This is a genomic window from Pseudomonas stagnisoli (assembly GCF_048595745.1).
GTDB classification, from domain to species: domain Bacteria; phylum Pseudomonadota; class Gammaproteobacteria; order Pseudomonadales; family Pseudomonadaceae; genus Aquipseudomonas; species Aquipseudomonas alcaligenes_A.
Map to the genome: position 1 here is coordinate 725,091 of NZ_CP184361.1, position 55,147 is coordinate 780,237.

Consider the following 55,147-nt stretch of genomic DNA (forward strand, 5'->3'; position numbering starts at 1 on the left):
CTACATCGAGAAGCTGGTCCAGGTTAATCGCGTTGCCAAGACCGTAAAAGGCGGCCGTATCTTCACCTTCACCGCGCTGACCGTGGTGGGTGATGGCAAGGGTCGCGTTGGTTTCGGTCGCGGTAAATCCCGCGAAGTGCCGGCCGCCATCCAGAAAGCGATGGAAGCTGCGCGTCGCAACATGATTCAGGTCGACCTGAACGGCACCACTCTGCAATACCCGATGAAGTCTGTGCATGGCGCGTCCCACGTGTTCATGCAGCCGGCTTCCGAAGGTACCGGCATCATCGCCGGTGGCGCCATGCGTGCCGTTCTGGAAGTGGCTGGCGTGCAGAACGTTCTGGCCAAGTGCTATGGCTCCACCAACCCGGTGAACGTGGTGTATGCCACCTTCAAGGGTCTGAAAGCCATGCAGTCGCCGGAGTCCGTGGCTGCCAAGCGCGGCAAGAGCGTCGAGGAGATTCTCTGATCATGGCTACCGTCAAAGTTACTCTGATCAAGAGCACCAACGGCCGTCTGGCCAACCACAAAGCTTGCGTCAAGGGCCTGGGCCTGCGTCGCATTGGTCACTCCGTCGAAGTTCAGGACACTCCTGAAAACCGCGGCATGATCAACAAGGCTTACTACCTGCTGCGTGTAGAGGGTTAATCCATGCAACTGAACGATCTGCGTTCCGCGCCGGGTGCCCGTCGCGAGAAGCACCGTCCGGGCCGTGGCATCGGTAGCGGTCTGGGCAAAACCGGTGGCCGCGGCCACAAGGGTCAGACCTCTCGTACCGGTGGCTCCATCGCCCCGGGCTTCGAGGGTGGCCAGCAGCCGCTGCACCGCCGTCTGCCGAAGTTCGGCTTCGTTTCCCTGAAAGCCATGGATCGCGCCGAAGTGCGTACCTCCGAGCTGGCCAAGGTGGAAGGCGACGTCGTTACTGTGCAGTCGCTGAAGGATGCCAACGTGATCAACCAAAACGTACAGCGTGTGAAAGTCATGCTGTCCGGCGAGGTTACTCGTGCGGTCACCCTGAAAGGTATCGCCGCCACCAAGGGTGCGCGTGCGGCCATCGAAGCAGCTGGCGGCAAGTTCGAGGACTAAATGGCTAAGCAAGGTGCTCTCTCCGCGCTCAGCAATGGCGGGTTGTCCGAGCTCTGGGCTCGACTGCGTTTTCTGTTCCTGGCGATCATCGTCTATCGGATCGGCGCGCACATTCCGGTGCCCGGAATCAACCCTGACCGGCTGGCCGACCTGTTCCGGCAGAACGAGGGGACCATTCTTAGCCTGTTCAACATGTTTTCCGGCGGCGCGCTGGAGCGGATGAGCATCTTCGCGCTGGGGATCATGCCGTACATTTCGGCCTCGATCATCATGCAGCTGATGACTGCCGTCAGCCCGCAGCTGGAGCAGTTGAAAAAGGAAGGGGAAGCTGGCCGTCGCAAGATCAGCCAGTACACCCGCTACGGCACTCTCGTCCTGGCGATTATTCAGGCGGTCGGCATGTCCGTCGGCCTGGCCAGTCAGGGCGTAGCGTTTTCGGTTGATTTCGGCTTCCACTTCGTGGCGGTGACGACCTTCGTGGCCGGTGCCATGTTCATGATGTGGCTGGGCGAGCAGATCACCGAGCGCGGTGTTGGCAACGGTATCTCGATGCTGATTTTTGCAGGCATCGTGGCCGGTCTGCCGTCGGCAATCGGGCAGTCTTTCGAGTCTGCTCGTCAGGGTGACATCAACATCTTCGCCCTGATTGCCATCGGCCTGCTGGCGGTAGCGATCATCGGTTTCGTGGTGTTCATTGAGCGTGGCCAGCGTCGCATTGCGGTGCACTACGCCAAGCGTCAGCAGGGCCGCAAGGTCTTTGCCGCGCAGACCAGCCACCTGCCGTTGAAGGTGAACATGGCGGGCGTAATCCCGGCCATCTTTGCCAGCAGTCTCCTGCTGTTCCCGGCTTCGCTGGGGACCTGGTTCGGTCAGTCCGAAGGTATGGGCTGGCTGCAGGATATTTCGCAGGCCATCGCTCCCGGTCAGCCGTTGAACATTCTGCTGTTTAGTGCAGGGATCATCTTCTTCTGCTTCTTCTACACGGCGCTGATGTTCAATCCGAAAGACGTAGCGGAAAACCTGAAGAAGTCCGGTGCCTTTATTCCGGGTATCCGTCCGGGTGAGCAATCCGCGCGCTATATCGATGGCGTGCTGACCCGCTTGACCATGTTCGGTGCTCTTTACATGACGGCCGTTTGCCTCCTCCCGCAGTTCCTGCAGGTGGCTGCCAACGTTCCGTTCTACCTTGGCGGGACCTCGTTGCTGATCGTGGTCGTGGTTGTGATGGACTTTATGGCCCAAGTGCAATCTCACCTCGTTTCGCACCAGTACGAATCCCTGATGAAGAAAGCCAACCTGAAGGGCTATGGCGGCGGCATGCTCCGCTGATATAGCGTCCGTAAGGTTCTAGGAGTTACTGATGAAAGTTCGTGCATCGGTCAAGAAGCTGTGCCGCAACTGCAAGGTCATTCGTCGCGACGGCGTCGTGCGCGTGATCTGCAGCGCGGAGCCGCGTCACAAGCAGCGCCAAGGCTGAGTGTGATTCACGCGTAATGAGCCCGGCAGCTAGTGCGCTGCCGGGTTGATTCTTTGTTATTACAGCGTTAATATCGCGCGCCCTATTTCTTGGCTTCCAGGGCGTGGGTAGCTGTCAATTGGAGTTCCACTGAATGGCCCGTATTGCAGGCGTCAACATTCCGGATAACAAGCACACTGTTATCTCGCTGACCTACATCTACGGTGTTGGTCGCACCACTGCGCAGAAAATCTGTGCAACCACCGGTGTCAATCCGGCGGCAAAGATCAAAGATCTCTCTGACGAGCAGATCGAGCAGCTGCGTGGCGAAGTCGCCAAACTCACCACCGAGGGTGACCTGCGCCGCGAAATCAACATGAAAATCAAGCGTCTGATGGACCTGGGCTGCTACCGCGGTCTGCGTCACCGCCGTGGCCTTCCGGTCCGCGGTCAGCGCACCAAGACCAACGCGCGCACCCGTAAGGGCCCGCGTAAGCCGATCCGCAAGTAATTGCGCCCGCGAATCGACAGGAAATAAGTCATGGCTAAGCCTGCTGCTCGTACTCGTAAGAAAGTCAAAAAGACAGTGGTGGATGGCATCGCCCATATCCACGCGTCTTTCAACAACACCATCGTGACCATCACTGACCGTCAGGGCAACGCTCTGTCCTGGGCTACCTCCGGTGGCTCCGGTTTCCGCGGCTCCCGTAAGTCCACTCCGTTCGCTGCCCAGGTGGCTGCCGAGCGTGCTGGCCAGGCTGCTCTGGAATACGGCCTGAAGAACCTCGACGTTAACGTCAAGGGCCCGGGCCCGGGTCGCGAATCCGCTGTGCGTGCTCTGAACGCCTGCGGCTACAAAATCGCCAGCATCACCGACGTGACGCCTATCCCGCACAACGGGTGCCGTCCGCCGAAGAAGCGTCGCGTGTAATAGGAGACAGTGAAGAATGGCTCGTTACATTGGTCCCAAGTGCAAACTGTCTCGTCGTGAAGGCACCGATCTCTTCCTGAAGAGTGGTGCGCGCGCGCTCGAATCCAAGTGCAATATCGAATCGGCTCCTGGTCAGCACGGCGCTCGCCGTGGTCGCCAGTCCGACTACGGTACCCAGCTGCGTGAGAAGCAGAAAGTCCGTCGTATCTACGGCGTGCTGGAGCGTCAGTTCAGCGGTTACTACAAGGAAGCTGCCCGTAAGAAAGGCGCTACCGGTGAGAACCTGCTGCAGCTGCTGGAATGCCGTCTGGACAACGTGGTTTACCGCATGGGCTTTGGTGCCACCCGCGCCGAATCCCGTCAGCTGGTATCGCACAAAGCCATCACCGTGAACGGTTCGACCGTGAACGTCCCGTCCTACCAGGTCAAAGCTGGTGACGTCGTGGCAGTTCGCGAAAAGGCCAAGAACCAGCTGCGCGTTGCCCAGGCTCTCGAGCTGTGCGCCCAGCGTGGTCGCGTTGAGTGGGTTGAAGTGGATGCTGAGAAGAAGTCTGGCGTGTTCAAAAGCGTCCCGGCTCGCAGCGATCTGTCCGCCGACATCAACGAAAGCCTGATTGTCGAGCTCTACTCCAAGTAAGGGCTAGAAAATAGGTGCATCCATGCAGATTTCGGTAAATGAGTTCCTGACCCCCCGTCACATCGACGTTCAGGCGGTCAGTCCGACCCGCGCCAAGATCACCCTCGAGCCTCTCGAGCGTGGTTTTGGCCATACCCTGGGCAACGCGCTGCGTCGCATCCTGTTGTCCTCCATGCCTGGCTGTGCAGTAGTCGAGGCCGAGATCGACGGCGTACTCCACGAGTACTCCGCTATCGAAGGCGTGCAGGAAGATGTGATTGAGATCCTGCTCAACCTGAAAGGTCTGGCCATCAAGCTGCACGGTCGTGACGAAGTCACCCTGACTCTGGCCAAAAAGGGCTCGGGTGTGGTCACTGCTGCCGATATCCAGCTGGATCACGACGTCGAGATCGTCAACGGCGATCACGTAATCGCCAACCTGGCGGACAACGGCGCTCTGAACATGAAACTCACCGTGCGTCGTGGCCGTGGCTACGAGCCGGCTGATGCCCGTCAGAGCGATGAAGACGAAAGCCGTAGCATCGGCCGTCTGCAGCTGGACTCCTCGTTCAGCCCGGTCCGTCGTGTGGCATACGTGGTGGAGAACGCCCGCGTCGAGCAGCGTACCAACCTGGACAAGCTGGTCATCGACCTGGAAACCAACGGCACCCTGGATCCTGAAGAGGCCATCCGTCGTGCCGCGACCATCCTCCAGCACCAGCTGGCGGCCTTCGTTGATCTGAAGGGCGACAGTGAGCCGGTAGTGGTCGAGCAGGAAGACGAGATCGATCCGATCCTCCTGCGTCCGGTTGACGACCTCGAGCTGACCGTACGTTCGGCCAACTGCCTCAAGGCGGAGAACATCTACTACATCGGTGATCTGATTCAGCGCACCGAAGTAGAGCTGCTCAAGACTCCGAACCTGGGCAAGAAGTCCCTGACCGAGATCAAGGACGTCCTGGCCTCCCGTGGTCTGTCCCTCGGCATGCGCCTCGACAACTGGCCGCCGGCAAGTCTGAAGAAGGACGATAAGGCTACTGCCTGATCGTCCGTAATCACCGAACCGAAAGTTTGGTAAGGAATTAATCATGCGTCATCGTAAAAGTGGCCGTCACCTGAGCCGCACCAGCGCCCACCGCAAGGCCATGTTCCAGAACATGGCGGTGTCGCTGTTCGAACACGAACTGATCAAAACCACCCTGCCGAAAGCCAAGGAACTGCGCCGCGTTGCCGAGCCGCTGATCACCCTGGCCAAGGTAGACAGCGTCGCCAACCGTCGTCTGGCATTCGACCGTACCCGTTCGAAAGCCATCGTCGGCAAGCTGTTCAACGACCTGGGCAAGCGTTACGCCACCCGTCAGGGCGGCTACCTGCGCATCCTCAAGTGCGGTTTCCGCGCTGGCGACAACGCCCCTATGGCGTACGTCGAGCTGGTTGACCGTCAGGTTGCTGGCGAAGCTGTAGAAGCCGCTGAATAAGCTGCTTCCGCTCCACAAGAAACCGGGCCCTGTGCCCGGTTTTTTGCTTTCTGGCGTTGGCATTCCCGTCCGGCGCGCCGATGAAAGGGGCTTTTGAGAGATAAAAGCTATCGGTTTATTGCTTTTCATAAATTGGCCCTCTTTCCTGCTCGGGTCTAGTCTTCTCCCATCGTCGGCCGCAGTTGAAGGGACCGACCCGATGAAAAAAGGAGAGAACAATGTCGAACCCAGGTAAATGTCCGTTCCACCACGTCGCCGGTGGCGGCACCTCGAACCGGGACTGGTGGCCCAACCAGCTTCGCGTGGATCTGCTCAACCAGCATTCGGAAAAGTCCAACCCGCTCGGCGAGCAGTTCAACTACGCCGAAGCCTTCAAGAGGCTCGACTACAAGGCGCTCAAGACCGATCTTGTGAAGTTGATGACCGATTCTCAGGACTGGTGGCCCGCCGACTTCGGCCACTATGGTCCGCAGTTCATCCGCATGGCCTGGCACTCCGCCGGTACCTACCGCACCACCGATGGCCGTGGCGGCGGCGGTCGTGGCCAGCAGCGCTTCGCGCCGCTCAATTCCTGGCCGGACAACGTCAACATCGACAAGTCGCGCCGCCTCCTGTGGCCGATCAAGCAGAAGTACGGCCAGCAGATTTCCTGGGCGGACCTGTTCATCCTCGCCGGCAACGTCGCGCTGGAGTCCATGGGCTTCCGTACCTTCGGCTTTGCCGGTGGCCGTGAGGACACCTGGGAACCGGACCAGGACGTCAACTGGGGCGCCGAGATGCAGTGGCTGGGGGTCGACCCGGAGCGGGTCAAGGACACTCGCGAGCTGAACGGTCCCTTTGGCGCTACCCACATGGGCCTCATCTATGTGAACCCGGAAGGGCCGAATGCCAGCGGCGACTATCTGGAAGCGGCCAAGGACATCCGCGCCACCTTCTACCGCATGGCCATGAACGACGAGGAGATCGTTGCCCTGATCGCCGGTGGTCACACCTTCGGCAAGGCCCACGGTGCCGCGCCTGAGTCGCACAAGGGCCCGGAGCCGGAAGCTGCGCCGATCGAGGCGCAGGGCCTGGGCTGGATGAGCAACTTCGGCAGTGGCCATGGCAAGGACACCATCTCCAGCGGCATCGAGGTGACCTGGACCAAGACCCCGGCGCTGTGGAGCAACAACTTCTTCGAGAACCTGTTCAAGTACGAGTGGGAGCTGACCAAGTCGCCTGCCGGCGCCAAGCAGTGGGTCGCCAAGGATGCCCCGGAGATCATTCCGGATGCGCATATCCCGGGCAAATTCCACAAGCCAACGATGCTCACTACCGACCTGACGCTGCGCTTCGATCCCGAGTTCGGCAGGATCTCCAAGAGCTTCCTGGATGATCCGCAGGCCTTCGCCGATGCCTTCGCTCGCGCCTGGTTCAAGCTGACTCACCGCGACATGGGGCCGAAGGCACGCTACCTGGGCCCGGAAGTGCCGAAGGAAGACCTGATCTGGCAGGACCCGCTGCCGGCAGCCACGCACAACCCGAGTGCCGCCGATATCGCCGACCTCAAGGCGAAGATCGCCGCCTCCGGCCTGTCGGTGGGTGATCTGGTGTCGGTGGCTTGGGCGTCGGCCTCCAGTTTCCGTGGCAGCGACAAGCGTGGTGGCGCCAATGGTGCGCGCCTGGCGCTGGCGCCGCAGAAGGACTGGGCCGTCAACCAGCGGGCGATCAAGGCCCTGCCCAAGCTGGTGGAGATCCAGAAGGCCTCCGGCAAGGCATCCCTTGCGGACGTGCTGGTGCTCGCCGGTAACGTGGGCGTGGAACAGGCTGCCAAGGCCGCCGGCGTCAGCGTCGATGTGCCGTTCGCGCCTGGTCGGGTCGATGCCCGGCAGGATCAGACCGATGTCGAGTCTTTCGCCGCGCTGGAGCCGGTGGCCGATGGCTTCCGCAACTACAACAAGGGCAACCTGGGCGTGCCGACCGAGGCGCTGCTGATCGACAAGGCGCAACTGCTGACCCTGACTGCCCCCGAGCTGACCGCGCTGGTCGGTGGTCTGCGTGTGCTGGGCGCCAACCATGACGGCAGCGCGCATGGCGTGTTCACCGACAAGGTTGGCGTGCTGTCCAACGACTTCTTCGTCAACCTGCTGGACATGGGAGTGGAGTGGAAGGCGACTGGCGCCGATGCCGAGCTGTTCGAAGGCAAGTGCCGCAAGACCGGCCAGGTGAAGTACAGCGGTACCCGCAACGATCTGATCTTCGGCTCCAACTCGATCCTGCGGGCCTATGCCGAGGTGTACGCCAGTGCCGACGGCCAGCAGAAGCTGGTCAGGGACTTCGTCGCGGCCTGGACCAAGGTGATGAACCTGGATCGCTTCGATCTGGCCTGATTCACCGGCAACAAGAAAAAGCCCCGCATCGGCGGGGCTTTTTCATTTGGGCGAAGGTCAGACGCGGTCGCGTTCCAGCAACGGCTTGAGGAAGTGACCGGTGTGCGATGCCGGGTTGGCTGCCACGTCCTCCGGGGTGCCGGTGGCGATGATCATGCCGCCCTTGGAGCCGCCCTCGGGGCCGAGGTCGACGATCCAGTCGGCGGTCTTGATTACGTCCAGGTTGTGCTCGATGACCACCACGGTGTTGCCGTGGTCGCGCAGGCGGTGCAGCACGTCAAGCAACTGCTGGATATCGGCGAAGTGCAGGCCGGTGGTCGGCTCGTCGAGGATATACAGGGTCTTGCCGGTATCGCGCTTGCTCAGCTCGCGGCTCAGCTTGACCCGCTGCGCCTCGCCGCCGGACAGCGTGGTCGCACTCTGCCCCAGCTTGATGTAGGACAGGCCGACGTCGACCAGGGTCTGCAGCTTGCGCGCCAGGGCCGGCACGGCATCGAAGAACTCGCGGGCTTCTTCGATGGTCATGTCGAGCACCTCGGTGATGCTCTTGCCCTTGTACTTCACTTCCAGGGTTTCGCGGTTGTAGCGCTTGCCCTTGCACACGTCGCACGGCACGTAGATGTCCGGGAGGAAGTGCATCTCCACCTTGATCACGCCGTCGCCCTGGCAGGCCTCGCAGCGACCGCCCTTGACGTTGAAGCTGAAACGGCCCGGGCCGTAGCCGCGCGAGCGCGACTCGGGCACACCGGCGAACAGTTCGCGGATCGGGGTGAACAGGCCGGTGTAGGTCGCGGGGTTGGAACGCGGCGTACGGCCGATCGGGCTCTGGTCGATGTCGACCACCTTGTCCAGGTGCTGCAGGCCGTCGAACGAGTCGTGCGGGGCGGCTTCCAGGGTGGTGGCGCCGTTCAGCGCGGTGGCGGTGAGCGGGAACAGGGTGTTGTTGATCAGCGTCGACTTGCCCGAGCCGGAGACGCCAGTCACGCAGGTGAGCAGGCCGACCGGGATCTCCAGGTCGACGTTGCGCAGGTTGTTGCCGCGCGCGCCCTTGAGCTTGAGCAGCTTCTTCTTGTCGCGCGGGGTGCGGGTGGCCGGGTAGCGGATCTTTTCGCGGCCGGAGAGGTACTTGCCGGTCAGCGAGTCGGGGTGGTTCATCACCTCATCCGGGGTGCCCTCGGCGACCACGCGGCCGCCGTGCACGCCGGCGCCGGGGCCGATATCGACCACGTAGTCGGCCAGGCGGATGGCGTCTTCGTCATGCTCGACCACGATCACCGTGTTGCCCAGGTTGCGCAGGTGGGTGAGGGTGCCCAGCAGGCGCTCGTTGTCGCGCTGGTGCAGGCCGATGGACGGCTCGTCGAGGATGTACATCACGCCGACCAGGCCGGCGCCGATCTGGCTGGCCAGGCGGATACGCTGGGCTTCGCCACCGGACAGGGTGTCGGCGCTGCGGTCCAGGGTCAGGTAGTCGAGGCCGACGTTGACCAGGAACTGCAGGCGTTCACGGATTTCCTTGAGGATCTTCTCGGCGATCTCGCCGCGGCGGCCGGTCAGGCTCATGCCGCCGAAGTAGTCGCAGGCCTCGCCGACCGGCAGGCCGGTGACGGCCGGCAAGGTGCGCTCGCCGACCCACACGTGGCGCGCCTCGCGACGCAGACGGGTGCCGCGGCAGTCCGGGCAGGGCTGGGTGCTGAGAAACTTGGCCAGCTCCTCGCGCACGGTGGCCGACTCGGTCTCGCGGTAACGGCGTTCGAGGTTGGGGATGATGCCCTCGAAGGGGTGCGAACGTTTGACGATGTCGCCGCGGTCGTTGAGGTACTTGAAGTCGACGTTCTGCGTGCCGCTGCCGAACAGGATGACTTTCTGGTGCTCGGCGGCCAGGTCGTCGAATGGCTCGTCGAGGCTGAAACCGTAGTGCGCGGCCAGCGAGCCGAGCATCTGGAAGTAGTAGACGTTGCGCCGGTCCCAGCCGCGGATGGCACCTTCGGCCAGGGTCAGCTCGCCGTTGACCAGGCGCTTGGCGTCGAAGAACTGCTTAACGCCCAGGCCGTCGCAGGTCGGGCAGGCGCCGGCCGGGTTGTTGAAGGAGAACAGCTTGGGTTCCAGCTCGCTGATCGAGTGGCCGCAGTGCGGGCAGGCGAAGCGCGCGGAGAAGATGATCTCGTCACCCTCTTCGTCGTCCATGGGGGCGACCAGGGCGATGCCGTCGGCCAGCTTGATGGCGGTCTCGAAGGATTCGGCCAGGCGCTGCTGCAGGTCCTCGCGCACCTTGAAGCGGTCCACCACCACGTCGATGCTGTGCTTCTTCTGCTTGTCCAGCTTGGGCAGCTCGTCCAGCTCGTAGAGCTTGCCGTTGACCCGGGCGCGGACGAAGCCCTGGGCGCGCAGCTCTTCGAACACCGCCAGGTGCTCGCCCTTGCGCTCGCGGATCACCGGGGCCAGCAGCATCAGCTTGCGGCCCTCGGGCAGGGTCAGCACCTGGTCGACCATCTGGCTGACGGTCTGCGCTTCCAGCGGCACGTCGTGGTCCGGGCAGCGCGGGATGCCGACGCGGGCGTAGAGCAGGCGCAGGTAGTCGTAGATCTCGGTGATGGTGCCCACCGTCGAGCGCGGGTTGTGCGAGGTCGACTTCTGCTCGATGGAGATGGCCGGGGAGAGGCCCTCGATGGTGTCGACGTCGGGCTTCTCCATCATCGACAGGAACTGCCGGGCGTAGGCCGACAGCGACTCGACGTAGCGGCGCTGGCCCTCGGCGTAGAGAGTGTCGAAGGCCAGCGACGACTTGCCGGAACCGGACAGGCCGGTGATCACGATCAGCTTGTCGCGCGGCAGGGTCAGGTCGACGTTTTTCAGGTTATGGGTGCGAGCGCCCCGGATCAGAATCTTGTCCACTTAGGGAACCTCTAAAAGCTATCTGCGTTGCCATCGCTGCGTTAAAAGCACGCTCGGGCGCGAGTCCGATCAGAGTGCTCATTTACTGCTCGTAAACTGCGCCTCTTTGCCTGCTTCTGCCTTGCGCTGGCTGCCTCGCCAACGCTTTCAGAGGCGCCTCGCAGGTGGGCGGGCGGAAACCACGCAGTATACGGCCGGCCGTCGTCGCGCGGCAAAGCGCCGCGCCTGTATCGGCGCTGGGATGGCTGCTAGAATCGCCGGCCAATTTGTTCAGGGTTTTTCCATGCACGATCCGCACAGCGAACGCATGAGCGCCAGCGAAACGCGCGCCGCCGGTGGCCTGGCCCTGGTGTTCGCCTTCCGCATGCTGGGCATGTTCATGGTCCTGCCGGTACTGGCGACTTACGGCACCGACCTGGCCGGCGCTACCCCGGCGCTGATCGGCCTGGCCATCGGTGCCTACGGCCTGACCCAGGCACTGCTGCAGATTCCCTTTGGCGTGATCTCCGACCGCATCGGCCGCCTGCCGGTCATCTATATCGGCCTGCTGATCTTCGCCGCCGGCGCCGCCCTGGCGGCCACCGCCGACTCCATCTGGGGCGTGATCGCCGGGCGTGTGCTGCAGGGCGCCGGAGCCATCTCGGCGGCGGTGATGGCGCTGCTCTCCGACCTGACCCGTGAACAGCACCGCACCAAGGCCATGGCCATGATCGGCATGAGCATCGGCCTTTCGTTCGCTGTCGCCATGGTGGTCGGCCCGCTGCTGACCCGCGCCTTTGGCCTCTCCGGGTTGTTCTGGGCCACTGCCGGCATGGCGCTGGTCGGCATGCTGATCATCGCCCTGTTCGTGCCGCGTGCCTCCACTACGCTGCAGCACCGCGAGTCCGGGGTGGCACGCCAGGCGCTGCGGCCGACTTTGCGTAACCCCGAGCTGCTGCGCCTGAACCTGGGCATCGGTGTACTGCACGCCATCCTCATGGCCAGTTTCGTCGCCCTGCCGCTGGCGCTGGTGGAGGAGGGCGGGCTGGCCAAGGAAGAGCACTGGTGGGTCTATCTCAGCGCGCTGCTGGTCGGCTTCTTCGGCATGGTGCCGTTCATCATCTATGCCGAGAAAAAACGCCGGATGAAGCGCGTGCTGTGTGGCGCGGTGGCCGTGCTGGTGCTCTGCGAGCTGTACTTCTGGGCCTTCGGCCACGGGCTCAAGGCGCTGGTGCTGGGCTTCATCCTGTTCTTCACCGCCTTCAACCTGCTGGAGGCCTCGCTGCCTTCGCTGGTGAGCAAGGTGGCGCCGGCCGGCGGCAAGGGCACGGCCATGGGCGTGTACTCCACCAGCCAGTTCCTCGGCGCCGCGCTGGGCGGCATTCTGGGCGGCTGGCTGTACCAGCACGGCGGCCTCGGCCTGGTGTTCGTCGGCTGTGCATTGCTGGGGGTTTTCTGGCTGCTGGCAGCTGCTACTATGCGCGAGCCGCCTTATGTGACCAGTCTGCGCCGCCCGCTTGCCGAGACGGCGCTGGCCGACAGCGGACTGGTGGGGCGACTCCTCGCGATACCCGGCGTCAGCGACGCCATCGTGGTGGCCGAGGAGGCCGCGTTGTACATCAAAGTGGACACCCAACAATTGGACCGCGCGTTGCTCGAGCAAGTGCTCGAAGAGGCCGCGGGGACGCATTCAGCTTAGGAGAACGAAATGGCCCGTGGGGTTAACAAAGTCATTCTGATCGGCAACGTCGGCGGCGACCCGGAAACCCGTTACCTGCCCAATGGCAATGCGGTGACCAACATCACCCTGGCCACCACCGACAGCTGGAAGGACAAGCAGACCGGCCAGCAGCAGGACCGTACCGAATGGCACCGCGTGGTGTTCTTCGGCAAGCTCGCCGAGATCGCCGGCGAGTACCTGCGCAAGGGCAGCCAGTGCTACGTCGAAGGCCGCCTGCAGACCCGCGAGTGGGAGAAGGACGGCGTCAAGCGCTACACCACCGAGATCGTGGTCGACATGAACGGCACCCTGCAGCTGCTCGGCGGCCGTGGTGGCAACCAGGAAGGCGGTGGCGACTACGCCCCGCGTCAGCAGCAGTCGCGCCCGGCCCCGCAACAGGCCGCCCCGCGTCCGGCGCCGCAACCAGCCGCCCAGCAGCCGGCCCAGGACTTCGACAGCTTCGACGACGATATCCCGTTCTAAGCTGCGTCAGGTCCCACTAGAAGCCCGCCCAGTGCGGGCTTTTTCATGCCCGCGGGGTGCGACGCCGTGTCCGGCGCGCTGCCCTGGCCGTGCCGCTAGAATGCCGGGCTCATGAACCCGCTCAGCCGCAATTTCCGCGATTGGCTCTACGCCTTTGCCCTGGTGGGCATGCTCCTGCGCGTGAGCATGCCGCTGTGGGCATTGCCGCAGATGAGCGAAGGCGGCTTCATGCTGCTGTGCACCTCGCAGGGCATCCAGTGGCAGCTCGGCGAGGAAGGCAAGGGCAGCGTCGCCGCGCACCAGTTGCCCTGCGTGCAGTGTGGCGCCCATCTGGCCAGCTTGCAGTCGTTCCCCTTCACCCCACCGCGGCCGCCCGTTGCCGCGTCCGAGCGGCCGTGCTTTGCCGAGGCGCTGAGCCTCAGCCCGCCGTTCCTGGTGGCGCCACCCGGAAGGGCCCCACCGGCCATATTCCTGATCCAGCCATCCAGCGCCCTCCGTGCGAGGGCATAGCGCTGTCTTTTTTCAGGAAACACCATGAACGCATCCGTATTCGTGTCGGCACGTGGCTGCCGTCTGCCTTTCATCCTTTCTGCCCTGAGTCTGGCCATCGCCGCGCCGGCCATCGCCGCCGAGTCTGCCGATGTCGAGCTGGCACCTGGCGTGGTCACTGCCGTGCAGCAGAGCTCACCGTTGACCGTGATCGCCGACCCCAAGGACGCCCGCCAGCCGGTGCCGGCCAGCGACGCCACCGACTACCTGAAGACCATCCCCGGCTTTTCCGCCATCCGCAGTGGCGGCACCAACGGCGACCCGGTGCTGCGCGGCCTGTTCGGTTCACGCATCAACCTGCGTACCAACGGCGGCCTGATGCTGGGCGCCTGCCCGGGACGCATGGACGCCCCGAGCTCTTACATCTCGCCGGAGACCTACGACCAGCTCACTGTGATCAAGGGGCCGCAGACCGTGCTCTGGGGGCCGGGGGCCTCGGCCGGTACCGTGCTGTTCGAGCGCCAGCCGGAGCGCTTCGGCGAGCTCGGCACGCGCCTGCATGCCAGCCTGCTCACCGGCTCCAACGGCCGCTTCGACAAGGTGCTGGACGCTGCCGCGGGTGGCGAGCAGGGCTACCTGCGTTTCGCCGGCAACCAGGCGCAGTCCGATGATTACGAGGATGGCGACGGCGATACCGTGCCGTCGCGCTGGAAGAAGTGGAACGGCGACCTGGCCATCGGCTGGACACCGGACGCCGACACGCTGCTCGAACTCAGTGCCGGCAAGGGCGATGGCGAGGCGCGCTACGCCGGGCGCGGCATGGACGGTGCGCAGTTCGCCCGCGAGAGCCTCGGCCTGCGTTTCGAGAAGGGCAACCTGGGCGGCGTGCTGGATAAGGTCGAGGCGCAGGTCTACTACAACTACGCCGACCACATCATGGACAACTTCAGCCTGCGCGATCCCGACCCGAGCAGCATGATGCCCATGCCAATGGCCTCGCAGGTCGACCGCCGCACCACCGGCGCGCGCGTGGCGGCCACCTTCGCCTGGAGTGAGGTCGAGCTGGTTGCCGGGCTGGATGCGCTGCGCAGCGAACACCGCGCCCGCGCCTCGCGCTACCGCATGCCGATGATGGGCCAGCCGGCGCAGTACACCGATGCCGACCAGTTTCCCTGGACCAAGGACTCGGTGATGCACAACTACGGCGCCTTCGCCGAGCTGACTTGGCAGGCCGCCGAGCGCAGCCGGGTGATTGGCGGCGCGCGCCTGGACCGTGCCGACGCCACGGACTACCGGCAAACCGTCACCCACATGAGCATGGTGCAGGCCAACCCGACCGCCGGAGAGCAGCGCAGCGACACCCTGCCCAGCGGCTTTGCCCGCTACGAGTATGACCTGGCCGACTCGCCGACCACCCTCTACGCCGGTATCGGCCATGTGCAGCGCTTCCCCGACTACTGGGAGCTGTTCTCGCCCAAGCGCGCCCCCGAGGGCGAGGTCAACGCCTTCGATGGGATCAAGCCGGAGAAGACCACTCAGCTCGATTTCGGCGTGCAGTACGCCGGCGAGGACCTGCAGGCCTGGGCATCCGGCTATGTCGGCCAGGTTCGGGACTACATCCTGTTCAGCTACAGCCGCAACATGATGGGCAGCCTGGTCTCCCAGGCCGACAACATCGATGCGCGCATCATGGGCGGCGAGCTGGGTGTCGCCTACGACCTCACCGACACCTGGAAGACCGACGCCACCCTGGCCTATGCCTGGGGCAAGAACAGTTCCGATGGCGAGGCGCTGCCGCAGATGCCGCCGCTGGAGGCGCGCCTGGGGCTGACCTACGAGCGCGAGTCCTGGAGTGCCGGCGCCCTGTGGCGCGTGGTGGCGCAGCAGAACCGCGTGGACGAGGGCAAGGGCAACGTGGTCGGCCGCGACCTCGGCAAGAGCGCCGGCTTCGGCGTATTCTCGCTCAATGGCGCCTATCGCGTCAGCGAGCAGGTCAAGCTCAGCGCCGGCGTCGACAACCTGTTCGACAAGGACTACGCCGAACACCTCAACCTGGCCGGCAACGCCGGTTTCGGCTACCCGGCCGACCCGGTGGCCATCGACGAACCGGGCCGTACGTTGTGGACCAAGGTCGAGTTCGACTTCTGAGTGTTACGGAGCCCGCCTTTTGGCGGGCTCTTTCTTTCGGCCGCTAATGCATTCGCCAAGACGGCAGGTACTGTCGAGCGGCTACTTCAGCTCCCAGCGCCCGTTCACCCGTTCGGCCAGCCCGCGTTCACCGAGCGATTCCAGGTAGCGTTGCAGGCCTTTCTCGCCGCGTTTTCTGAACAGGCGGATGCTGCGGGGCAGCAGGTTGGGGAACAGCATGGCCAGGCTGGACAGCCAGGACTCGCTGGCCTTGGGCGTGCGCTCCAGGCAGGGCTTGTCGAGCATCCGCAGGACCTGTTCGGCCACGTCTGCCGGCTGCTGCGGCGGGTCCATGAACTGCAGGGGGTTGCCGCCGTGGACGGCTTCCTTGAGCAGCATGGGCGTCTCGGTGGCGGCGGGCAGGATCGAGCCGACCCGGATGCCCTTGGCTTCCAGGTCCAGGCCGATCGACAGCATGGCGCCGCGCAGGCCGAACTTGCTGGCGGCGTAGATCGGTGTTTCCGGCAGCGGGAAGATGCCGCCGATCGACACCGTGCTGATCACCCGCGCATCGGCCGAGCGCCTGAGCAGCGGGATGGCCAGACGGGTGAGCACCAGCGGCGCGATCAGGTTGATGTTGAGTTCGCTGACGATACTTTCCACCGAGCGCTCGTCGAAGGCTTCGACATGCGCGACGGCGGCGTTGTTGATGAGGATGTCGATGCGGCCGAAGCGCGCCTCGATCTGCGCCAGCACTCCGCTCAGGGCGGCCTGGTCGGTCAGGTCGAGGGCGAAGGCGCAGGCCTGCTCGCCGAGGCGATCGGCCAGGGCCTGCAGGCGCGCGGCGTCGATGTCCAGCAGGGCCAGGCGCATGCCGCGGGCGATCAGGCGCTCGCAGATGGCCTGGCCGATGCCACCGGCGGCACCGGTAATCAGAACGACTTCATTCATGGGCGGCTCCAGGCTCAGAGAGCGGGTTCGGCGTGGGCTTTCAGGTTCGGCGCGGGCGTGCGCCGCAGGCCGGCGTAGTAGCCCTCTTCCAGTTCGCCCCAGCCCATCTGCTGGCGCAGTTTGCGCAGGTGCTTCTTGAGCGCATGCACTTCCAGGTACACCTCGTGGCGCTGGGATTTGACGAACTGGATGCCGCCGGACAGGTCCGGGTGGTCATGGGCGATCAACTGGTCGAACTGGCGGGCCTGCTCGGGGCGTTGCAGCTGGTCGCGCAGGTAGCAGGCGATGGCGTGGGCCTCGTTGTCGAACAGCTTGTAGGCGCTGGAGTTGGTTTCCAGGTAGCCGATGCCGAACAGGTTGTGGTGCTGGCGGCTGAAGATCGACAGGTACAGCTGCGGGCGTCCGCCCTTCCACTCGAAGTAGTCGGCGGCGTACTTGCAGCTCCACTTGTAGCCGGTGGCGTAGAGCACCAGATCGAGCGCTTCGCGGCTGCCGTCCTTGAATACCGCGTAGTCGCCCTCGTAGTGCGACACGTCCGGTTTCACCTGGATGTCGCCGTGCTGCAGGTAGTGCAGCAGCTGGGTGTTCATCAGCGGGTGGCTCTCGAACAGCTTGTGGTCCGGTTTGGGCAGGCCGAAGCGACTGGTGTCGCCGTTGATCAGGCGCAGGATCACCTGGAAGATCGGTCGGGTCAGCCACATCGGCAGTTGCGGGCCTTTCTCGCTGACCTCGTCGGCCGGTAGGCCGAACAGGTGCTTGGGAATGAAGTGGTAGCCCCGGCGCATGCTGATAAAGGCCTTGTCGGCGTGGGTGGCGGCGTCGCAGGCGATATCCGCGCCGGAGTTGCCGGCACCGATGATCATCACCCGCTTGCCGCGGAATTCATCGGCCTTCTTGAAGGTCACCGAGTGGCGGATCTCGCCGTTGAACTGGCCTTTTACCTCCGGCATGTTCGGGTCCCAGTTGCAGCCGGTGGCACAGACCACTGCGCGATAGCGGCGTTGTTCGCCTCCCGCGAGCGTCACCTGCCAGCGGCCATCGTCCTGCTTCTCGACCTTCTCCACCGCGGTGTTGAAGCGGATGTTGTCGTACAGGTCGAAGGCCCTGGCGAAGGCGCGGGCGTACTCGAGGATCTGCCGGTTGCTCGGGTAGTCCGGGAAATGCTTGGGCATCGGGTAGTCGAGGAAGCCCGACAGGTCGCGCGAGGAAATGAAATGCGCGGATTCGTACATCGGCGTGCCGGGGTTGTCGATGTCCCACACGCCGCCGACGTCGCGATGGCGTTCGAACTGCTCGTAAGCCAGGCCCTGGCGCTTGAGGGCGCGGGCCATGCACAGGCCGCCGGGGCCGCCACCGATGATGCATACGGCATCACCGCAATCCTGGATGTTGGGGGTTGTTGTACTCACGAGGATGCTCCATGTCGGGACGTTCGATGCTTCCACGGTAGCCAGGCGCGGGGAGAGCCAGCAGGGGCGATGTGGCCACCAAAGAGGGCCGAAACGGACAGCGATGAGCGCGCGGGGATTGGCCGTTTGCTGGTGCCTGGCTGGCCGTTTGGGACCTCATGGGCGGCCCGTGGCTCCTTTAGTGTGGTGCTATCGAAATGAGCCTATGGGCGGAGGATGGATATGCGGGCAGGGCAGAGCGGGAAGCGCGGGGCGGCCGTCGGCCTGCTGCTGTGCATGCTGCTGACGGGCTGTGGCGCAGAGGATGTCGCGCAGGCACCCGCGGGCGCCGGGCAGGGCGTACCGACGGATGCAAAGCTGGCGCAGCTGTATGGCGCCAGCTGCAAACAGTGCCATGCCAACCCGGCTGCCGGCGCACCGCTGACCGGTGATGTCCAGGCCTGGGCACCACGCCTGGAAAAGGGCATGGATACCCTGCTGGATCACAGCATCAACGGCTTCCAGGGCATGCCGCCACTGGGGCTGTGCATGCAGTGCGGGGAGGCCGACTTCCGCGCGCTGATCGAGTTCATGGCGGCCGCGCCGCAGCCTGCGGAGGGCCGCTGAGATGGTCTCGCGTCGTCAGCTGTTGCAGCGTGCCAGTCTGCTGGGGGCCTGCCTGGCCTTGCCGGCCCGTTCGCTCTGGGCGGCGGAAACGCCGCGGCCGATTCCCTGGCGCAACTGGTCCGGCGTGCAGAGCTGCCTGCCGCTGGAGCGGGCCGCGCCGCAGAACCTGGATGAGCTGGTGCAGCTGATCCGCAAGGCGACGGGCAAGATTCGTCCGGTGGGCGCGGGGCACTCCTTCAGCGCCCTGGTGCCGACCAATGACACCCTGCTGTCGCTCGCTCACTTCTCCGGGCTGCTGGCGCATGATGCACAGACCCTGCAGGCGGAGTTCGGTGCCGGCACGCCGATGTCGACCATGGGCGCGCCGCTTCGGGACGTCGGCCAGGCGCTGATCAACATGGCGGACACCGACTACCAGACCCTGGCCGGCGCCATCGCCACCTCGACCCACGGCACCGGCATCGGCTTCGGTTCCTATTCCTCCAACGTCTGCGGCCTGCAACTGGTCAGCGCCGCGGGCGAGGTGCTCGACTGCAGCCGCGAGCAGAACCCCGAGTTGTTCGCTGCCGCGCGCGTCTCGCTCGGCGCGCTGGGCGTGGTGACCAAGGTACGCATGCAGAACCGCGCCGCCTTTCGCCTGCGTGAGCGCCAGTGGCTGGGCAAGACCGAAGAGCTGCTGGAGGACATCGACAACCTCAAGCGCGACAACCAGCACTGGGAGATGCTGGTGGTGACCCACTCCGACTATGCCCTGGCCGTGGCGCTGAACGAGACCGAGGACCCGGCCACGCCGCCGGTGCCGCCGGACGAGGAGGGTGGCAACGGCTTCATCGACATCATCGAGGGGCTGGACAAGCACCTGAGCGACTCGCCCGGCCTGCGTCGCAGCCTGCTCAACAACATGCGCCACCTGGCCAGCTTCGACGACCGCGTGGACGCCTCCTACGAGATCTACGCCAACGTGCGCAACGTGCGCTTCAACGAGATGGAGTACTCGGTACCGGCCGAGCATGGCCCGGCCTGCCTGCGCGAGATCCTCAAGCGCATCGACGACGGCAACCTGCGCACCTGGATGCCGGTCGAGTACCGCTACGTGAAGGCCGACGATATCCCCCTGAGCATGTTCGAGGGGCGCGACAGCTGCGCGATCTCGATCCATCAGCACTATTCGATGGACCACCACGACTTCTTCGCCGCCATCGAGCCGATCTTCTGGAAGTACCAGGGGCGGCCGCACTGGGGCAAGCTGCACAGCCTGGGCGCGCGCCAGTTGCAGGCGCTGTACCCGCGCTGGAAGGAGTTCACCGAACTGCGCCAGGCGCTCGACCCGCAGGGGCGCTTCGTCAATGCGCACCTGGCCGGGCTGTTCGGTCTGAACCTGGGCTGAGGAGAGGGGATGAAGCGACGCACGCTCGTACTGGCTGGCCTGGGCGCCGGCGGACTGCTGGCGACTGCCTGGCTGCGCCCCGGTGATCGCGGCCAGCCGCATGATGCCTACTTCCAGGCGCTGAGCCAGGAGCTCAAGGCCAACGGGCCGATGCGCCCGGTACTGCTGATCGACCTCGACCGCCTCGACCACAACATCGAGGTGGTGCGCCAGTTCCTCGCCCGCAGTGGCAAGCAGCTGCGCTTGGTGGAGAAGTCCCTGCCGGCGCCCGGCCTGCTGCGCTATATCGGCGAGCAGCTCGGCACCCAGCGGCTGATGTCCTTTCATCAGCCGTTTCTCAACCATGATGCGCGACTGTTCCCCGAGGCTGACATCCTGCTCGGCAAGCCGTTGCCGGTGCGCTCGGCGCAGCTGTTCTACCAGCAGCACAGCGGCCCCTTCGATCCGGCCAAACAGCTGCAGTGGCTGATCGACACGCCCGCGCGCCTGCAGCAATACCTGGCCCTGGCCCAGGGGCTGGGCACGCGGCTACGGATCAATATCGAACTGGATGTGGGCCTGCACCGCGGTGGCGTGAGCGACACCCAGACGCTCGGGCAGCTGCTGCAGCTGATCGCCGATCATCCGCAGCAGCTGGAGTTCGCTGGTTTCATGGGTTACGACCCCTTCGTCGGCATGAACCTGCCGTCCGTGCTCGGCAGCCAGGACGCGTTGCTGGCCAAGGTCATGGCGCTGTATCAGGGCTATGTCGACTTCACCCGCCAGCGCTTCCCGGCGCTGTGGCGCGCGGGGCTGACCCTCAACACCGCCGGCAGCCCGAGCTACCGGGCGCACGAGCAGGAGCGCCTGAGCAGCGAGGTGGCCATCGGCACCGGCCTGCTCAAGCCCAGCCATTACGACCTGCCGTCGCTGGCCGAGCATGTGCCGGCTGCGTATATCGCCACGCCGGTACTCAAGCGCACCGGGGCGCTGCGCATTCCGGCGCTGGACGAGAAGTCGCGGCTGTTCGCCTGGTGGGACGTCAACCAGCGCGAGACCTTCTTCATCTACGGCGGCAACTGGCAGGCCGACCCGGTTTCGCCGGCCGGGCTGCAGCTGAGTGGTCTGTACGGGCGCAGTTCGAACCAGGAGCTGATCAACGGCTCGCCGGCGGTGGGCCTGGCCGTGGACGATCAGGTGTTCCTGCGCCCGACTCAGAGCGAATCGGTGCTGCTGCAGTTCGGCGATCTGCTGGCGGTGCGTGGCGGCAGGATCGTCGAGCGCTGGCCGGTGTATCAGGAGTAGGTTTTCCCTCACCCAACCCTCTCCCGGAGGGAGAGGGCTGACTCGTTGCTGGCTGCAAGTACGGCGTTTCCTGGTACTTCGGACTGGCCCCCTCTCCCTCCGGGAGAGGGCCGGGGTGAGGGCTTTCCGTCTGCTAGGACTCCTGAGCAATCCGCTGCTTCGCCGTGCGCGGCGTCACCCCGGTCCAGCGCTTGAAGGCGCGGCGGAAGTTGCGCACATCGCTGAAACCGGTCTCGCTAGCCACGTCGATCAGCCGGCTGTCGCGGTGGCTGAGCAGGGCCAGGGCTTTGGCCCGGCGCACCGAGTCGATGATGCCGTGGTAGGACAGCCCCGCCTCATCAATGCGCCGGCGCAGGGTGCGCTCGCCGAGGTTGAGCTGCTGTGCCAGCTCGGCCAGTTGTGGCGGGCGGCACAGGCTCTTGCGCACTTCGCGCTGGATGGTTTCGATCAGGTCGGAGCTGCCCTGTTGCTCCCAGCGTGCGCTGTCGAGCACCTCGGCGATTTCGGCGGCGACATAGTCGTCGCGGGTCGGCAGCGGCAATGCCAGCCAGCGCGCGTCGAAGGCGATCAGGTTGTGCCCGGCACCGAACTTCACCGGGCAGCGGAAGATCTCCGCGTAGCGCTGCCAGTGCGGCGGGCGCGGGTACTCCAGCTCGATACGGTCGAGGACCAGGTCACGGCCGGACAGGTGGCGAACGATGGCCATTGCGCTGGCGAAGGCTTCCTCCAGATAGAACACCGCCACTTCCGGATCGAAGAAGCGTGTGCTGGCCAGCACACGGCAGCGGCCCTTGTGCATCTGCTGCTGGTAGTCGAGCAGGGCGCCGGTGTGGCGCTGGTAGCGGATGGCCAGGTCGAGCGCCTCGCCCAGAGTCGGGCTGGCCTGCATGGCCAGGCCCACCAGCCCCCAGGACACGGCGGTCTGCCGATGCCCGACGGCCAGGCCCAGGCCGCTGTCGTCCAGGCTGTGCAGGGCGCGGCGCACCAGCAGGTAACTCTGCCGGTGGGACAGGCGGTAGTCGGGTTTCTTCAGGTCGTCCGGCTCGAAGCCCAGGCCGCGGCAGAGCATGGCCGGGTCGCGGCCGAGCTCGGCAACGTGCTGCAGGAGGAAGCGGGAAATCTGGGGCGGGGCCGAGGCTTCCGAATAGCGTGGATCGGCGATGGGTTTCATGGGTACGCTCCCGGCAGGAGGTCGCTGGCGCTGAACGCCTGGTTCTTGTTGTTATGCGGCATCTCGTCGGGTGCCGTTTTGCATAGTTAGCATGGCGTCAGGATCTGACGCCAGTTGCATCGTGTAGGGCGGGTGAAACCCGCGTGCGGCTTCCACCCGTCCTGCGCTGTGCGCTCGCTGCGGCGTTCCGCAACGTAGGGTGGATCATGCTTCACCGATCACCGGGTGCCGATCCACCGGGTGGCGTTCCACCGGGTGGCGGTCCACCGAACGGTCCGTCGGTGGATGAGCGAAGCGTCATGGTCAGTAAGCCCCCAGCTCCGCCGCCGGTTGCCCCAAGGCATGGCTGGCCGCAGCGTTGGCCTGATCCTGGCGCAAGCGCCGGCCGGCGATCAGGCGTACCCACCAGGGCACCTGCTTGACCCGGTCGCCGCCCAGGCGTGCCAGTACATAGGCCATGGCGCACTTCTCGAACAGCTCGGCATTGAACAGCATGCGGTTGCGCGTGACGCCGAGGGTCAGCAGGTGGCCGTCGACCAGCCCGGCGTTGCCGCCTGCGGCCAGCAAAGCCGGCAGCTGCTGCGCCGTGTCCGGCGCCCAGGAGCGGCCGATGTGCCGCGCCTGTTCGTCGAACACCGCCGGCATCGCCTCACCCAGTTCGCCCAGTTGCAGGCTCCAGCGCGGGCTCAGGGTGGCCACGGCGCCGACGTCGCCGCGCAGGCGATAGACCTCGGCGTGCAGGCGGCTGAGGTTGTCGGTGGGGCGGTCCAGCGCAACCTGTTGCACTGCGCCGCCCGCAGCCAGCAGGAGCACCTGCCCGCTGCCTGGTTGCAGCACGGACAGGCTGTCGCCGCTTTGCTGGAAGAAGCCCTTGGAGGTCAGCCGCGTGGCGGCCTGCAGCAGTTCATCGTGCATGTTCAGACCAGCCCGAATACATCGTCGAAGCGGTTCAGCGCTTCGTCGATGATGTCGTCCGTGTCGGCGGCGCTGGTGTACAGGCGGCTGCCGGCGAGAGTGACCAGACCGTGGGCCATATAGGCCGCGCCCATCTCTTCCATCATGTGCTTGCGCGGGTTGACCTCGCGCAGCAGCTGTATCGGGTTGCGCACGTTGAGCAGCAGCACACCGGAGGTCTGCAGGTGCACCACCGAGCCCTGGTTGTAGACCACGTAGGGCAGGCCGCGGCGTTCGATGATGGCGGCCAGGCCGGCGGTCAGGCGGTCGCCGGCGCGCCCGGCCACGGCGGCGGCGTTGCGCTTCTCCATCTCGATCAGGCTGTAGTAGCCGGCCACGCAGGACAGCGGGTTGGCGGTCAGGGTGCCGCCGACGAAAGCGCGCTTGGTCTGCTTGCCGCCGATGCCGCCGGCCAGCAGCATCATCACCTCGCGGCGGCCGCCGATGCCGCCGGCCATCGGGTAGCCGCCGGTCAGGCACTTGCCGAAGATGGTCAGGTCCGGCTTCACGTTGAAGTAGCCCTGGGCGCCGCTCAGGCCAACGCGGAAGCCGCTGACTACCTCGTCGAAGATCAGCAGCGCGCCGAACTCGTCGCACAGCTTGCGCAGGTTGGCGTTGAACTCCCTGTGCGCGGGGCGGGTGCCGCTTTCCGGGCCGAGCGGTTCGACGATGATCGCCGCGGTGCCGCCGCGCAGGCGGTTGAGCTGCAGGCGCCGGCGGATGGCGGCCAGGTCGTTGGGGAAGCTCTCCTGGGTGTGCGAGGTGGCGCCGCGCGGGATGCCGATGGCCTCGCGCCGGCCGGTGCCGGGGATGCGCATGCCGTACACCAGCTGATCGCTCCAGCCGTGGTAGGCGCCGCCGATCTTGATCACCCACTTCTTGCCGGTATAGGCACGGGCCAGGCGGATGGCGCCCATCACCGACTCGGTGCCGGAGGCGAGCATGCGGAACATCTCCACCGAGGGCACATGCCGGCACACCAGTTCGGCCAGCTTGTACTCGTACTCGTGCAGCAGGCCGGTGACCGGACCGCACTCGCGCAGGGTTGCGATGACCTTCTCCTGCACCACCGGATCGTTGCTGCCGAGCAGGGTCGGCCCGCCGGCCTGGAGGAAATCGATGTAGCGGTTGCCGTCGACGTCCTCCAGGTGCGCACCCTTGGCGCTCTTCATCGCCAGCGGGAACGGGTAGTTGAACGCCAGGTTGTGCTGGATGCCGCCAGGGATCACGGTCGCGGCCTGCTCGGCCAGGCGCTTGGAGCCCTGGCACTGCTGTTTGAAATAGCCGTGTACCCGTTCCATGTGCTCGCGGCGGATTGGCCGGATCGGTTGCTTGATCAGCGCCTTGAGGCGTGCGTCGATGGCATCGGTATCCGGCCAGTGGGAAATGCCGGAGGTTTGCAGGTCAGGCTGGGTGGAGGCGTTCATGGCGGGTGCTCTTCTGATAATTCGGGGCTAGGAATTCAGGGCGACCAGCGCATGCCGGCACGCGCGGTTTTCCGGTTGCGTGGCCAGGGCGCGCTGGAACCAGGCGATGGCTTCCTGCTCCAGCAGCTGCACCACGCGGCAGGCGTCTTCCAGGGTGGCGCCGAGGCACACGGCGCCGTGGTTGCGCATCAGGTAGGCATTCAGGTCGCGGCGCACGCGCTTGCCGACATTGCTCGCCAGCCAGCCGGTGCCCGAGGGGGCGTAGGCGCAGACCGGTACGTCGCCGCCGATCCGCTGGCGCGCCTCGGCATCGCTGACCGGCAAGGGGCGGTCGAGCAGGGTGAAGGCGCTGGCCACCGGCTGGTGGGTATGCACGCTGGCCCAGCAGTCCGGTCGGGCCTTGAACATGCGCGCATGCAGGCCGCTTTCCACCGAGGGCTTGCCGTGGCCCGAGAGCTGCTGGAGGTCGGCCAGGCGCAGCACGCAGATGTCGTCGGCGCGCATGGCGTAGTAGTCGCTGGCCGAGGGCGTGACGGCGAAACGCTCGGCGTCGATGCGCAGGGCTAGGTTGCCGCCGACCCCGGCCAGGTAGCCCTGGTCGGCCAGCCGCACGGCGGTGCGCACCACGGCCTCGCGGGCCTCTCGTTCGATACTCATGCCCGGGCTCCGTGGAGTTTGGCGTAGAAGGGGGCCAGCGCCTTGTGCGCGGCGCGGAAGGTGGCGTAGCTGTCGGCGTAGCGCTGGCGGTTGCTGGTGCTCGGCTCGAAGCTGCGGCGCAGGGCGACCCGCGCCGGGATGTCACTGAACTGCATGGCGCCGATGCCGACGCCGGCCAGGAAGGCCGCGCCGCGGGCGTTGGCCTGGATCGGCTGGTGCGGCTGGTGCACGGTCATGCCGAGGATGTCGGCGAAGATCTGGCTCCACACATCGGACTGGCCACCGCCGCCGACCAGGGTGATTTCCCGCGCAGGCGCGCCGAGGAAGCCCTCGACCGCTTCCATCATCCAGCGGGTGTTGAGCGCCACGCCTTCGAGGAAGGCGCGCACCATGTCCTCGCGCGCATGTTCCAGGCTCAGGTTGAGCAGGCCGGCGCGCAGGTTGGCGTCGTCCACCGGGCTGCGCTCGCCCATCAGCCAGGGCAGGTAGAGCAGGCCGCGCGCGCCTGCCGGCACCCCGGCGGCGATCTCGTCGAGGATGCGGTAGACGTCCGGGCGCGCTTCGTCCTGCAGCAGGGCGTCCTTGGCGTAGAGGATGCGGTCACGCAGGAAGCTCAGGTTGGCGCCGGCGGCGGATTGCATGACCATCATCAGGTAGCGGTCGGGCAGGGCGCAGGGCACGGCAGCGATCTGTTTGAACACGTCGGTCTTCTTCCGCGCTACGTGGCCGCCGATCCACGACGAGGTGCCGACGTACAGGTGCAGGGCGTTGTCCGCCACCGCGCCGGAACCCAGGGCGGCGGCGCTGTTGTCCACCGCGCCGGCGACCACCGGGATGCCCGCTGGCAGGCCGAGTTGCTCGGCCACGGCCGTGCGTAGCGGGCCGAGCACCTCGCTGCAGTGCACCAGCTCCGGCAGCTGCTCGCGGTCGAGACCGGCCAGGCGCAGCAGGCCCTCGTCATAGCGGATATTGGCCGGGTCGCGGTTGTCGGTGACCCAGGTGGTCAGCGCCGAATCGACAGTGGCCACCGTGCGCCCGGTCAGGCGCAGGTTCATGAAATCCAGCACGTTGAGGAACTTGGCGGTGCGTGCGTACAGCTCCGGCATGGCCTCGCGGATAAAGGCGATATGGCCGAACGGGTCCTTGCCGGACAGTGCCGGCGCACCACCAGTCAGGCGCAGCCAGCGCCACAGTTTCAGCGGGTCATAGCCGGCCACCCTTGGCAGGCGCCCACCGACCTGGCGCTGCACGGCGGCCTGGCCGCGCATGTCCATGTACAGCAGGGCGCGGGCCAGCGGTTGGCCATCGCGGTCGACCGGCAGGGTGCCTTCGCCCTGGCACGAGCAGGCGATGGCCAGCAGGTTCTGCCGGGCCTGCGGGTGGCTGTGCAGCACCTCGCCGGCGCTGGCGAGAAAGGCCTGCCACCAGTCCTCCGGGCATTGCTCGACACCGGCACCGGGCAGCACATGGCTGCTCACCGGGCGGAAGGCGAAGGCCAGCACGCGGCCATCCAGGCCGACCAGCGCGGTCTTGCAGCCGGAGCTGCCGAGGTCCACGGCCAGTACCAGTTCACTCACGATTTGCGCCTCATGTGCATTCGCCTCTTCCCATCGATCGCGAGTCGCGCTAAAACATAAGCATTGCTCATCTTTTTCGAGAATGCTGTGGCCACCAAAAATTTGTCAAGCACCCCGGCGAAGCCTCGTGCCCCCCGTGCGCCCAAGCAGGAGCGCAGCCAGGTGCGCTTCGAAGCCATCCTGCGCACCGGCCTGGAGCTGATCGCCGCGCACGGCTACGAGGCGGTGTCGATGCGTGAAATCGCCCGCGAAGCGGGCATGCCGATCGCCTCGCTGTACCTGTACTTCCCGACCAAACTGGCGATCGTTCGGGAAGTCTGGCAGCGCTACACCAGCAGTGTCGGCGAGCGTCTGCAGGCCGACCTGGCGCTGCTCGAGGGCGCGCCGGACAGCGCGGCGGCGGGGGCGATGATCGAGCGGTTGATCGACCTGATGGTGGACATCCAGGTCAGCCACCCGGGGTTTGTCGAGGTGTGGGGCTGCGTGGCTGCGTCGCCGGAGCTGCGCGCGCTGAACAGCGCCGACACGCTGGCCACTGCCGAACTGGTCGCCACGGCCATTCGTGCGGCCCGTCCGCAGGCGGATGCCGAGCAGGTGCGCGGCCTGGCGCTGCTGCTGTGCGAAGCGGGCAGTTCGGTGACCAAGCTGGCGCTGTCGCTGCCCGAGCCGGAGCGCTCGCGCACGCTGGCGCAACTGAAAAAGACCCTGCAGTTCGTCTACGCCAACAGCATCGAGGCCTTTGCCCGAGCGCTGTAGCGGCGCCTGTGTACAAATGTTTCAAGGGCCCTTTCGGCACCGTTTTTTGTCCGGTTCGGCCCCATGGAGGTTTTCGCAAGTCGGCTAGTTTCGCTTCACAACCGCTAGGGGACAGCAGCATGTCGCATAACAAGAGCAAGATAGCGCTGGCAGTCGGGATAGGAATCTGGGGGATGCAGGCCCAGGCCTTCGAGATCGATACCGGGCCCAATGTCACCACCTCGCTGGAGAGCGTCGCCGAGTTCACCTCGGTGTATCGCACCTCCTCGCCCGAGCGCATCGAGCGCGGCGGGCAGAACATCTTTGCCAACAACAACGATGGCAGCGAGTACTACGACACCGGTTTCGTTTCCAACGAGTTCAAGCTGACGTCCGAGCTGCACGTGCGCACCGAGCAGGACGGCCTGTTCGTGCGCGGCACCGCCTGGTACGACACCCAGATCATGGACAACGATCCCAGCGGGGATCGCTTCGCCACCCACAATACCGACAGCGACGAGCGCTACCCCTCGGACCTGCGCAACCGCGCCGGCCATCGTGCTCGCCTGCTCGACGCCTACCTCTACACCAACCGCTATGCCGGCGAGATGCCCTACAGCTTGCGTTTCGGCCGCCAGGTGATCAACTGGGGCGAGGGCATCTACTACGCCGACGGCATCAACGTGATCAACCCGGTGGATATCGGCCGCGTGGTGCTGCCCAACGCCAGCCTGAAGGACGCACTGCTGCCGACCAACATGATCTCCGGTCAGCTCGGCCTGACCGATGCCTTCAACATCGAGGCCTTCTACGGCCTGGAGTGGAAGGGCCACGAGCTGATTCCCACCGGCGCCTTCCTCAACAACCAGGACTACTTCGGCAAGGGCAGCAACGGCGTGCTGGTGGACCTGCGCAGCGAGCTGGGCGATCTGGCCGAGCTGGTGCCCGGAATCAACGGAGAGAACGGCATCGTCGCTGGCGCGCGTTACGGTAGCGCCCATGATGCCCGCGACGATGGCCAGTTCGGCATGGCGCTGCGCTACCTGATGGAGGACTGGAACAACACCGAGTTCAGCCTCTATTACCTCAACTACCACAGCAAGGTGCCCTTCTTGCGCATCCAGAAGGGCCGCTCCTTTGCCTGCAGTACCGGCCAGGCCGGGCAGTTCAGCGATCTCTGCGGCTTCGGGCTCGACGCCACGGTCGATGGCCTGGCCCTGCTCGACAGCACCTACTACGACTTCATCTACCCCGAGGACATCCGCCTGTTCGGCCTCAGCGTGTCCGGCACCGTGGGCGACACCAGCCTGGCGGGCGAGCTGACCTACCGGCCCAATGCGCCGCTCGAGCCGTCGATGATCTACGAACTGGAGACCCTGGCCGGCAGCGCCCTGGGCGGTGGTGGCGCCAGCGGTGGCAGCATCGACCTGGGCGAGTTCGGTGACGGCTCGGCCAACGACCCACGGCGCAGCATCGACCTGTACAAGCGTGACGAGCTGTATACCGGCTCAATCTCGGCCATCCACAGCTTCGGCCCGGTGGTCGGTCTGGACGATCTCATCGTGCTGGGCGAGGCGGCCTTCAACCATGTGCCGGGCAGCCTGCTGGACTCGGTCAACTACGAGTACCTGGACTCCTTCGCCTGGGGCTACACGTTGAACGTCTCCGGCCTGATCCAGGACGTCAAGCCGAACTTCGACCTGTTGCCGGCCATCACCTTCCGCCAGGACGTCTCCGGCACCTCGCCCTCGCTCAACGAGAACTTCATCCAGGGGCGCAAGTCGGCCACCCTCGAGCTGGGCGCCAAGTACGGCCAGAAGCTGGCCGGCAAGCTGGCCTACACCTCGTTCTGGGGCGCGCGCAAGGACAACGCGCTGATCGACCGCGACCACGTCGCCCTCAATGTCTCCTACTCCTTCTGATGGCAGGGATCACCATGACTAGAACCGCTTTGAGCGCCGCGACCCTTCTGTTCGCCCTGCTGCCCTTGGCTGCCCAGGCCAAGGTCAGTGCCGAGCAGGCGGCCCAGTTGGACGGCCCCCTCACACCCTTCGGTGCCGAGCGTCAGGGCGACCCCGCCAAGGGCATCCCCGACTGGACGGGTGGCCTGACCCAGGCGCCGGCCGGCTACGGCGGACCGGGCAGCTTCCATGTCGACCCCTTCGCCGGCGAGCAGCCGCTGCGGGTGATCGATGTACAGAACATGGCGGCCGACGAGGCCAACCTAAGCCAGGGGGTCAAGGCGCTGCTCAAGGCCTACCCGCAGACCTTCAAGGTGCCGGTCTACCCCAGCCACCGCAGCTTTGCGGCGCCGCAGGAGATCTACGCCAACACTCGGCGCAACGCCGAGCAGGCTAACCTGGCCGATGGTGGCAATGGTCTGCAGGGCGCCTATGCCGGCATTCCCTTCCCGATTCCGGCGGACGGTCGCGAGGCGATCTGGAACCACATCGCCCGCTGGCAGGGGCGCTACATCGACGAAGTGGCCATCACCGCCCAGGTCACCGCCAGCGGCAGCTACTCGATCCTGCGCGAACGCATCCAGCTGCTGTCCAACTACTACAACCCGCAGAAGGACGCCGGCAGCCTGGACAACCAGCTGTATGCCTATGCCAGCGAGCTGTTGCCGCCGTCGCGTGATGTCGGGCGCGCGCTGCTGGTGCACGAGCCCATCGACCAGGTGGCCGAGCCGCGTTCGGCGTGGATCTACAACCCCGGCCAGCGCCGCGTGCGCCGCGCGCCGACCCTGGCCTACGACACGCCGATCGACGGCATCTACGCCGACGACACCGACATGTACAACGGCGCCACCGACCGCTACGACTGGAAGCTGGTCGGCAAGCAGGCGCTGCTGGTGCCCTACCACAACTATGCGATGGAGCAGCCGGGACGCAAGCTGGAGGAGCTGATCAAGCCGGGGCATCTCAACCCTGACCTGACCCGCTGGGAGATGCACCGTGTCTGGGTGGTCGAGGCCACTTTGCGCCCGGGCCAGCGCCATGTGCATGCCAAGCGCCGCTTCTACCTGGACGAGGACAGCTGGTACGCCCTGATGGTGGAAAACTACGATGCGCGTGGCGAGCTGTGGCACGTCAACCTGGCCTTCAGCAAGAACGCCTATGAGGTGCCGACCATCGCGCCGGTCAATCTGGTGTTCCATGACCTGATCGCCCGCAGCTATTCGGCCCTGGGCCTGCGCAACAACGAGAAGGCGCCGCGCCAGTTCCTCCTGGCGGCCCCGCCGGAGAGCTACTTCACCCCGGCCAGCCTGCGTCGCAAAGGCACGCAGTAATCGTTACGCCCCTCTCCCGCTTGTGGGAGAGGGGCCTGCATCTTCCTGACCCTCTCGTTCACGGGAGAGGGAACCTGACGCTTTTCCACCTTGGGGGTTCGGGCTTGCGGCCTCGCCGCAGGGCGGAGCATTGCCGTCGCAAACCGGGCCGACCGAGAAACCCACCGGCTGAGTTCAAGCCACCGATTGCAGTTCTTGCAAGAGCCTCCGGCTCGAGGTGCTGAAACATGAAAACAAGGAGAATCGCCACACTGCTGCTCGCGTTTCTGGGCAGCGTTCTGTCCCTGGCCGTCCAGGCCTACAGCGACAACTACCTGATTGGCGTCGGCAAGCATGACGTCACTGGTGCCGCCGCCGAGGTCGGCATGATGGGCTATGCCGACCCCGCGCAGAAAAGCAGCGGCATCCACAACCGCCAGTACGCGCGTGCCTACATCGTTGCCGAGCCTGGCAGCGAGCGCGCGGTGGTGTTCGTCAACGTGGATGCCGGCGCGCTGTTCCAGTCGGTCAACCAGGCGGTGATCGAACGCCTGCGTCGGCGCTTCGGCGAGCGCTACAACGAGGGCAACGTGGTCCTCAGCGCCACTCATACCCACGGCGCCGCCGGCGGTCAGTCGCACTATGCGCTGTACAACGTGACCATCTTCGGCTTCATCAAGGAGAACTTCGAGGCGCAGGTGAACGGCATCGTGGCCGCCATTGCCGAGGCGCATGCCAACCTGCAGCCCGGCCATGTGCTGGTCAATCGCGGCGAACTGCACAATGCCAGCATCAACCGCTCGCAACCGGCCTACGACAACAACCCGGCCGAGGAGCGTGCCCGCTACGGCACCTCGGTGGACCCGGAGATGATCGTGCTGCGCCTGCGCCAGGGCGAGCGTGATGCCGGCATGATCAGCTGGTTCGCCGTACACCCGGTGTCGATGAACAAGAGCAACACCCTGCTCACCAGCGACAACAAGGGCCGCGCCGAGTGGCGCTTCGAGGAGCTGGCCAAGGCCCAGGGCAACCCTGACTTCGTCGCCTCCTTCGCCCAGAGCAACCATGCCGACACCACGCCCAACCTCAACCTCGACGGTACCGGCCCGACCCAGGACCAGCTGCGCAACACCGAGATCATCGGCGACCGTCAGTTCGACAAGGCGCTGCAGCTCTACCAGGGGGCCAGTCAGCAACTGGTCGGTGGTGTCGACTTCCGTCACCAGTACAACGATTACTCGAGAATCCGCGTGCGCCCGGAGTTCGGCGCTGGCCAGTCGCGGCAGACCTGCAACGCCGCGCTGGGCTATGCCTTCGCCGCCGGCACCGAGGATGGACGAGGGCTGGAGGACGTCGGCGAGGGTACGGTGGAGACCAATCCGCTGCTCAACCTGATCACCCAGGTGCTGACGCCGCCGACCGAGGCGGATATCGCCTGCCAGGCGCCCAAGCCGATCATCCTTCAGCAAAGCGCGTTCAAGCCCTACCCCTGGAGTCCCGAGGTGTTGCCCACTTCGATTCTGCGTATCGGCCAGTTCGCCCTGCTGGCGGTGCCCGGCGAATTCACCGTGATGTCCGGCCGGCGTCTGCGCGAGACGGTGCGCGGGGTACTGGGCAATGACCAGCTGCTGGTCGTGGCCGGTCTGTCCAATGCCTACGCGGGCTACGTCACCACGGCCGAGGAGTACGACAAGCAGCATTACGAGGGCGGTTCCACCCACTTCGGACGCTGGACCCTGGCTGCCTACCAGCAGGTGTTCCACGACCTGGCGGTGGCGCTGCGCGACCAGCAGGCGGTGATCAGTACCCTGGTGCCGCGTGATCTGCGCAACGACCAGCACAACTTCGTCACCGGCGTGGTCTACGACAACCCTCCCGTGGGCAAACGCTTCGGCCAGGTGGTCAGCGACGCGAATGCTCAGTACCGCATAGGCGATACGGTGCAGGCGGTGTTCTGGACCGGGCACCCGCGCAACAACCTGCGTACCGAGAGCACCTTCCTCGAAGTGCAGCGCAAGGTGAACGGCGCCTGGCAGGTGGTGGCCCGCGACAACGACTGGAGCACCCAGTACCACTGGCTGCGCAAGGATGGCTTCTGGGGCACCTCGCAGGCCACGCTGCGCTGGACCATTCCCGCCGGAACGCCGGCCGGCGAGTACCGTCTGGTCCACTATGGCGACAGCAAGGCGCCGGTCACCGGCAGGATCAGCGCCTTCTCCGGCGCCAGCCGCAGCTTCATCGTCCAGTAGCCGGCCCCGTGCGGTAGTGACGTGCCGCCGCGAAACCCGCAGAATGCCGACTTTCGCCCCGCCGCCCCGGCGGCCGGGGCCTCGGTCAGTTTCTCGGGTCCTGTGCTGAACTATGCGAATGCGGCTGTTGTTGCTGGGTGGGGGTAATGCCCTGGGTCAGGCGTTGGTGCGTCAGGGGGCCGAGGAGGACATCGGCTTCCTGGCTCCACGTCCGCCCGAAGGGGGCTGGGACACCGCCAGCCTGACGTTGCTGCTCGATGAGACCCGCCCCGATGCGGTGATCAACCTGGCCTACTACTTCGACTGGTTCCAGGCCGAAGGATTCGATGCGCAACGCTTTGCCCGCCAGGAACGCGCCGTTGAGCGTCTGGCCGAGCTGTGTCAGCACCATGGCGTAATTCTGCTGCAGCCCTCCAGTTACCGGGTCTTCGATGGTTCGCGGGCTACCGCCTACAGCGAAAAGGACGAACCCGTGCCTCTGGGGCTGCGCGGCCAGGCCCTGCTGCGCATCGAACAGTGCGTGCGTGCGACCTGCCCGCGGCATGTGCTGTTGCGCTTTGGCTGGCTGCTCGACAGCAGCGCAGAGGGCGTGCTGGGCCGCTTCCTGCGGCGTGCCGAGCAGGGGCAGGAACTGCTGATGGCCGATGACCGGCGCGGCAACCCGACGCCGGTGGACGATGCCGCGCGGGTGATACTCGCGGTGCTCAAGCAACTCGACTGCCAGACACCGCTGTGGGGCATCTATCATTACGGTGGCCATGAGGCCACTACCCCCCTGGCCCTGGGCCAGGCCGTGCTGGCCGAAGCGCGCCAGCTGCAGGCGCTGCAGGTACAGGAGGTGGGCGCCCAGGCGCACGCCGCCCGCAGTGACGCCGCCGACGAACCGCAGCACGCCGTGCTGGCCTGCAAGAAGATCCTGCATACCTTCGGCATCAAGCCCCGTGCCTGGCGCTCGGGGTTGCCGGCTCTGCTTGATCGCTACTACCGCCACGCCTGATACGTTTTCGAGAACCGTATGTCCGACTCCCTGATTCTGGTTACCGGCGGCGCCGGCTTCATTGGCTCCCACCTGTGCGATGCCCTGCTGGCCGCCGGCCACCGGGTACGCGTGCTGGACAACCTGTCCACCGGCAAGCCCGCCAACCTGCCGCTGCAGGACCCGCGTGTCGAACTGATCGAGGGTGACGTGGCCGATGCGGCGCTGCTGCGCCGTGCCGTGATCGGTTGCAGCGCGGTGGCGCACCTGGCCGCCGTGGCCTCGGTGCAGGCCTCGGTGGACGATCCGGTAAGCACGCACCAGAGCAACTTCGTCGGCACCCTGAACCTGTGCGAGGCCATGCGCGAGGCCGGTGTGCGCCGGGTGTTGTTTGCCTCGAGTGCCGCGGTCTACGGCAACAACGGTGAAGGCGTGGCGGTGACCGAGGACACGCCCAAGGCGCCGCTCACGCCCTATGCCTCGGACAAGCTGGCCAGCGAGTACTACCTGGACTTCTACCGCCGCCAACATGGGCTGGAGCCGGCGATCTTCCGTTTCTTCAACATCTTCGGCCCGCGTCAGGACCCGTCTTCGCCGTACTCCGGGGTGATCAGCATCTTCACCGAGCGGGCCCTGGCCGGTCGGCCGATCACCGTCTTCGGCGACGGTGAGCAGACCCGTGATTTCTTCTACATCGACGACCTGGTGCCGCTGCTGGTGCAGGGGCTGTTCAATGAGCAGGTGCAGCCCGGCGCGGTGAACGTGGGCCACAGTCAGTCGATCAGCCTCAATCAACTGCTGGAGGCCGTGCGCCAGGTGCTCGGCAGTCTGCCGGACGTGACCTACGGCGAGGCGCGCCCAGGCGATATTCGCCATTCCCGGGCGGACAGCACGCTGCTGCGTCAGCGCTTTCAGCTGGGTGCAGCCACGCCGCTGGCGCAGGGCCTGGCGCGGCTGCTGGGGCGCTGAATCGCGCGCACAAAAAAGCCCCGCACTGGCGGGGCTTTTTTGTGGGTGGGCGGCTTAGAACTTGTAGCCCAGGCCGATCATGTAGACGAACGGGTCGACGTCGACGTCGACTTTGACCTTGCCCAGCGCGTTGTGCTCAACGGTGGCCTCGGTGTCGATGTCGATGTAGCGCACCTGGGCGTTGAGCAGCAGGTTGTCGCTGAGCATGTAGTCCATGCCGATCTGGTAGGCCAGGCCCCAGGAGTCATCCAGCTCCAGGTTGCTGAAACCGTTGTCCTTCTGGCGGCTGCTCAGCTCTTCGTCGAAGAAGATGGTGTAGTTGATGCCCAGGCCCACGTAGGGCTGGAAGGCCGACTGGCTGTCCAGCGGGTAGTACACGGCGCTGAGGGTCGGCGGCAGGTGCTTGATGTCGCCGAAGCTGCCGTCGATGGTGCCGGCCGGAGTGCCCAGGGCAGCGTCGACGCCTTTCAGGCCCACGCTGTGGCTGAACGGGGTGGCGGCCAGCAGCTCGATGCCGATGTTGTTGGTGATCATGTAGGCGAAGTTCAGGCCCAGCTGGGTGTCGCTGTCCAGGGTGGCCTTGGTGCCAGCGACGTCGGCGCCGCCGACTTTCAGCTCGCTGCTGTCTTCCTGCGGGTCGACAGTGATGGCGCCGGCACGAACGATGATGTCACCCGCCTCGAAGGCCTGCGCCATCGGCGCCGCAACGGCAAGGGCGAGAAGGGATGCGGTCAGCAGGGACTTGCGCATGGTGTGCTCCAATCAGTTTTAGGATGTGTTGGCTGAGTGGATTGTCGGCAAGGTCGCCTGTGCACTTCTTGACCCAGCTCAATAGCTGGGGCTGTTGTTGGATTTCCTGGTGCGGCAATCTGGCGCACCGGCGCGCTACATTTCGTAGGGGTAGATCTTCTCGGCGGCCATCTGGTAGCCGGCGTTCCCCATCTCGCTGCTGACCGCCGCAACCTTCAGCGGACCCTCGATCCAGAAAGGCTGGTAGAGCGCATCCATCAGCACGCCGAGCTCGCTTGTGACATGCACGATCTGGTTGGACGGTGGTGGCGGTACGTGAATGCAGGCGCCGAAATAGGGAACGAAGAGAAACTCCGTGACCCGGCCTTCCTCGGTCACGTTCAGCGGCACGATGTAGCCGGGCAGCTTGACCTGCTGGCCGTCGAGTTCACTGACCACCGGCGCATCAGGCTCGGCCTGCTGGGCTGCCGGGGCATTCTCGGCGGCCAGCGCATCAGCCAGCTGCGACAGGTCATGCATCGGGGCCTGTTGCATCTGCGGTGGCGGTGCGTCGGGCGGAACCATCTGCATCCAGGTCAGTTCGCGGGGCTCCGCCGCCCACAACGGGGAAGTGAAGGCGAGCAGCAGGGCGAACAGCAGTTGATGCATGGGTAACCTCACAGACGAATGGACAGGCCGTCGGCCAGCGACTGCCGATAGGCGCGCCAGGCCGGCACCGCGCCCATCAGCAGGGCGGCGCCCAGAATAGCGCCGAGCAGGCTCCACTCATAGGCGCTGGGCAATGCCAGTGGCAGGTACAGACCGTACTGCGCCTGCACCCAACCCTGGCTGGCGGCGATGCCGCCATACAGCAGGGCCAGGCCCAGCGCTGCGCCGGCCAGGGCCAGGGTCAGGGCCTCCAGCACCAGCAGCCCGGCGATATGCCAGGGGCGCGCGCCGACCGAACGCAGGATAGCCATCTCGCGGCGACGTTCGTTGAGGCTGGTGAGGATGGCCGTGAGCATGCCGATCAGGCCGGTCAGCACGACGAACAGCGAGACCACGAACAGCGCCTTCTCCGCGGTGCCCATCAGGCTCCACAGTTCCTGCAGGGCCACGCCGGGGAGGATCGCCAGCAGCGGTTCGCCACGGTACTCGTTGACCTGGCGTTGCACGGCAAAGGTCGCGACCTTGCTCTTCAGGCCGAGCAGGACGGCGGTGATCGCCTTGGGCTGCAGGTGCATGTCGCGCGCCTGCTCGGCCGAGACCTTGGCGTTGCCGCGCGCGGGCATGCCGTTCTGCCAGTCGACGTGCAGTGCCTCCATGCCGGCCAGCGAGATGTGCAGGGTGCGGTCCACCGGCGTGCCGGTGCGGGCGAGGATGCCGACCACGCGGAACGGCTTGTCGTCATGCTGGGTCAGGCTGACGGTGGCCACGCCGTGGGCCAGGACAATCTGCTCGCCGAGCTGGTACTTGAGTGCGTCGGCCACTTCCGCGCCGAGCACGACATCGAACAGGTCGGCGAAGGGCTTGCCCTGCGCCAGCTGCAGCGGCTGGCCGCGGCCATAGCGGTAGTGGTCGAAGTAACCGGTGTCGGTGCCGAGTACCCGGTAGCCGCGGTGCGAGTCGCCCAGCGACAGGGGGATGGCCCACTTCACCTGCGGGTGTTTGGCCAGCGTCTCGAAGCTGTCCCAACGGATGTTGTTGGTGGCGTTGCCGATGCGGAACACCGAGTACAGCAGCAGGTTCACGCTGCCCGAACGGGCGCCGACGATCAGGTCGGTGCCGCTGATGGTGCTGGCGAAGCTGGCGCGCGCCTCGGTACGCACCCGCTCGACGGCCAGCAGCAGGCATACCGAGAGGGCAATGGCGAACACCGTGAGCAGGGCGGTGAAGCGGCGGTTGGCCAGGCTGGCCAGGGCGATGCGTAATAAATGCATGTCAGACCTCCGCCGGTTTGGTCGCGCGGTTCAGTTCGGCCAGCGACAGGCTGCGGTCGAACAGCGGTGCCAGGCTCTGGTCGTGGCTGACGAACAGCAGGCTGGCGCCTGCGGCGCGGCATTCGGCGAACAGCAGCTGGAGGAAGGCCTCGCGGGCGTCGTGATCCAGTGCCGAGGTGGGCTCATCGGCGATCACCAGCTCCGGCTGGCCGATCAGTGCACGGGCGGCGGCCACCCGTTGCTGCTGGCCGATCGACAGCGAATCGGCGCGCCGCTCGAGCAGCTCGGCCTTCAGGCCCAGGTGCTGCAGCAGCTGGGCAGCGGCTTTATCGACGCTGCCGTGACGCTCGCTGGCGCGGCGGGCGCGACTCTGCGAGAAGCGGCAGGGCAATTCGACGTTTTCGCGTACCGAGAGGAAGGGCAGCAGGTTGAACTGCTGGAAGATGTAGCCGGTATGGTCGACGCGGAAGCGGTCGCGCGCGCCGGAGGACATCTGCGCCAACTCCTGGCCGAGCAGCTTCAGGCAGCCGCGGCCAGGCTTCTGCACGCCGCCGAGCAGGCCGAGCAGGGTGGTCTTGCCACTACCGCTGGGGCCCTTGAGGAACAGGCTTTCGCCACGGCGCAGGGTGAAGCGTGGGATATCCAGCAGCTCGGCCTGGCCGGGCCAGGCAAAGCCCAGGTCGGTGAGTTCGATCAGTGCGTCGGACATGGACGTTCCGCGAGTCGGGAAAGGCGACAGCTTAAAGGCAAGGAGAGCGGTGGCGCACCCGCAAGGATGCGCCGGAGTGTTTCAGAAACTCAGGCGCGACTGTTTCGGCGTCAGCTCAGTACCCTGCTGGCCGCTTGGGCCGATCAGTTGCACTTCCAGTTTTTCCGTGGCCGGGAAGGTGCTGAAGAAGCTGCCCAGGTCCAGGGTCTGCAATGCCCCGGCATTGGCGCAAACGAAGCGGTAGCTGGCATCGATATCGCTATGACCATGTTCGTCGCTGTGGTCATGATGCTCGTGCTCGTGCTCGTGCTCGTGCTCGTGCTCGTGCTCGTGCCCGGCGAACAGCGGGCTCTCCAGTGTGCTTTCCTGCACCACGCACTTGGCCTCGGCGGGCAGGGCAAACAGTGCCTGCGGCTGCTCCAGGTGCTGGCGTGCGGCGGCGACCTTGGCCTTGTCGGCGTCGCTCTTGGCCTCGTGCTCGAAACCGACCAGGTTCATGGCCGGGCTTTCCAGCTGGATCTCCAGGGTCTGGCCATCCAGGGCCACGTTGAGGCTCGCCACGCCGTGCTCGTGCTTGCCCAGGCTGCCGTGTTCCTCGTGGGCGTGATCATGATCGTGCTCGTGGCTGGCGGCCTGGGCGATGGTCAGCGGCAGCAGGGCGAGAGGCAGGGCGAGCAGGATACGGCGCATGGGGCGGACTCCGGTGATGGATTGTTAGGTTATGTTGTAACACTTGTGCGCGGCGATTGGCCAGCCTCGGGACGCATGGCAGCATGCGGGCTGGATGTTCGGGAGAGCGAAAATGCTGCGAATCAAGGGGCGGGTCGGCGACTGGCCGGTAGACCTGACAGTGGAGATGGATGCCGAGGACTGGGCGCAACTGGCGGCGCACCTGCCGCCGCAGGAGTCAGCGGCGGGTGCCCCCCGTATGCAGTCGGCGGCACAAGCCGCTGACGACCTATGGTTGCAGGCGCAGCAGCTGTTACAGGCGGCAGGTTCCCTTGAGGGGCCGCAGTTGCTCGGCGAGCTGGCGGCCCTGGCTGGCAGTGAGGCGGCCGGCAAGCGCCTGCTGGTGCGCCTGCGCCACTGCCCCCAGGTGCAGGTGGAAAGCGGCGATGCGGCGCCGCTGTATCGCTGGATCGGCTAGGCGCGGGTTAACCCGCCTGGTAACTGCCGAACACAGCGCGATAGAGTTCGGTGGCTGCCGGGCATTGAACACCGCCTGCTGGGCGTCGCATTTGCCGTAGCGTACGCGCAGCAGCAGGCGGAGGGGGCCATCAGTAGATGGCCTGGTAGAGCTTGCGGCGGTACAGGGTGACCAGCGGGTGATCGTTGCCGAGCAGGTCGAACACCTGCAGCAGGGTCTTGTGCGGCAGGCCTTCCTGGAAGGCGCGGTTGCGCACGAACAGCTTGAGCAGGCCGTCCAGCGCCGCCTCGTACTGCTGGCGCGCCAACTGCTGCACCGCCAGCTGGTAGCTGGCCTCGTCGTCGTCCGGGTTCTGCGCCAGGCGGCTCTTCAGCTCGGCGCCATCCGGCAGGCTGGCGGCCTGGCGCAGGAAGGTCAGCTGGGCCTTGGCGCCGGCCAGGGCCTGCTTGTGCTCGTCGCCCTTGACCGCGTTCAGTACTGCCTCGGCTTCGCCCAGCTCGCCGCGTTCGGCCAGGCAGCGGGCGTAGAGGATCAGCGCCGCGCCGTTCTCGTTGTTCTCGGTCAGCACCTGCTTGAGCAGGGCCTCGGCCTCGCCGAAGCGCTCCTCGGCGAACAGCGCCTGGGCCGTCTCCAGCGGATCGGCGGCCAGCGGCGCCGGCTCCGCCACATGCGGCTTGAGCATTTCGCGGATGGCCGACTCCGGCTGGGCGCCGGCGAAACCGTCGACCGGCTGGCCGTCCTTGAACAGCACCACGGTCGGCAGGCTGCGGATACCGAAGCGCATCACGATGTCCTGCTCGGCATCGCAGTCGACCTTGGCCAGCAGCAGCTCGCCACGGAACTCCTCGGTGATCTTCGCCAGTAGCGGCATCAGCGCCTTGCACGGCGCGCACCACTCGGCCCAGAAATCGACTAGCACCGGCTTGTGGAAGGAGTTCTGGATCACCAGCTGCTCGAAATTGGCGGCACCGGAGACGTCGAAGATGTAGGGGGTATCGCTCATGATCACTCTCGGGAGGGGCGAAAGACTGGAACTATAAATGCGGGCGGTAGGGCTCGGATACAAGCAGTCCCCCCCTCCCGTTTTCGGGAGAGGGGAGTGTTAGCCGCGCTTGGCGTGGTACAGGCTGACGTTACGGAATTCCGCCGGCTCGGCCAGGTCCGGCCAGGTGCAGGCCTCCAGCAGGCCCAGGCGGGTGTAGCGCGGGTGCTGGAAATCCTTGACCCGCGAGTCGGCCACCAGCGCCTCCTGGCCACGACTGAGAAAGGCATCCAGCAGCGGCAGGTTGGCGCGGTCATAGAGCACGTCGGCGACGATGATCAGATCGAAGCGGTCTTCCTCGCTGAAGAAGTCCAGCGAATAGCTCAGCTCGACGCCGTTCAGCGCGGCGTTGGCGCGGCAGGATTCGATGGCCAGCGGGTCGAGGTCGCAGGCCACCACCTCGGTCGCGCCGGCCTTGGCCGCCGCGATGGCCGCCACGCCGGAGCCTGCGCCGAAGTCCAGTACGCGCTTGCCGCGAACCCACTCGGGGCGCTCCGCCAGCCAGCGCGCCAGGGCCAGGCCGCTGGCCCAGCAGAAGCTCCAGTAGGGTGGCTCTTCGAGGATGCGTCGGGTTTCTTCCGGGCTGAAGCTGCGGTCCATGTTGCTCGGGTCGACCAGCCACAGGCGGATGTCGGTGCCGGGCAGGGTCTCGGCGCTCAGGCGGGCGTCGCCGAGCAGCTGTTGCAGGGCGTTCTGCAGTTCGGCGGGGGCGTTCATGGTGCGCTCACCAGCGGCAGGGCGCCGAAATCGCGGCTGTCGGCCTGCAGCACCCGCTGCGGTTGCAGGCGCAGGATCAGGCGGCCGGACTGGCTGATGCGCGCGCGCAGTTCGATTCGCGCACCGCCGGGAAACTGCTGCGGGTCGAAGCGCAGGCGAAAGGGCAGGGCGTGGCCGGTACCCGCCAGCGTTTGGCTGGCCAGCAGGCGCTGCGGGCGATCGCGCTCGTCCACCACCAGCAAGGCCAGCTCCACGTCGCTGCCGGCCGGCGGGGTCAGCAGGCTGCCATGCAGCTCGCGCAGATGGGCGGGCAGCGGCTGCGCGATGGGTGCGGCTGGTTTGATCGCCACTTCGGGCTTGGTCGCCGCGGGCGGTGTCATGGGCTTGGGTGCTTCGCCGGCGCAGGCGGCCAGCAGCAGGAACAGGCAGGCGAGAAGGGGGCGGCGGGGCATGGCGGCATCCGATGCGGCAGATGATTCTGGAATAGCGCAAAAAACGCGCGCCTGTATACCGCAAAGCCTGCGGCTTGTCTTGCCGGGACCATGCGCTACCATGGGCCACCGTTTCGTAGGGCCTTTTCCTTCATGCACTGTCCGTTCTGCTCCGCCAACGACACCAAGGTCATCGACTCCCGCCTGGTCGCCGAGGGCGAACAGGTACGCCGCCGCCGCGAATGCGTGGCCTGTGGCGAGCGCTTCACCACCTTCGAGACCGCCGAGCTGGTGATGCCGCGCCTGATCAAGTCCGATGGCAGCCGCCAGCCGTTCGACGAGGACAAGCTGCGCGCCGGCATGCAGCGCGCACTGGAGAAGCGTCCGGTGAGCGTCGAGCGCCTGGAAGAGGCGATCGCCCACATCAAGCACCGCCTGCGCGCCACCGGCGAACGCGAGATCAAGTCGCGGGTGCTCGGCGAGCTGGTGATGACCGAGCTGCAGAAGCTCGACGAGGTTGCCTATATCCGCTTCGCCTCGGTGTACCGGCGCTTCCAGGACCTCAACGAGTTCCGCGAGGAGATCGAGCGCCTGGCCCGCGAGCCTTCGAAAGAATGAGCGCCGCCGACCAGCAGTTCATGGCCCGCGCGCTGGAGCTGGCGCGCAAGGGGCTTTACTCCACCCATCCCAACCCGCGCGTCGGTTGCGTCATCGTGCAGGACGGCAGGATCGTCGGCGAAGGCTGGCACGCCAAGGCCGGCGAGCCGCATGCCGAGGTGCATGCCTTGCGCCAGGCCGGTGACAAGGCGCGCGGCGCTACCGCCTACGTGACTCTGGAGCCCTGCAGTCATCACGGCCGCACCCCGCCCTGCGCCGATGCCCTGGTGGCGGCCGGCGTAACGCGGGTGGTGGCAGCCATGCAGGACCCCAATCCCGAGGTGTCCGGCAAGGGCCTGCTGCGCCTGATGCACGCCGGCATCGCCGTGCACAGCGGCGTGCTGGAGGCCGAGGCCAGGGCACTGAATGCCGGTTTCATCAAGCGCATGGAGCAGGGCCTGCCCTATGTGCGGGTCAAGCTGGCCATGAGCCTGGACGGTCGCACGGCGATGGCCAATGGCGAGAGCCAGTGGATCACCGGGCCCGAGGCGCGCGCCGCCGTGCAGCGCCTGCGTGCCCGCGCCAGCGTGATCATCACCGGTGCCGATACCGTGCTCGCCGACCAGGCGCGCCTGACCGTGCGGGCCGAGGAGCTGGGCCTGAATGCCGAGCTGACCGCGCTGGCCATCGACCGGCCGCCGCAGCGCGTGCTGGTCGATGGGCGCCTGCGCGTACCGCTGAGCGCGCCGTTCTTCCAGGTCGGCCCGGCGCTGGTCGCCACCTGCGCGGCCGCCGCCGCTCGCGAACGCTTCAGCGAGGAGCGCCACGAACTGCTGGCGATGCCCGGCAGCAATGGCCATGTCGACCTGCGCAAGCTGCTGCTGGAACTGGCCGCGCGCGGTGCCAACGAGGTGCTGGTAGAGGCCGGGCCCAAGCTGGCCGGCGCCTTCGCTCGTGCCGGGCTGGTCGATGAGTTCCAGCTGTTCGTCGCGCCCAAGTTCCTCGGTTCCAGCGCCCGTCCGCTGCTGGACTGGCCGCTGGCGCGCATGGCCGAAGCACAGGAGCTGGAGATTCGCGATATCCGCGCCGTGGGGCGCGACTGGCGCATCACCGCCGTGCCCAGGGCGCACTGAACCGTTCGATGGGTTTGATCGAAGCGCCGCCATGCAGCAGCGTGGCAAATATGGTAAAAAGCCAGCCGCGGCCGCTCGTCGGTCGCAACGTTCTCAGGGCGGGGCGAAATTCCCCACCGGCGGTAATGACGCGCTGCGTCTAGCCCGCGAGCGCCTTTCCAGCGAAAGGGACAGCAGACCCGGTGTGATTCCGGGGCCGACGGTATAGTCCGGATAAAGAGAGAGCGGGATTCCCTTCCGGGGCGCCGTCCGTCTGCGCCCGCGAAAATCCCTATCGATCGGCATTGCCCTGTTTTTGACCAAAACAGGAGTTCGTCCATGCTGCATTGCACCACTTACCGGGAGGACGCATGTTCACCGGCATAATCGAATCCATCGGTACCATCCGCGCGATCACCCCCAAGGGCGGCGACGTGCGCGTCTACGTCGAGACCGGCAAGCTGGACCTCGGCGACGTCAAGCTGGGTGACAGCATAGCGGTCAACGGCGTGTGCCTGACCGCGGTCGAGCTGCCAGGCGACGGCTTCTGGGCCGACGTCAGTCGCGAGACCCTGACTCGCACCGCCTTCGTCGACTTGAAGGCCGGCAGCCGCGTCAACCTGGAGAAGGCCCTGACCCCGACCACCCGCCTCGGTGGCCACCTGGTCAGCGGCCACGTCGACGGCGTTGGCGAGATCATCAAGCGCGAAGATAACGCCCGCGCCATCCAGTTCGCCGTGCGCGCCCCGCGCGAGCTGGCCAAGTACATTGCGCTGAAGGGCTCGATCACCGTCGACGGCACCAGCCTGACGGTCAATGCAGTCAACGGCGCCGAGTTCGAGCTGACCATCGTGCCGCACACCCTGGTCGAGACCATCATGGCCGACTATCGGCCGGGCCGCCGGGTCAACCTCGAAGTGGACCTGCTGGCGCGCTACCTGGAACGCCTGCTGCTCGGCGACAAGGCCGCCGAGTCCAGCGCTTCCGGCATCAGCGAAGCTTTCCTGGCCGAACACGGCTACCTGAACAAGTGAGACGCGCCGCCATGGCCCTGAATACCGCAGAAGAACTGATCGAAGACATCCGCGCCGGCAAGATGGTCATCCTCATGGATGACGAGGACCGCGAGAACGAAGGCGACATCATCATCGCCTCCGAGTGCGTCACCGCCGAGCACATCAACTTCATGGCCCGCTTCGCCCGCGGCCTGATCTGCATGCCGATGACCCGCGAGCGCTGCGAGCTGCTCAAGCTGCCGCTGATGGCGCCGCGCAACGGCTCCGGCTTCGGCACCAAGTTCACCGTGTCCATCGAGGCGGCCGAAGGCGTCACCACCGGCATCTCCGCCGCCGACCGCGCGCGCACCGTGCAGGCCGCCGTGGCGAAGCATGCGGTAGCCGACGATATCGTCAGCCCCGGTCATATCTTCCCGCTGATGGCCCAGGCCGGTGGCGTGCTGGCCCGTGCCGGGCACACCGAAGCAGCCTGCGACCTGGCGCGCATGGCCGGGTTTGAGCCGAGCGGGGTGATCTGCGAGATCATGAACGATGACGGCACCATGGCCCGCCGCCCGGAGCTGGAGGTGTTCGCCGCCGAGCACAACCTCAAGATCGGCACCATTGCCGATCTGATCCACTACCGCCTGATCCACGAGCGCACAGTCGAGCGCGTCAGCGAGCAGCCGCTGGACACCGAGCTGGGGCAGTTCACCCTGGTCACCTACCGCGACGGCGTGGAGAACACCGCGCACATGGCCCTGACCCTGGGCAAGGTGTGCGCCGAGGAGCCGACTCTGGTGCGCGTGCACAACATGGAGCCGCTGCGCGACCTGTTCCTGGTCAAGCAGCCCGGGCGCTGGAGCCTGCGCGCGGCGATGGCCGAAGTGGCCAAGGCCGGCAGCGGCGTGGTGCTGTTGCTCGGCAACCCGCTCACCGGCCCCGAATTGCTGGCGCACCTGGGCGGCAAGCAGCCGGCGCCGAGCCCTGCCACCTACAGCACCGTCGGTGCCGGTTCGCAGATCCTGCGCGACCTGGGTGTGCGCAAGATGCGCCTGATGAGCGCGCCGATGAAGTTCAACGCCATATCCGGCTTTGACCTGGAAGTTGTAGAATACTTGCCCGCTGAATGATGACTCCGGCCGAGTGCAGCCTGCGCCCGGCCTGGCCTTTCGTTCTACATTGATATCCACGGGACGCCCATTGGCGCCCCGGCTCTTTATACAGACTGAGACTCGCCCATGACCCTGAAGACCATCGAAGGTACCTTCATCGCCCCGCAAGGCAAATACGCCCTGGTGGTTGGCCGCTTCAACAGCTTCGTCGTCGAGAGCCTGGTCAGCGGCGCCGTCGACGCCCTGGTGCGCCACGGCGTGAAGGAAAGCGACATCACCATCATCCGCGCGCCGGGTGCCTTCGAAATCCCGCTGGTCACCCAGAAAGTCGCCCAGCGCGGCGAGTTCGCCGCCATCATCGCCCTCGGCGCGGTGATTCGTGGCGGTACCCCGCACTTCGAATACGTCGCCGGCGAGTGCACCAAGGGCCTGGCCCAGGTCTCCATGGAATACGGCGTACCGGTCGCCTTCGGCGTGCTGACCGTCGACTCCATCGAGCAGGCCATCGAGCGTTCCGGCACCAAGGCCGGGAACAAAGGCGCCGAAGCTGCCCTGTCCGCTCTGGAAATGGTAAGTCTGCTGGCGCAGCTGGAGGCCAAGTGAGCCTGAATCACGACGACAGCCAGGACGCTCCGCAGCCCAAGGCCAAGGGCAAGATCGCCCAGCGCCGCGTGGCCCGCAGCCTGGCCATGCAGGCGCTGTATCAGTGGCATATGGCCGGTCAGTCGCTGAACGAGATCGAAGCGCAGTTCCGCGTCGATAATGACTTCAGTGGCGTCGACGGTGCCTACTTCCACGACATCCTCACCGGCGTGGCCCGCCAGAAGACCGAGCTGGACGCGTCCTTCGCGGTCTTCCTGGACATCCCGCTGGAAGAGCTGGACCCGGTCGAGCTGGCCATCCTGCGCCTGTCCGCCTGGGAACTGACCAGCCGTATCGATGTGCCTTACAAGGTGGTGATCAACGAGGGCATCGAGTTGGCCAAGGTGTTCGGCGCCACCGACGGGCACAAGTTCGTCAACGGCGTGCTGGACAAGCTGGCCCCGGTACTGCGCGCGGCCGAGGTCAAGGCCGCCAAGCGCTGAGCCGGCAAGCCCGTCGTGGGTGAGTTCGAGCTGATCCGTCGCTACTTCGCCGCCGCGCCTTGTGCGCAGGCGGCCGAAGGCATCGTCCTTGGCATTGGCGACGACTGCGCGCTGCTGCAGCCGGCGCCCGGCATGCAGCTGGCGCTGTCCACCGATACCCTGGTGGCCGGCGTACATTTCCCCCAGCCCTGCGATCCGTTTCTGCTTGGCCAGCGAGCCCTGGCGGTCAGCGTCAGTGACCTGGCCGCCATGGGCGCCGAGCCACTGGGCTTCACCCTGGCGCTGACCCTGCCCGAAGCCGAGCCGACCTGGCTGGAAAGCTTCGCCCGTGGTCTGTCGCAGATGGCCGGGCAGTGCGCCATTGCCCTGGTCGGTGGCGACACCACTCGCGGTCCCTTGAGTCTCACCCTCAGCGTCTTTGGCCAGTTGCCGGCCGGTCAGGCACTGACCCGCGCGGGTGCCCGCCCGGGCGATCTGCTCTGCGTCGGTGGCTGCCTCGGCGATGCGGCCGGGGCCTTGCCGCTTGTCCTCGGGCAGCTGCCGGCCGAGGGGCACGACGCGAGCTATCTGCTGCAGCGCTACTGGGCACCGCAGCCGCAGCTCGCTCTGGGGCAATGGCTGCGTGGCCGGGCCTCGGCGGCGCTGGACATTTCCGACGGCCTGCTGGCCGACTGTGGGCATATCGCCCAGGCTTCCGCCGTGGCGCTGCAGGTTGAGCGCGATAGGCTGCCGCTGTCCGCCGCCCTGCACAGCCTGGCGGGAGAGCGGGCGTTGGACTGCGCATTGAGCGGCGGCGACGATTACCGCCTGGCCTTTACCCTGCCGGCGCAATACCTTTCGGCACTGCAGGCGCAATGGCCCGAGGCCACGGTGATCGGCCGGGCCGTGGCCGGGCAGGGCGTACAACTGCTGGACGGCGCGGGCCGCCGTCTCGACCCGCCCAGCGCGGGCTACCAACATTTCGGGAGTCGTGGTGACTGAAGTCGTGAAAGTCGCGCCGCAGGTATGGCGCAATCCCTGGCATTTCCTCGCCTTTGGCTTCGGTTCCGGGCTGATGCCCAAGGCGCCCGGCACCTGGGGCTCGCTGGTGGCCTTGCCCTTCATCCCTCTGTGGCAGCAACTGCCGGACTGGGGCTACTGGTTGATGCTCGGCGTCACCATGCTGTTCGGCTTCTGGCTCTGTGGCCGGGTGGCCGAGGACATGGGCGTGCATGACCACGAAGGCATCGTCTGGGACGAAATGGTCGGCATGTGGATCACCCTGTGGCTCGTGCCCGAGGGTTGGTACTGGTTGCTGCTAGGCTTTCTGGTATTCAGGGTGTTCGACATTCTCAAACCCTGGCCGATCCGCTGGATCGACCGGCATGTACATGGTGGTATCGGCATCATGCTGGACGACATCCTGGCGGGGGTATTCGCCTGGCTGGCCATGCAGTTGCTGGTGTGGGGGCTGGCCTGAATCGGAGGCGGTAGATGCGTGCCTGGCTGCTGGGGTTGCTGTTGTGTCTGGGGGGCGTCGGCGCACAGGCTGGCGCGCCGCTGCCCGCGCAGGTGAACCTGGTCAGCGAACACTGGGCCGGGCACACCAATGCCGATGGCAGCGGCCTGACCTGGGAGATCATGCGTGCCGTGTTCGAGCCAGCGGGCGTAGCGATGAGTTACCGGTTGGTGCCCTACACCCGGGCGATTGGCCTGGTGCAACGGGGCGAGGCCGATGCCTGGCTGGGCTCCTATCGCGACGAAGTCTCTGAGAACATCATTTACCCCGCTAGCCCCTATGATGCCGATCGCATTGTTGCCCTGTCCTTGCGCGCCGCGCCGGAGCCCAGTCTGCAGAGCATCGGCCAGTACCGTTTGGCCTGGATGCGCGGCTATGAGTACCAGCGCTATCTGCCCGGGGTGCGGCACTTCAAGGAGATCGAGCGCCGAATCGGCATTCTGCGCATGCTTGAACTGGGTCACGCCGACTTCTATCTGGACGCCTCCACCGAAGTCGAGGATGTGTTGCGCGAGGGTTCGGACCCTGCGCTTTTTCGCACTACCGAGCTGATCCGCTTGCCCCTCTATGCCGGCTTTGCCGATACTGCCCGCGGTCGCGCCCTGGCCGAACTGTTCGATCGGCGCATGGCCGAGCTGCTACGCAATGGCGAACTGCGTCCGATCTTCCGCCGCTGGCAGCAGCCCTACCCCTTTGACGAGGACATGGAGATCCCCGATGCGTCGCCTTGAGCTGTTCGCTGCCAGTGTGCTGCTGGCCCTGTGCCCCGTGCTGCAGGCCGAGACCCAGGTGCAGGTGGTGGGGCTATTTCCCAACGCGGCGGTGTTGCTGGTCGACGGTCAGCGCAAGCTGGTGCGGGCCGGCCAGGTCGGCCCCGGCGGCGTCAGGGTGATCAGTGCCGACAGCAAGGGCGCGGTGCTGGAGGTCGACGGGGTGCAGCGCAGTTACGCCATGACCCGGGAATACAACCAGGCCGGCAGCTCGGAGCCGCAGAGAGCTCAGCTCAGCATCAGTCGTGGTGCGGGCAATCACTATTGGGTGGCCGGCTCCATCGAGGGCCATCCGGTACAGTTCCTGGTCGATACCGGGGCCACTTCGGTGGCGATGAACGAGGGGCAGGCGCGCATGCTCGGCATCGACTACCGGGTCAAGGGGCGGGCCATGGTGGCCAGCACGGCCGGTGGCAACGTCAAGGCCTGGCAGATCAAGCTCGACAGCGTCAAGGTTGGTGCCCTTGAGGTTCTGGGGGTCGAGGCGGCGGTGCTGGAGGGGGATTCGCCCACCGAGGTGCTGCTGGGCATGAGTTTCCTCAGTCGGGTGCGCTGGCGTGAAGAAAACGGCGTATTGCAGCTGGAGTCCAAGCTGTAGGGCGGTGCCGGCCGATTCATCAGCCGCTTCGATGCTTATCCCCGACAATTCAGGCTGCGCCGGGCGGCGTTGCGGCTGGTACAATGCCGGCCTTTCTGCCGAACCTCACAGGAGCTCCCGGTGTCCGTCGTCTTCGTCGCCGCCTCCCAGCTGCCCACACCTTTCGCGGTCTTCACCATGCACGGTTTCCTCGATGAGGAGAGTGGCAAGGAGCACGTAGCCCTGACCCTGGGTGACGTCGCCGATGGCCAGCCGGTGCTGGGTCGCCTGCACTCCGAGTGCCTCACCGGCGATGCCCTGTTCAGCCAGCGCTGCGACTGTGGTGCCCAGCTCGAAGCTGCCCTGCGTGCCATCGCCGCCGAGGGGCGTGGCGTGCTCCTGTACCTGCGCCAGGAGGGCCGTGGCATCGGCCTGCTGAACAAGATCCGCGCCTACGAGTTACAGGATGGCGGTGCCGACACCGTCGAAGCCAACGAGCGTCTGGGCTTCGCCGCTGACCAGCGTGACTACTCGATCTGCCAGCCGATGCTCGACCACCTGGGCATCAGGTCGGTCCAGCTGATGACCAACAACCCGCGCAAGGTCAAGGCGCTGGAAGGTTTCGGCGTGCGCGTCGCCGAGCGCCGCCCGCTGGAAATCGGTCTCAACCCGCACAATCGTAAATACCTGGCGACCAAGGCCGGCAAGCTCGGCCACATGCTGGGTCTGAAACACCAGGAAGAAGAGTGATGACTCGCGCCGAGGTGCGTCGCCGTCTGGCCCTGGAATGGTGGCGCTGGCTGGGTTTTGCCTTGGCCCCACTGTTCTTCCTCAACCTGCTGTTCGGTGGCAGTCAGGCGCTGGGCAGCGTGCTGGAGATGCCTCTGTTCATCGCCGGCGTGGCTTCCATGTTCGTCAGCCTGCCGCTGTTTTCCGCCTACAAGCGCGCGCTGATCGCCACCCAGGCTGCGCTGGATGGCGAGCATGAGCGCGAGGCCTGGCTGGCGCTGGCGGTGCAGCGGCGCAAGGCCTTCCTGGGGGCTGGCCTGCCGGCCTGGATCGCTGCCATCGCCCTGTTCAGTGGGCTCAATGCCGTCGCGCTGATCCTGCTGTCCCTGAGCAGCGTGGTGCTGCTCTGTCTGTACCGCATCCCTCGCCAGTTGGGTTGATGCGCGCACTGCTGGCCGCCTGCCTGCTTGCCCTCAGCCCGGCGCTGACGGCGGCCGAACGGGTGGTCAGCCTGGCTCCCTCGATGTCGGAAATCATGCTGGAGCTGGGCGCCGAGCGGCGCCTGGTTGGCCTCCTTGATGGCGGCCCGCGTCCGCCCGAGCTGGCGGGCGTGCCGTCGGTGGGGCGCTATGGCCAGGTCGAGCTGGAGACCCTGTTGGCGCTCAAGCCGGATCTGCTGCTGCTCTGGCCTGGGAGCGTGCCCGAGGCCCAGCAGGCACAGCTGCGCTCCTTTGGTATGCCGTTGTATGTCGGTGAGCCTCATGATCTGCAGGCGCTGGCCGAGCAGTTCGTCGAAGTGGGCCGGCTGGTCGGTGCCGAGGCCCGTGGGCGCGAGCTGCGTGACCGCTTCACCATGCGCCTGGCCGAGCTGCAGCAGCGCTATCGCCGTGACCCGCCGTTGGCGGTGTTCTATCAGGTGTGGAACGAGCCCCTGTACACCCTGGGCGGGCGGCAGATCGTCAGCGACGCGTTGCGGGTGTGTGGCGCGCGCAACGTGTTCGCCGATCTGCAGTTGCCCGCACCCCAGGTCAATGTCGAGGCGGTGCTGGGGCGCGCGCCCGAGGTGATTCTTGGCGGCAGCGATGCCGAACTGCAGCGCTGGCAAGCCTGGCCGCAGTTGCCGGCGGTGCGTCTGGGGCAGCTGTGGTCGGTCCCGGACAAGGGCCTGGAACGCCCCAGCTTCCAGATGCTGGCGGCCACCGAGCAGCTCTGCGAGCTGCTGGCCAAGGCCCGTTGAGGCATTAAGCAACAAGGCCCCTCGCGGGGCCTTGTGCGTTTACAGCCTGGGCGTCCAGACGAACCCGAGCAGTGCCGTGCGGCCTTCCTGGCGGTAGCCGTAGCGTTCGCCCTCGTGCTCGTACAGGGCGCGCTGGTAGTCCTTGTCCAGCAGGTTGTCGATCTTCGCCTCCAGCTTCAGCTCGTCACTGGCCTGCCAGCTGCCACGCAGACCGAGCAGGCCGTAGCCGCCCAGCTCGTACTGGTTGTTCGGATCGTCGTAGCTGCTGCTGGCCAGTTGCCAGGTGGCGCCGACGGCGAATTCGCCGAAGCTGCGGTCCAGGTCCAGGCTCAGGGTGCGACGGGCTCGGCGGTTGAGGGTGTGGCCGCTGTCACGGTCGCGCGGGTCGACGAACGCGATGCCGAGCTGCCCCTGCCAGCCGAACAGTTCCTGCTGCAGGTTGGCCTCGAAACCGTGGATACGGGCTTTGGCAATGTTCTGCGGGATGAAGTCCTGATCGTTGGCGATCGCGTCTTCGATATCGGTGCGGTACAGCGAGGCCTCCAGGCGAGTGCGTTCGGCCAGTTGGCTGCGCCACTGCAGCTCATAGCTCTTCGAATGCTCGGGCTTGAGGTCTGGGTTGCTGTAGTCGGGGTAGTAGAGGTCGTTGAAAGTCGGTGCGCGGAAGCCCTCGCTGTACGACAGCACCAGATCGTTGGTGGCGTTCAGTGGCAGGGTCAGGGCGCCGCTCCAGGTGTTTTCGCTGCCGAACTGTTCGTTCTTGTCGTGGCGCATGCCCACTTCGGTGGAAAAGCCCTCGCCGTCATAGCGGTGCTGGATGAAGGCAGCCTGGTTCCAGCGTTGCTGCTCGGCGAACGCGGTGTTGCTGTTGAGCTGATCCTCGTACCAGTCGGCGCCCAGCAACAGGCTGTGGCGGTCGCTCAGGGTCAGGGTGTTGAGCCAGTTGAGCGAGTCGCGGTAGGTATTGAACACGCCGCGCTCGTCACTGAGCTTGTCCAGGCTTTCCTCGCGGTTCTCGCTGTGACCGACTTCCAGGCGGCTGCTCCACAGGTCATTGATCTGCGCGTCCAGGTAACTGGAAACGCTGCTGAGGGTGAAGTCGCTGTAGGGCTCCTGGCCGACCGACTCGAAGGTGGTCATGTCGTAACGGCCGAAGGGATTGTCGAACTCGGTGCGGCCGCGCTGGTCGAGGACGTTGACGCCGGCTTCCAGGCTGTCGCTGAAGCTGTGGCTGAGGCTCAGGCTGAAGGCCTTGTTGCGATAACCGTCGTGATCCTGGTCGGAGTCGTAGGAAGGGCCGGTGCGGTCGATGCCGTCGGTTTCGTCGAGGCTGCCGGCCAGGCTGAAACGAGTCTGCGCGTCGCCGCCGGAGATGCCGGCACTGCGGCGCCAGCTGGCATTGCTGCCGTAGCCCATGCGCACGAAGGGTTGCAGGCCTTCACCGGCGCTGCGGCGGGTAAAGATCTGCACCACGCCACCAATGGCGTCGGCGCCGTACACCGCCGAACGCGGGCCGCGCAGCACTTCGACACGTTCGATCTGGTCGACATTGAGGTACTGCAGGCTGCTGTCGCCGGAGCTGGCCGACGCGATGCGCATGCCATCCACCAGCACCAGGCTCTGTGCCGACTTGGTGCCGCGGATGTACAGGCTGGTCAGGCTGCCGGCGCCATTGTCGGTCACCTGCACGCCGGGCACGCGGCGCAGCAGGTCGCTGACCGATGCCGGCTGCAGGCGCTCGATGTCGGCGCGGGTGAACACGGTGCTCGTCGCGCTGCTGGCTTCGCGTTGCTGCACGTCGCGGTTGGCGCTGATCAGCGTCTCTGGCAGCTTGAGCGCGGCGTCCTGGCTGGCGGCCAGCACGGCACCGGCAGGCAGCAGGGCCAGGCTCAGGGCCGAGAGGGGCAGGGTGTGGGACAGTTTCATCGGGGTTCCTCAAAGACAAAGACTTCGAGGAGGGCAGAAAGCAGGCGCGTGGCGGCACCTGACGGTGCGGCCCTCCGCAACACCAGTCGAATCCTCCAGGCCGGTCTCCGGGCTCTCGATTCCACTCCGCGCGCCTTCCCGGTTGACCCGGTGGCTGTTGCGCGGACCTGCAGCAGGGCTGCGATCGATTACCGTTGCGGGGGCAGCGCCGGGATTGCTCATGGAGCGCACCGGCTTCCCGATTATCGCCGGCATTGACCGGCGCACCTGATGGATAACAAAACGCCGCGCACCTTAGTGCACGGCGTGTTGAAGCTCAAGCAAGTTTAGCGTGGCTCAGCTTGAACTTTGCTCAAGTTGCTGCAGGCGGCGACGGACGGCCGCTTCGATGCCGGCCTGGTCCAGGCCGCACTCGGCGAGCATCTGCGCCGGCTTGGCGTGCTCTACGTAGTAATCGGGCAGGCCCAGGTGCAGCAGTGGCTTGACCTGGTTCTCGGCGGCGAGGAACTCGCTGACCGCGCTGCCGGCGCCGCCCATCACGGCGTTTTCCTCGATGGTCACCAGCAGATCGTGACTGGCCGCCAGTTCGCGCAGCAGGGCTTCGTCCAGGGGTTTTACGAAGCGCATATCGACCACCGTGGCATCCAGGCTCTCGCCCACGCGCAGGGCCTCGGCCAGCTGCACACCGAAGACCAGCAGGGCCACGCCCCGGCCCTGGCGGCGCACCACGGCCTTGCCGATCTCCACACCTGTCAAGGCCGGATCGATGGGCGCGTTGGGACCGCTGCCTCGCGGATAGCGCACGGCTGCCGGGCCCTGGAAGTGGTAGCCGGTGGTCAGTAGCTGGCGCAGCTCGTTCTCGTCGCTGGGGGTGGCGATGAGCATGCCGGGGATGCAGCGCAGGTAGGAAATGTCGAAGCTGCCGGCGTGGGTCGGACCGTCTTCGCCAACCAGGCCGGCACGGTCGATGGCGAACAGCACGTCGAGGTTCTGCACCGCCACGTCGTGGATCAACTGGTCGTAGGCGCGCTGCAGGAAGGTGGAGTAGATCGCCACCACCGGCTTGGCGCCGTCGCAGGCCATGCCGGCGGCCAGGGTCACCGCATGCTGCTCGGCGATGGCCACGTCGAAGTAGCGCTCGGGGAAGCGCTCGCTGAAGGCCACCAGGTCCGAGCCTTCCTTCATCGCCGGGGTGATGCCGACCAGGCGCGGGTCTGCGGCCGCCATATCGCACAGCCACTGGCCGAACACACCGGAATACTTGGGCCCGGAGGGCTGCTTGGGCGCCACCGGGGCGTTGATCGGTTCCAGCTTGGTAATGGCGTGGTAGCCGATCGGGTCGGCCTCGGCCGGCGCGAAGCCCTTGCCCTTCTTGGTCACCACGTGGAGGAACTGCGGGCCCTCCAGATCGCGCATATTGCGCAGCGTGGCGAGCAGGGTGGGCAGGTCATGGCCGTCGATGGGGCCGACGTAGTTCCAGCCCAGCTCCTCGAACAGCGTGCCCGGTACCAGCATGCCCTTGGCGTGCTCTTCGACCTTGCG

The 55,147-nt window shown here is 66.1% G+C and carries 56 protein-coding genes and 2 riboswitches (2 of these 58 only partly in view); of the genes, 38 read left to right on the top strand and 18 right to left on the bottom strand.

Annotated features, from left to right (window positions below):
- The 11 genes from rpsE to katG all read left to right on the top strand — a co-directional run.
- Positions 1-469, top strand: partial view of a 30S ribosomal protein S5 gene (gene rpsE, locus ACOAPY_RS03480; protein ID WP_076426758.1) — the 3' portion only. Its footprint begins 62 nt before the window's first position; 469 of the gene's 531 nt are visible here — the last part of the coding sequence; the start codon falls outside the window, past its left edge; the stop codon is at positions 467-469.
- A gap of 2 nt (positions 470-471) precedes the next feature.
- Positions 472-648: a 50S ribosomal protein L30 gene (gene rpmD, locus ACOAPY_RS03485; protein ID WP_021702694.1), complete on the top strand. Its 177-nt coding sequence runs from the start codon at positions 472-474 to the stop codon at positions 646-648.
- 3 nt (positions 649-651) lie between these two features.
- A complete protein-coding gene (rplO, locus tag ACOAPY_RS03490; protein ID WP_021702693.1) occupies positions 652-1,086 on the top strand; it encodes a 50S ribosomal protein L15 in 435 nt (144 codons plus the stop codon).
- The gene (secY, locus tag ACOAPY_RS03495; RefSeq protein WP_076580075.1) at positions 1,087-2,415 is read left to right on the top strand and encodes a preprotein translocase subunit SecY; all 1,329 of its coding nucleotides are present in this window, start codon (positions 1,087-1,089) and stop codon (positions 2,413-2,415) included.
- A gap of 31 nt (positions 2,416-2,446) precedes the next feature.
- Positions 2,447-2,563 carry a 50S ribosomal protein L36 gene (gene rpmJ / locus ACOAPY_RS03500; RefSeq protein WP_043217073.1) on the top strand — a complete coding sequence of 39 codons (117 nt, stop codon included), beginning with the start codon at positions 2,447-2,449 and terminating at the stop codon, positions 2,561-2,563.
- A 133-nt stretch (positions 2,564-2,696) separates the two neighbouring features.
- Positions 2,697-3,053 carry a 30S ribosomal protein S13 gene (gene rpsM, locus ACOAPY_RS03505; RefSeq protein ID WP_021702691.1) on the top strand — a complete coding sequence of 119 codons (357 nt, stop codon included), beginning with the start codon at positions 2,697-2,699 and terminating at the stop codon, positions 3,051-3,053.
- Positions 3,054-3,083: 30 nt separating this feature from the next.
- Positions 3,084-3,473, top strand: a complete 390-nt coding sequence (rpsK, locus tag ACOAPY_RS03510; protein WP_021702690.1) for a 30S ribosomal protein S11 — start codon at positions 3,084-3,086, stop codon at positions 3,471-3,473.
- A 16-nt stretch (positions 3,474-3,489) separates the two neighbouring features.
- Entirely contained in the window at positions 3,490-4,110 is a 621-nt protein-coding gene (gene rpsD / locus ACOAPY_RS03515; protein ID WP_021702689.1) for a 30S ribosomal protein S4, read from the top strand.
- A 22-nt stretch (positions 4,111-4,132) separates the two neighbouring features.
- The gene (locus ACOAPY_RS03520) at positions 4,133-5,134 is read left to right on the top strand and encodes a DNA-directed RNA polymerase subunit alpha (protein ID WP_277690651.1); all 1,002 of its coding nucleotides are present in this window, start codon (positions 4,133-4,135) and stop codon (positions 5,132-5,134) included.
- Positions 5,135-5,177: 43 nt separating this feature from the next.
- Positions 5,178-5,567, top strand: a complete 390-nt coding sequence (gene rplQ / locus ACOAPY_RS03525) for a 50S ribosomal protein L17 (protein WP_021702687.1) — start codon at positions 5,178-5,180, stop codon at positions 5,565-5,567.
- Positions 5,568-5,785: 218 nt separating this feature from the next.
- A complete protein-coding gene (gene katG, locus ACOAPY_RS03530; protein ID WP_465155027.1) occupies positions 5,786-7,936 on the top strand; it encodes a catalase/peroxidase HPI in 2,151 nt (716 codons plus the stop codon).
- A gap of 57 nt (positions 7,937-7,993) precedes the next feature.
- Here katG and uvrA read toward each other — a convergent pair whose 3' ends face one another.
- Positions 7,994-10,828 carry an excinuclease ABC subunit UvrA gene (gene uvrA / locus ACOAPY_RS03535; RefSeq protein WP_465155028.1) on the bottom strand — a complete coding sequence of 945 codons (2,835 nt, stop codon included), beginning with the start codon at positions 10,826-10,828 and terminating at the stop codon, positions 7,994-7,996.
- Between the two features lie 283 nt (positions 10,829-11,111).
- On the opposite strand from uvrA, the gene ACOAPY_RS03540 reads away from it, so the two are divergent.
- The 4 genes from ACOAPY_RS03540 (at position 11,112) to ACOAPY_RS03555 (ending at position 15,647) form a co-directional block, all read left to right on the top strand.
- Positions 11,112-12,506, top strand: a complete 1,395-nt coding sequence (locus tag ACOAPY_RS03540) for an MFS transporter (protein WP_465155029.1) — start codon at positions 11,112-11,114, stop codon at positions 12,504-12,506.
- 9 nt (positions 12,507-12,515) lie between these two features.
- Positions 12,516-13,010, top strand: a complete 495-nt coding sequence (locus ACOAPY_RS03545; RefSeq protein WP_021703063.1) for a single-stranded DNA-binding protein — start codon at positions 12,516-12,518, stop codon at positions 13,008-13,010.
- 111 nt (positions 13,011-13,121) lie between these two features.
- Entirely contained in the window at positions 13,122-13,520 is a 399-nt protein-coding gene (locus tag ACOAPY_RS03550; RefSeq protein WP_465155030.1) for a hypothetical protein, read from the top strand.
- Between the two features lie 24 nt (positions 13,521-13,544).
- The gene (locus ACOAPY_RS03555) at positions 13,545-15,647 is read left to right on the top strand and encodes a TonB-dependent copper receptor (RefSeq protein ID WP_465155031.1); all 2,103 of its coding nucleotides are present in this window, start codon (positions 13,545-13,547) and stop codon (positions 15,645-15,647) included.
- Between the two features lie 81 nt (positions 15,648-15,728).
- Here the strand turns inward: ACOAPY_RS03555 and ACOAPY_RS03560 are convergent, their stop codons facing one another.
- The gene (locus ACOAPY_RS03560; RefSeq protein ID WP_286947821.1) at positions 15,729-16,577 is read right to left on the bottom strand and encodes an SDR family oxidoreductase; all 849 of its coding nucleotides are present in this window, start codon (positions 16,575-16,577) and stop codon (positions 15,729-15,731) included.
- 14 nt (positions 16,578-16,591) lie between these two features.
- The gene (locus ACOAPY_RS03565) at positions 16,592-17,986 is read right to left on the bottom strand and encodes a flavin-containing monooxygenase (RefSeq protein WP_465155032.1); all 1,395 of its coding nucleotides are present in this window, start codon (positions 17,984-17,986) and stop codon (positions 16,592-16,594) included.
- A 222-nt stretch (positions 17,987-18,208) separates the two neighbouring features.
- Here ACOAPY_RS03565 and ACOAPY_RS03570 point away from each other — a divergent pair, with 222 nt between their 5' ends.
- From ACOAPY_RS03570 to ACOAPY_RS03580, 3 genes are all read left to right on the top strand, one after another.
- Complete coding sequence (locus ACOAPY_RS03570) at positions 18,209-18,592, top strand: c-type cytochrome (RefSeq protein ID WP_043216565.1); 384 nt, start codon at positions 18,209-18,211, stop codon at positions 18,590-18,592.
- A 1-nt stretch (position 18,593) separates the two neighbouring features.
- Positions 18,594-19,979 (top strand): D-arabinono-1,4-lactone oxidase, encoded by a 1,386-nt coding sequence (locus ACOAPY_RS03575; protein ID WP_465155033.1) that lies wholly within the window; start codon positions 18,594-18,596, stop codon positions 19,977-19,979.
- Positions 19,980-20,051: 72 nt separating this feature from the next.
- Positions 20,052-21,263: a DSD1 family PLP-dependent enzyme gene (locus ACOAPY_RS03580; protein ID WP_465156698.1), complete on the top strand. Its 1,212-nt coding sequence runs from the start codon at positions 20,052-20,054 to the stop codon at positions 21,261-21,263.
- A 133-nt stretch (positions 21,264-21,396) separates the two neighbouring features.
- Here ACOAPY_RS03580 and ACOAPY_RS03585 read toward each other — a convergent pair whose 3' ends face one another.
- From ACOAPY_RS03585 to ACOAPY_RS03605, 5 genes are all read right to left on the bottom strand, one after another.
- Positions 21,397-22,434 (bottom strand): AraC family transcriptional regulator, encoded by a 1,038-nt coding sequence (locus tag ACOAPY_RS03585; RefSeq protein ID WP_465155034.1) that lies wholly within the window; start codon positions 22,432-22,434, stop codon positions 21,397-21,399.
- Between the two features lie 303 nt (positions 22,435-22,737).
- Positions 22,738-23,349, bottom strand: a complete 612-nt coding sequence (locus tag ACOAPY_RS03590; RefSeq protein ID WP_465155035.1) for a hypothetical protein — start codon at positions 23,347-23,349, stop codon at positions 22,738-22,740.
- Between the two features lie 2 nt (positions 23,350-23,351).
- Positions 23,352-24,815, bottom strand: coding sequence for an aspartate aminotransferase family protein (locus ACOAPY_RS03595; protein WP_465155036.1), 1,464 nt, complete (start codon positions 24,813-24,815; stop codon positions 23,352-23,354).
- Positions 24,816-24,842: 27 nt separating this feature from the next.
- Positions 24,843-25,472, bottom strand: coding sequence for a class II aldolase/adducin family protein (locus tag ACOAPY_RS03600; protein ID WP_465155037.1), 630 nt, complete (start codon positions 25,470-25,472; stop codon positions 24,843-24,845).
- Positions 25,469-27,049 carry a xylulokinase gene (locus tag ACOAPY_RS03605; protein WP_465155038.1) on the bottom strand — a complete coding sequence of 527 codons (1,581 nt, stop codon included), beginning with the start codon at positions 27,047-27,049 and terminating at the stop codon, positions 25,469-25,471. The genes ACOAPY_RS03600 and ACOAPY_RS03605 overlap by 4 nt, the downstream gene beginning before the upstream one ends.
- Positions 27,050-27,211: 162 nt before the next feature.
- Between ACOAPY_RS03605 and ACOAPY_RS03610 the strand changes: the two genes are divergently transcribed.
- The 6 genes from ACOAPY_RS03610 to ACOAPY_RS03635 all read left to right on the top strand — a co-directional run bounded on the left by ACOAPY_RS03610 (position 27,212) and on the right by ACOAPY_RS03635 (position 35,249).
- Complete coding sequence (locus tag ACOAPY_RS03610) at positions 27,212-27,805, top strand: TetR/AcrR family transcriptional regulator (RefSeq protein WP_021700983.1); 594 nt, start codon at positions 27,212-27,214, stop codon at positions 27,803-27,805.
- A gap of 119 nt (positions 27,806-27,924) precedes the next feature.
- Entirely contained in the window at positions 27,925-29,706 is a 1,782-nt protein-coding gene (locus ACOAPY_RS03615; protein ID WP_465155039.1) for a DUF1302 domain-containing protein, read from the top strand.
- Between the two features lie 14 nt (positions 29,707-29,720).
- Positions 29,721-31,076 carry a DUF1329 domain-containing protein gene (locus tag ACOAPY_RS03620; protein WP_465155040.1) on the top strand — a complete coding sequence of 452 codons (1,356 nt, stop codon included), beginning with the start codon at positions 29,721-29,723 and terminating at the stop codon, positions 31,074-31,076.
- Positions 31,077-31,303: 227 nt separating this feature from the next.
- Positions 31,304-33,304 (top strand): neutral/alkaline ceramidase, encoded by a 2,001-nt coding sequence (locus tag ACOAPY_RS03625; RefSeq protein WP_465155041.1) that lies wholly within the window; start codon positions 31,304-31,306, stop codon positions 33,302-33,304.
- 112 nt (positions 33,305-33,416) lie between these two features.
- Complete coding sequence (locus ACOAPY_RS03630; protein WP_465155042.1) at positions 33,417-34,301, top strand: sugar nucleotide-binding protein; 885 nt, start codon at positions 33,417-33,419, stop codon at positions 34,299-34,301.
- Between the two features lie 18 nt (positions 34,302-34,319).
- Complete coding sequence (locus ACOAPY_RS03635; RefSeq protein WP_465155043.1) at positions 34,320-35,249, top strand: NAD-dependent epimerase/dehydratase family protein; 930 nt, start codon at positions 34,320-34,322, stop codon at positions 35,247-35,249.
- A 54-nt stretch (positions 35,250-35,303) separates the two neighbouring features.
- Here the strand turns inward: ACOAPY_RS03635 and ACOAPY_RS03640 are convergent, their stop codons facing one another.
- From ACOAPY_RS03640 to ACOAPY_RS03660, 5 genes are all read right to left on the bottom strand, one after another.
- Positions 35,304-35,999, bottom strand: coding sequence for an OmpW/AlkL family protein (locus ACOAPY_RS03640; protein WP_076580099.1), 696 nt, complete (start codon positions 35,997-35,999; stop codon positions 35,304-35,306).
- A gap of 135 nt (positions 36,000-36,134) precedes the next feature.
- On the bottom strand, positions 36,135-36,647 hold the full coding sequence (locus ACOAPY_RS03645; RefSeq protein ID WP_465155044.1) for a DUF3299 domain-containing protein: 513 nt from the start codon (positions 36,645-36,647) through the stop codon (positions 36,135-36,137).
- A gap of 8 nt (positions 36,648-36,655) precedes the next feature.
- On the bottom strand, positions 36,656-37,918 hold the full coding sequence (locus tag ACOAPY_RS03650) for an ABC transporter permease (RefSeq protein ID WP_076580102.1): 1,263 nt from the start codon (positions 37,916-37,918) through the stop codon (positions 36,656-36,658).
- A gap of 1 nt (position 37,919) precedes the next feature.
- Positions 37,920-38,627, bottom strand: a complete 708-nt coding sequence (locus ACOAPY_RS03655) for an ABC transporter ATP-binding protein (RefSeq protein ID WP_076580104.1) — start codon at positions 38,625-38,627, stop codon at positions 37,920-37,922.
- 81 nt (positions 38,628-38,708) lie between these two features.
- Entirely contained in the window at positions 38,709-39,317 is a 609-nt protein-coding gene (locus ACOAPY_RS03660; RefSeq protein WP_465155045.1) for a DUF2796 domain-containing protein, read from the bottom strand.
- A gap of 112 nt (positions 39,318-39,429) precedes the next feature.
- On the opposite strand from ACOAPY_RS03660, the gene ACOAPY_RS03665 reads away from it, so the two are divergent.
- Positions 39,430-39,774 (top strand): hypothetical protein, encoded by a 345-nt coding sequence (locus ACOAPY_RS03665; RefSeq protein WP_465155046.1) that lies wholly within the window; start codon positions 39,430-39,432, stop codon positions 39,772-39,774.
- Between the two features lie 130 nt (positions 39,775-39,904).
- On the opposite strand, the gene trxA is transcribed toward ACOAPY_RS03665, so the two are convergent.
- The 3 genes from trxA to ACOAPY_RS03680 form a co-directional block, all read right to left on the bottom strand.
- Positions 39,905-40,777 carry a thioredoxin gene (trxA, locus tag ACOAPY_RS03670; RefSeq protein ID WP_465155047.1) on the bottom strand — a complete coding sequence of 291 codons (873 nt, stop codon included), beginning with the start codon at positions 40,775-40,777 and terminating at the stop codon, positions 39,905-39,907.
- A gap of 99 nt (positions 40,778-40,876) precedes the next feature.
- Positions 40,877-41,533, bottom strand: a complete 657-nt coding sequence (locus ACOAPY_RS03675; RefSeq protein WP_465155048.1) for a class I SAM-dependent methyltransferase — start codon at positions 41,531-41,533, stop codon at positions 40,877-40,879.
- Positions 41,530-41,985: a YbaY family lipoprotein gene (locus tag ACOAPY_RS03680; protein ID WP_465155049.1), complete on the bottom strand. Its 456-nt coding sequence runs from the start codon at positions 41,983-41,985 to the stop codon at positions 41,530-41,532. Before ACOAPY_RS03680 ends, ACOAPY_RS03675 begins: the two co-directional genes overlap by 4 nt.
- A gap of 132 nt (positions 41,986-42,117) precedes the next feature.
- On the opposite strand from ACOAPY_RS03680, the gene nrdR reads away from it, so the two are divergent.
- From nrdR to ACOAPY_RS03745, 13 genes are all read left to right on the top strand, one after another.
- Positions 42,118-42,582, top strand: a complete 465-nt coding sequence (nrdR, locus tag ACOAPY_RS03685) for a transcriptional regulator NrdR (protein WP_021700999.1) — start codon at positions 42,118-42,120, stop codon at positions 42,580-42,582.
- Complete coding sequence (ribD, locus tag ACOAPY_RS03690; protein WP_465155050.1) at positions 42,579-43,694, top strand: bifunctional diaminohydroxyphosphoribosylaminopyrimidine deaminase/5-amino-6-(5-phosphoribosylamino)uracil reductase RibD; 1,116 nt, start codon at positions 42,579-42,581, stop codon at positions 43,692-43,694. The genes nrdR and ribD overlap by 4 nt, the downstream gene beginning before the upstream one ends.
- An 85-nt stretch (positions 43,695-43,779) precedes the next feature.
- Positions 43,780-43,924: riboswitch (FMN riboswitch) on the top strand.
- Positions 43,925-44,044: 120 nt separating this feature from the next.
- On the top strand, positions 44,045-44,707 hold the full coding sequence (locus tag ACOAPY_RS03695; protein ID WP_465155051.1) for a riboflavin synthase: 663 nt from the start codon (positions 44,045-44,047) through the stop codon (positions 44,705-44,707).
- Between the two features lie 11 nt (positions 44,708-44,718).
- Positions 44,719-45,801: a bifunctional 3,4-dihydroxy-2-butanone-4-phosphate synthase/GTP cyclohydrolase II gene (gene ribBA / locus ACOAPY_RS03700; protein ID WP_076580120.1), complete on the top strand. Its 1,083-nt coding sequence runs from the start codon at positions 44,719-44,721 to the stop codon at positions 45,799-45,801.
- Positions 45,802-45,909: 108 nt separating this feature from the next.
- On the top strand, positions 45,910-46,386 hold the full coding sequence (ribH, locus tag ACOAPY_RS03705) for a 6,7-dimethyl-8-ribityllumazine synthase (RefSeq protein WP_021701003.1): 477 nt from the start codon (positions 45,910-45,912) through the stop codon (positions 46,384-46,386).
- A 2-nt stretch (positions 46,387-46,388) separates the two neighbouring features.
- The gene (nusB, locus tag ACOAPY_RS03710) at positions 46,389-46,868 is read left to right on the top strand and encodes a transcription antitermination factor NusB (RefSeq protein WP_465156700.1); all 480 of its coding nucleotides are present in this window, start codon (positions 46,389-46,391) and stop codon (positions 46,866-46,868) included.
- Between the two features lie 15 nt (positions 46,869-46,883).
- Positions 46,884-47,849, top strand: coding sequence for a thiamine-phosphate kinase (thiL, locus tag ACOAPY_RS03715; RefSeq protein ID WP_465155052.1), 966 nt, complete (start codon positions 46,884-46,886; stop codon positions 47,847-47,849).
- Complete coding sequence (locus ACOAPY_RS03720) at positions 47,842-48,327, top strand: phosphatidylglycerophosphatase A family protein (RefSeq protein WP_256720130.1); 486 nt, start codon at positions 47,842-47,844, stop codon at positions 48,325-48,327. The genes thiL and ACOAPY_RS03720 overlap by 8 nt, the downstream gene beginning before the upstream one ends.
- Before the next feature lie 14 nt (positions 48,328-48,341).
- On the top strand, positions 48,342-49,097 hold the full coding sequence (locus tag ACOAPY_RS03725; protein WP_465155054.1) for a substrate-binding periplasmic protein: 756 nt from the start codon (positions 48,342-48,344) through the stop codon (positions 49,095-49,097).
- The gene (locus ACOAPY_RS03730; protein ID WP_465155055.1) at positions 49,084-49,734 is read left to right on the top strand and encodes a retropepsin-like aspartic protease family protein; all 651 of its coding nucleotides are present in this window, start codon (positions 49,084-49,086) and stop codon (positions 49,732-49,734) included. The genes ACOAPY_RS03725 and ACOAPY_RS03730 overlap by 14 nt, the downstream gene beginning before the upstream one ends.
- A gap of 120 nt (positions 49,735-49,854) precedes the next feature.
- Positions 49,855-50,463 (top strand): GTP cyclohydrolase II, encoded by a 609-nt coding sequence (gene ribA, locus ACOAPY_RS03735; RefSeq protein WP_076580132.1) that lies wholly within the window; start codon positions 49,855-49,857, stop codon positions 50,461-50,463.
- Entirely contained in the window at positions 50,463-50,882 is a 420-nt protein-coding gene (locus ACOAPY_RS03740; RefSeq protein WP_076580134.1) for an MFS transporter, read from the top strand. The genes ribA and ACOAPY_RS03740 overlap by 1 nt, the downstream gene beginning before the upstream one ends.
- Positions 50,882-51,679, top strand: coding sequence for a helical backbone metal receptor (locus tag ACOAPY_RS03745; RefSeq protein ID WP_465155056.1), 798 nt, complete (start codon positions 50,882-50,884; stop codon positions 51,677-51,679). The genes ACOAPY_RS03740 and ACOAPY_RS03745 overlap by 1 nt, the downstream gene beginning before the upstream one ends.
- Before the next feature lie 39 nt (positions 51,680-51,718).
- On the opposite strand, the gene ACOAPY_RS03750 is transcribed toward ACOAPY_RS03745, so the two are convergent.
- Together ACOAPY_RS03750 and dxs are read right to left on the bottom strand one after the other, a co-directional pair.
- The gene (locus tag ACOAPY_RS03750; protein WP_465155057.1) at positions 51,719-53,605 is read right to left on the bottom strand and encodes a TonB-dependent receptor domain-containing protein; all 1,887 of its coding nucleotides are present in this window, start codon (positions 53,603-53,605) and stop codon (positions 51,719-51,721) included.
- Between the two features lie 81 nt (positions 53,606-53,686).
- A riboswitch (cobalamin riboswitch) is annotated at positions 53,687-53,891 on the bottom strand.
- 50 nt (positions 53,892-53,941) lie between these two features.
- On the bottom strand, positions 53,942-55,147 hold the 3' portion of the coding sequence (dxs, locus tag ACOAPY_RS03755; protein WP_465155058.1) for a 1-deoxy-D-xylulose-5-phosphate synthase. The gene runs 699 nt beyond the window's last position; only the last 1,206 of its 1,905 coding nucleotides appear in the window; its start codon lies off the right edge, out of view — the gene reads right to left on this strand; the stop codon is at positions 53,942-53,944.

Bases quoted from the DNA above. Each gene is read 5' to 3' on its own strand.
- ACOAPY_RS03645 (WP_465155044.1), bottom strand. From the start codon at position 36,647: ATGCATCAACTGCTGTTCGCCCTGCTGCTCGCCTTCACTTCCCCGTTG.
- ACOAPY_RS03540 (WP_465155029.1), top strand. From the start codon at position 11,112: ATGCACGATCCGCACAGCGAACGCATGAGCGCCAGCGAAACGCGCGCC.
- rpsK (WP_021702690.1), top strand. From the start codon at position 3,084: ATGGCTAAGCCTGCTGCTCGTACTCGTAAGAAAGTCAAAAAGACAGTG.
- rplO (WP_021702693.1), top strand. From the start codon at position 652: ATGCAACTGAACGATCTGCGTTCCGCGCCGGGTGCCCGTCGCGAGAAG.
- katG (WP_465155027.1), top strand. From the start codon at position 5,786: ATGTCGAACCCAGGTAAATGTCCGTTCCACCACGTCGCCGGTGGCGGC.
- ACOAPY_RS03680 (WP_465155049.1), bottom strand. From the start codon at position 41,985: ATGCCCCGCCGCCCCCTTCTCGCCTGCCTGTTCCTGCTGCTGGCCGCC.
- ACOAPY_RS03620 (WP_465155040.1), top strand. From the start codon at position 29,721: ATGACTAGAACCGCTTTGAGCGCCGCGACCCTTCTGTTCGCCCTGCTG.
- ribD (WP_465155050.1), top strand. From the start codon at position 42,579: ATGAGCGCCGCCGACCAGCAGTTCATGGCCCGCGCGCTGGAGCTGGCG.
- trxA (WP_465155047.1), bottom strand. From the start codon at position 40,777: ATGAGCGATACCCCCTACATCTTCGACGTCTCCGGTGCCGCCAATTTC.
- ACOAPY_RS03675 (WP_465155048.1), bottom strand. From the start codon at position 41,533: ATGAACGCCCCCGCCGAACTGCAGAACGCCCTGCAACAGCTGCTCGGC.
- ACOAPY_RS03520 (WP_277690651.1), top strand. From the start codon at position 4,133: ATGCAGATTTCGGTAAATGAGTTCCTGACCCCCCGTCACATCGACGTT.
- ACOAPY_RS03725 (WP_465155054.1), top strand. From the start codon at position 48,342: ATGCGTGCCTGGCTGCTGGGGTTGCTGTTGTGTCTGGGGGGCGTCGGC.
- secY (WP_076580075.1), top strand. From the start codon at position 1,087: ATGGCTAAGCAAGGTGCTCTCTCCGCGCTCAGCAATGGCGGGTTGTCC.
- ACOAPY_RS03745 (WP_465155056.1), top strand. From the start codon at position 50,882: ATGCGCGCACTGCTGGCCGCCTGCCTGCTTGCCCTCAGCCCGGCGCTG.
- rpsD (WP_021702689.1), top strand. From the start codon at position 3,490: ATGGCTCGTTACATTGGTCCCAAGTGCAAACTGTCTCGTCGTGAAGGC.
- ACOAPY_RS03600 (WP_465155037.1), bottom strand. From the start codon at position 25,472: ATGAGTATCGAACGAGAGGCCCGCGAGGCCGTGGTGCGCACCGCCGTG.
- ACOAPY_RS03585 (WP_465155034.1), bottom strand. From the start codon at position 22,434: ATGAAACCCATCGCCGATCCACGCTATTCGGAAGCCTCGGCCCCGCCC.
- ACOAPY_RS03695 (WP_465155051.1), top strand. From the start codon at position 44,045: ATGTTCACCGGCATAATCGAATCCATCGGTACCATCCGCGCGATCACC.
- ACOAPY_RS03630 (WP_465155042.1), top strand. From the start codon at position 33,417: ATGCGAATGCGGCTGTTGTTGCTGGGTGGGGGTAATGCCCTGGGTCAG.
- ACOAPY_RS03570 (WP_043216565.1), top strand. From the start codon at position 18,209: ATGCGGGCAGGGCAGAGCGGGAAGCGCGGGGCGGCCGTCGGCCTGCTG.
- rpmD (WP_021702694.1), top strand. From the start codon at position 472: ATGGCTACCGTCAAAGTTACTCTGATCAAGAGCACCAACGGCCGTCTG.
- ACOAPY_RS03560 (WP_286947821.1), bottom strand. From the start codon at position 16,577: ATGAATGAAGTCGTTCTGATTACCGGTGCCGCCGGTGGCATCGGCCAG.
- ACOAPY_RS03590 (WP_465155035.1), bottom strand. From the start codon at position 23,349: ATGCACGATGAACTGCTGCAGGCCGCCACGCGGCTGACCTCCAAGGGC.
- ACOAPY_RS03545 (WP_021703063.1), top strand. From the start codon at position 12,516: ATGGCCCGTGGGGTTAACAAAGTCATTCTGATCGGCAACGTCGGCGGC.
- ACOAPY_RS03740 (WP_076580134.1), top strand. From the start codon at position 50,463: ATGACTCGCGCCGAGGTGCGTCGCCGTCTGGCCCTGGAATGGTGGCGC.
- ACOAPY_RS03730 (WP_465155055.1), top strand. From the start codon at position 49,084: ATGCGTCGCCTTGAGCTGTTCGCTGCCAGTGTGCTGCTGGCCCTGTGC.
- ACOAPY_RS03555 (WP_465155031.1), top strand. From the start codon at position 13,545: ATGAACGCATCCGTATTCGTGTCGGCACGTGGCTGCCGTCTGCCTTTC.
- ACOAPY_RS03550 (WP_465155030.1), top strand. From the start codon at position 13,122: ATGAACCCGCTCAGCCGCAATTTCCGCGATTGGCTCTACGCCTTTGCC.
- ACOAPY_RS03635 (WP_465155043.1), top strand. From the start codon at position 34,320: ATGTCCGACTCCCTGATTCTGGTTACCGGCGGCGCCGGCTTCATTGGC.
- ACOAPY_RS03615 (WP_465155039.1), top strand. From the start codon at position 27,925: ATGTCGCATAACAAGAGCAAGATAGCGCTGGCAGTCGGGATAGGAATC.
- rplQ (WP_021702687.1), top strand. From the start codon at position 5,178: ATGCGTCATCGTAAAAGTGGCCGTCACCTGAGCCGCACCAGCGCCCAC.
- ribH (WP_021701003.1), top strand. From the start codon at position 45,910: ATGACCCTGAAGACCATCGAAGGTACCTTCATCGCCCCGCAAGGCAAA.
- ACOAPY_RS03665 (WP_465155046.1), top strand. From the start codon at position 39,430: ATGCTGCGAATCAAGGGGCGGGTCGGCGACTGGCCGGTAGACCTGACA.
- ACOAPY_RS03575 (WP_465155033.1), top strand. From the start codon at position 18,594: ATGGTCTCGCGTCGTCAGCTGTTGCAGCGTGCCAGTCTGCTGGGGGCC.
- ACOAPY_RS03655 (WP_076580104.1), bottom strand. From the start codon at position 38,627: ATGTCCGACGCACTGATCGAACTCACCGACCTGGGCTTTGCCTGGCCC.
- ACOAPY_RS03595 (WP_465155036.1), bottom strand. From the start codon at position 24,815: ATGAACGCCTCCACCCAGCCTGACCTGCAAACCTCCGGCATTTCCCAC.
- ribBA (WP_076580120.1), top strand. From the start codon at position 44,719: ATGGCCCTGAATACCGCAGAAGAACTGATCGAAGACATCCGCGCCGGC.
- ACOAPY_RS03625 (WP_465155041.1), top strand. From the start codon at position 31,304: ATGAAAACAAGGAGAATCGCCACACTGCTGCTCGCGTTTCTGGGCAGC.
- ACOAPY_RS03650 (WP_076580102.1), bottom strand. From the start codon at position 37,918: ATGCATTTATTACGCATCGCCCTGGCCAGCCTGGCCAACCGCCGCTTC.
- nrdR (WP_021700999.1), top strand. From the start codon at position 42,118: ATGCACTGTCCGTTCTGCTCCGCCAACGACACCAAGGTCATCGACTCC.
- ACOAPY_RS03660 (WP_465155045.1), bottom strand. From the start codon at position 39,317: ATGCGCCGTATCCTGCTCGCCCTGCCTCTCGCCCTGCTGCCGCTGACC.
- rpmJ (WP_043217073.1), top strand. From the start codon at position 2,447: ATGAAAGTTCGTGCATCGGTCAAGAAGCTGTGCCGCAACTGCAAGGTC.
- rpsM (WP_021702691.1), top strand. From the start codon at position 2,697: ATGGCCCGTATTGCAGGCGTCAACATTCCGGATAACAAGCACACTGTT.
- ACOAPY_RS03640 (WP_076580099.1), bottom strand. From the start codon at position 35,999: ATGCGCAAGTCCCTGCTGACCGCATCCCTTCTCGCCCTTGCCGTTGCG.
- ACOAPY_RS03750 (WP_465155057.1), bottom strand. From the start codon at position 53,605: ATGAAACTGTCCCACACCCTGCCCCTCTCGGCCCTGAGCCTGGCCCTG.